General features: G+C 71.0%; 52 protein-coding genes (2 of these 52 running past the window's edge). 30 read left to right on the top strand and 22 right to left on the bottom strand.

Annotated elements, in window-relative coordinates; all coding sequences use genetic code 11:
* Both WMF45_RS00700 and WMF45_RS00705 read right to left on the bottom strand, forming a co-directional pair.
* Positions 1–1,480, bottom strand: partial view of a DUF3344 domain-containing protein gene (locus tag WMF45_RS00700; protein ID WP_437715050.1) — the start only. The gene continues 2,621 nt to the left of window position 1, outside the view; only the first 1,480 of its 4,101 coding nucleotides appear in the window; it begins with the start codon at positions 1,478–1,480; its stop codon lies off the left edge, out of view.
* A complete protein-coding gene (locus tag WMF45_RS00705) occupies positions 1,477–3,330 on the bottom strand; it encodes an OmpA family protein (protein WP_437715051.1) in 1,854 nt (617 codons plus the stop codon). Before WMF45_RS00705 ends, WMF45_RS00700 begins: the two co-directional genes overlap by 4 nt.
* Before the next feature lie 1,067 nt (positions 3,331–4,397).
* Between WMF45_RS00705 and WMF45_RS00710 the strand changes: the two genes are divergently transcribed.
* Entirely contained in the window at positions 4,398–5,615 is a 1,218-nt protein-coding gene (locus WMF45_RS00710; protein WP_437715052.1) for a cytochrome P450, read from the top strand.
* Positions 5,616–5,645: 30 nt separating this feature from the next.
* Here the strand turns inward: WMF45_RS00710 and WMF45_RS00715 are convergent, their stop codons facing one another.
* Positions 5,646–6,164: a MarR family winged helix-turn-helix transcriptional regulator gene (locus WMF45_RS00715; protein WP_437719679.1), complete on the bottom strand. Its 519-nt coding sequence runs from the start codon at positions 6,162–6,164 to the stop codon at positions 5,646–5,648.
* Positions 6,165–6,207: 43 nt separating this feature from the next.
* Between WMF45_RS00715 and WMF45_RS00720 the strand changes: the two genes are divergently transcribed.
* The 6 genes from WMF45_RS00720 to WMF45_RS00745 all read left to right on the top strand — a co-directional run bounded on the left by WMF45_RS00720 (position 6,208) and on the right by WMF45_RS00745 (position 13,623).
* Entirely contained in the window at positions 6,208–7,713 is a 1,506-nt protein-coding gene (locus WMF45_RS00720) for an FAD-dependent oxidoreductase (protein WP_437719680.1), read from the top strand.
* Positions 7,714–7,976: 263 nt separating this feature from the next.
* Entirely contained in the window at positions 7,977–8,192 is a 216-nt protein-coding gene (locus WMF45_RS00725; protein ID WP_437715053.1) for an addiction module protein, read from the top strand.
* Positions 8,189–8,482: a type II toxin-antitoxin system RelE/ParE family toxin gene (locus tag WMF45_RS00730; protein WP_437715054.1), complete on the top strand. Its 294-nt coding sequence runs from the start codon at positions 8,189–8,191 to the stop codon at positions 8,480–8,482. The genes WMF45_RS00725 and WMF45_RS00730 overlap by 4 nt, the downstream gene beginning before the upstream one ends.
* 337 nt (positions 8,483–8,819) lie before the next feature.
* Positions 8,820–9,821 (top strand): universal stress protein, encoded by a 1,002-nt coding sequence (locus WMF45_RS00735; protein ID WP_437715055.1) that lies wholly within the window; start codon positions 8,820–8,822, stop codon positions 9,819–9,821.
* Positions 9,822–9,967: 146 nt separating this feature from the next.
* The gene (locus WMF45_RS00740; RefSeq protein WP_437715056.1) at positions 9,968–11,806 is read left to right on the top strand and encodes an SLC13 family permease; all 1,839 of its coding nucleotides are present in this window, start codon (positions 9,968–9,970) and stop codon (positions 11,804–11,806) included.
* A gap of 170 nt (positions 11,807–11,976) precedes the next feature.
* Positions 11,977–13,623 carry a glycoside hydrolase family 43 protein gene (locus WMF45_RS00745; protein ID WP_437715057.1) on the top strand — a complete coding sequence of 549 codons (1,647 nt, stop codon included), beginning with the start codon at positions 11,977–11,979 and terminating at the stop codon, positions 13,621–13,623.
* A 43-nt stretch (positions 13,624–13,666) separates the two neighbouring features.
* Here WMF45_RS00745 and WMF45_RS00750 read toward each other — a convergent pair whose 3' ends face one another.
* The 3 genes from WMF45_RS00750 to WMF45_RS00760 form a co-directional block, all read right to left on the bottom strand.
* Positions 13,667–15,073, bottom strand: a complete 1,407-nt coding sequence (locus tag WMF45_RS00750; protein WP_437715058.1) for a hypothetical protein — start codon at positions 15,071–15,073, stop codon at positions 13,667–13,669.
* A gap of 357 nt (positions 15,074–15,430) precedes the next feature.
* Positions 15,431–17,479 carry a methionine--tRNA ligase gene (metG, locus tag WMF45_RS00755; RefSeq protein ID WP_437715059.1) on the bottom strand — a complete coding sequence of 683 codons (2,049 nt, stop codon included), beginning with the start codon at positions 17,477–17,479 and terminating at the stop codon, positions 15,431–15,433.
* Positions 17,480–17,534: 55 nt separating this feature from the next.
* The gene (locus WMF45_RS00760; protein WP_437715060.1) at positions 17,535–18,398 is read right to left on the bottom strand and encodes a DUF6209 family protein; all 864 of its coding nucleotides are present in this window, start codon (positions 18,396–18,398) and stop codon (positions 17,535–17,537) included.
* A gap of 609 nt (positions 18,399–19,007) precedes the next feature.
* On the opposite strand from WMF45_RS00760, the gene WMF45_RS00765 reads away from it, so the two are divergent.
* Positions 19,008–20,468: an FG-GAP-like repeat-containing protein gene (locus WMF45_RS00765; RefSeq protein ID WP_437715061.1), complete on the top strand. Its 1,461-nt coding sequence runs from the start codon at positions 19,008–19,010 to the stop codon at positions 20,466–20,468.
* 321 nt (positions 20,469–20,789) lie between these two features.
* Entirely contained in the window at positions 20,790–21,299 is a 510-nt protein-coding gene (locus WMF45_RS00770; RefSeq protein WP_437715062.1) for an RDD family protein, read from the top strand.
* Positions 21,300–21,346: 47 nt separating this feature from the next.
* On the opposite strand, the gene WMF45_RS00775 is transcribed toward WMF45_RS00770, so the two are convergent.
* Both WMF45_RS00775 and WMF45_RS00780 read right to left on the bottom strand, forming a co-directional pair.
* Positions 21,347–21,769, bottom strand: a complete 423-nt coding sequence (locus WMF45_RS00775; protein ID WP_437715063.1) for a hypothetical protein — start codon at positions 21,767–21,769, stop codon at positions 21,347–21,349.
* 186 nt (positions 21,770–21,955) lie between these two features.
* The gene (locus WMF45_RS00780; RefSeq protein WP_437715064.1) at positions 21,956–22,825 is read right to left on the bottom strand and encodes a hypothetical protein; all 870 of its coding nucleotides are present in this window, start codon (positions 22,823–22,825) and stop codon (positions 21,956–21,958) included.
* Positions 22,826–22,890: 65 nt separating this feature from the next.
* Between WMF45_RS00780 and WMF45_RS00785 the strand changes: the two genes are divergently transcribed.
* Positions 22,891–23,907, top strand: a complete 1,017-nt coding sequence (locus WMF45_RS00785; protein WP_437715065.1) for a zinc-binding alcohol dehydrogenase family protein — start codon at positions 22,891–22,893, stop codon at positions 23,905–23,907.
* A 274-nt stretch (positions 23,908–24,181) separates the two neighbouring features.
* Complete coding sequence (locus tag WMF45_RS00790) at positions 24,182–24,586, top strand: hypothetical protein (protein ID WP_437715066.1); 405 nt, start codon at positions 24,182–24,184, stop codon at positions 24,584–24,586.
* 45 nt (positions 24,587–24,631) lie between these two features.
* Here the strand turns inward: WMF45_RS00790 and WMF45_RS00795 are convergent, their stop codons facing one another.
* The 5 genes from WMF45_RS00795 to WMF45_RS00815 all read right to left on the bottom strand — a co-directional run bounded on the left by WMF45_RS00795 (position 24,632) and on the right by WMF45_RS00815 (position 29,068).
* Positions 24,632–26,500 (bottom strand): hypothetical protein, encoded by a 1,869-nt coding sequence (locus WMF45_RS00795; protein WP_437715067.1) that lies wholly within the window; start codon positions 26,498–26,500, stop codon positions 24,632–24,634.
* Positions 26,501–26,547: 47 nt separating this feature from the next.
* Positions 26,548–27,660: a hypothetical protein gene (locus WMF45_RS00800; RefSeq protein ID WP_437715068.1), complete on the bottom strand. Its 1,113-nt coding sequence runs from the start codon at positions 27,658–27,660 to the stop codon at positions 26,548–26,550.
* An 88-nt stretch (positions 27,661–27,748) separates the two neighbouring features.
* Positions 27,749–28,171 carry a hypothetical protein gene (locus tag WMF45_RS00805; protein WP_437715069.1) on the bottom strand — a complete coding sequence of 141 codons (423 nt, stop codon included), beginning with the start codon at positions 28,169–28,171 and terminating at the stop codon, positions 27,749–27,751.
* A 25-nt stretch (positions 28,172–28,196) separates the two neighbouring features.
* Positions 28,197–28,817, bottom strand: a complete 621-nt coding sequence (locus WMF45_RS00810) for a hypothetical protein (protein ID WP_437715070.1) — start codon at positions 28,815–28,817, stop codon at positions 28,197–28,199.
* Positions 28,814–29,068, bottom strand: a complete 255-nt coding sequence (locus tag WMF45_RS00815) for a YdeI/OmpD-associated family protein (protein WP_437715071.1) — start codon at positions 29,066–29,068, stop codon at positions 28,814–28,816. Before WMF45_RS00815 ends, WMF45_RS00810 begins: the two co-directional genes overlap by 4 nt.
* Positions 29,069–29,230: 162 nt before the next feature.
* On the opposite strand from WMF45_RS00815, the gene WMF45_RS00820 reads away from it, so the two are divergent.
* The 4 genes from WMF45_RS00820 to WMF45_RS00835 are packed head-to-tail and all read left to right on the top strand — an operon-like array spanning position 29,231 to position 32,314.
* Positions 29,231–30,139, top strand: a complete 909-nt coding sequence (locus tag WMF45_RS00820) for a hypothetical protein (RefSeq protein WP_437715072.1) — start codon at positions 29,231–29,233, stop codon at positions 30,137–30,139.
* A gap of 2 nt (positions 30,140–30,141) precedes the next feature.
* The gene (locus tag WMF45_RS00825; protein ID WP_437715073.1) at positions 30,142–30,918 is read left to right on the top strand and encodes a hypothetical protein; all 777 of its coding nucleotides are present in this window, start codon (positions 30,142–30,144) and stop codon (positions 30,916–30,918) included.
* Complete coding sequence (locus WMF45_RS00830) at positions 30,915–31,817, top strand: DUF692 domain-containing protein (protein ID WP_437715074.1); 903 nt, start codon at positions 30,915–30,917, stop codon at positions 31,815–31,817. The genes WMF45_RS00825 and WMF45_RS00830 overlap by 4 nt, the downstream gene beginning before the upstream one ends.
* Positions 31,814–32,314, top strand: a complete 501-nt coding sequence (locus WMF45_RS00835; protein ID WP_437715075.1) for a hypothetical protein — start codon at positions 31,814–31,816, stop codon at positions 32,312–32,314. Before WMF45_RS00830 ends, WMF45_RS00835 begins: the two co-directional genes overlap by 4 nt.
* A 266-nt stretch (positions 32,315–32,580) precedes the next feature.
* Here WMF45_RS00835 and WMF45_RS00840 read toward each other — a convergent pair whose 3' ends face one another.
* Positions 32,581–33,297 (bottom strand): Uma2 family endonuclease, encoded by a 717-nt coding sequence (locus WMF45_RS00840; protein WP_437715076.1) that lies wholly within the window; start codon positions 33,295–33,297, stop codon positions 32,581–32,583.
* A gap of 271 nt (positions 33,298–33,568) precedes the next feature.
* Positions 33,569–34,207 carry a hypothetical protein gene (locus tag WMF45_RS00845; RefSeq protein WP_437715077.1) on the bottom strand — a complete coding sequence of 213 codons (639 nt, stop codon included), beginning with the start codon at positions 34,205–34,207 and terminating at the stop codon, positions 33,569–33,571.
* Between the two features lie 339 nt (positions 34,208–34,546).
* Here WMF45_RS00845 and WMF45_RS00850 point away from each other — a divergent pair, with 339 nt between their 5' ends.
* From WMF45_RS00850 to WMF45_RS00860, 3 genes are all read left to right on the top strand, one after another.
* Positions 34,547–36,583, top strand: coding sequence for a hypothetical protein (locus WMF45_RS00850; protein WP_437715078.1), 2,037 nt, complete (start codon positions 34,547–34,549; stop codon positions 36,581–36,583).
* A gap of 229 nt (positions 36,584–36,812) precedes the next feature.
* The gene (locus tag WMF45_RS00855) at positions 36,813–37,904 is read left to right on the top strand and encodes an AAA family ATPase (RefSeq protein ID WP_437715079.1); all 1,092 of its coding nucleotides are present in this window, start codon (positions 36,813–36,815) and stop codon (positions 37,902–37,904) included.
* On the top strand, positions 37,894–38,469 hold the full coding sequence (locus tag WMF45_RS00860) for a hypothetical protein (RefSeq protein WP_437715080.1): 576 nt from the start codon (positions 37,894–37,896) through the stop codon (positions 38,467–38,469). The genes WMF45_RS00855 and WMF45_RS00860 overlap by 11 nt, the downstream gene beginning before the upstream one ends.
* A 74-nt stretch (positions 38,470–38,543) precedes the next feature.
* Here WMF45_RS00860 and WMF45_RS00865 read toward each other — a convergent pair whose 3' ends face one another.
* The 5 genes from WMF45_RS00865 to WMF45_RS00885 all read right to left on the bottom strand — a co-directional run bounded on the left by WMF45_RS00865 (position 38,544) and on the right by WMF45_RS00885 (position 44,309).
* Positions 38,544–39,311, bottom strand: a complete 768-nt coding sequence (locus WMF45_RS00865; protein ID WP_437715081.1) for a thaumatin family protein — start codon at positions 39,309–39,311, stop codon at positions 38,544–38,546.
* 128 nt (positions 39,312–39,439) lie between these two features.
* Positions 39,440–40,336, bottom strand: a complete 897-nt coding sequence (locus tag WMF45_RS00870) for a hypothetical protein (protein WP_437715082.1) — start codon at positions 40,334–40,336, stop codon at positions 39,440–39,442.
* 254 nt (positions 40,337–40,590) lie between these two features.
* Positions 40,591–41,274: a lamin tail domain-containing protein gene (locus WMF45_RS00875; protein ID WP_437715083.1), complete on the bottom strand. Its 684-nt coding sequence runs from the start codon at positions 41,272–41,274 to the stop codon at positions 40,591–40,593.
* Positions 41,275–41,414: 140 nt separating this feature from the next.
* Complete coding sequence (locus tag WMF45_RS00880) at positions 41,415–42,839, bottom strand: M20 family metallopeptidase (RefSeq protein WP_437715084.1); 1,425 nt, start codon at positions 42,837–42,839, stop codon at positions 41,415–41,417.
* Between the two features lie 207 nt (positions 42,840–43,046).
* Entirely contained in the window at positions 43,047–44,309 is a 1,263-nt protein-coding gene (locus WMF45_RS00885) for an alpha/beta hydrolase family protein (protein ID WP_437715085.1), read from the bottom strand.
* Positions 44,310–44,514: 205 nt separating this feature from the next.
* Here WMF45_RS00885 and WMF45_RS00890 point away from each other — a divergent pair, with 205 nt between their 5' ends.
* From WMF45_RS00890 to WMF45_RS00915, 6 genes are all read left to right on the top strand, one after another.
* Positions 44,515–45,036 (top strand): GNAT family N-acetyltransferase, encoded by a 522-nt coding sequence (locus WMF45_RS00890; protein WP_437715086.1) that lies wholly within the window; start codon positions 44,515–44,517, stop codon positions 45,034–45,036.
* Between the two features lie 152 nt (positions 45,037–45,188).
* Positions 45,189–45,800, top strand: coding sequence for a hypothetical protein (locus WMF45_RS00895; RefSeq protein WP_437715087.1), 612 nt, complete (start codon positions 45,189–45,191; stop codon positions 45,798–45,800).
* Positions 45,772–46,077 carry a hypothetical protein gene (locus WMF45_RS00900; RefSeq protein ID WP_437715088.1) on the top strand — a complete coding sequence of 102 codons (306 nt, stop codon included), beginning with the start codon at positions 45,772–45,774 and terminating at the stop codon, positions 46,075–46,077. Before WMF45_RS00895 ends, WMF45_RS00900 begins: the two co-directional genes overlap by 29 nt.
* Before the next feature lie 55 nt (positions 46,078–46,132).
* The gene (locus tag WMF45_RS00905) at positions 46,133–46,531 is read left to right on the top strand and encodes a ClpX C4-type zinc finger protein (protein WP_437715089.1); all 399 of its coding nucleotides are present in this window, start codon (positions 46,133–46,135) and stop codon (positions 46,529–46,531) included.
* Between the two features lie 124 nt (positions 46,532–46,655).
* Positions 46,656–46,979: a hypothetical protein gene (locus WMF45_RS00910; protein ID WP_437715090.1), complete on the top strand. Its 324-nt coding sequence runs from the start codon at positions 46,656–46,658 to the stop codon at positions 46,977–46,979.
* A 22-nt stretch (positions 46,980–47,001) separates the two neighbouring features.
* Positions 47,002–47,244 (top strand): hypothetical protein, encoded by a 243-nt coding sequence (locus tag WMF45_RS00915; RefSeq protein WP_437715091.1) that lies wholly within the window; start codon positions 47,002–47,004, stop codon positions 47,242–47,244.
* A 114-nt stretch (positions 47,245–47,358) separates the two neighbouring features.
* On the opposite strand, the gene WMF45_RS00920 is transcribed toward WMF45_RS00915, so the two are convergent.
* Both WMF45_RS00920 and WMF45_RS00925 read right to left on the bottom strand, forming a co-directional pair.
* Positions 47,359–48,018, bottom strand: coding sequence for a YceI family protein (locus WMF45_RS00920; protein ID WP_437715092.1), 660 nt, complete (start codon positions 48,016–48,018; stop codon positions 47,359–47,361).
* Between the two features lie 21 nt (positions 48,019–48,039).
* Positions 48,040–48,840, bottom strand: coding sequence for a dioxygenase family protein (locus WMF45_RS00925; protein ID WP_437715093.1), 801 nt, complete (start codon positions 48,838–48,840; stop codon positions 48,040–48,042).
* Between the two features lie 234 nt (positions 48,841–49,074).
* Here WMF45_RS00925 and WMF45_RS00930 point away from each other — a divergent pair, with 234 nt between their 5' ends.
* From WMF45_RS00930 to WMF45_RS00955, 6 genes are all read left to right on the top strand, one after another.
* On the top strand, positions 49,075–49,995 hold the full coding sequence (locus WMF45_RS00930; protein WP_437715094.1) for a LysR family transcriptional regulator: 921 nt from the start codon (positions 49,075–49,077) through the stop codon (positions 49,993–49,995).
* Positions 49,996–50,544: 549 nt separating this feature from the next.
* Complete coding sequence (locus WMF45_RS00935; RefSeq protein WP_437715095.1) at positions 50,545–51,456, top strand: ABC transporter substrate-binding protein; 912 nt, start codon at positions 50,545–50,547, stop codon at positions 51,454–51,456.
* Entirely contained in the window at positions 51,453–52,361 is a 909-nt protein-coding gene (locus WMF45_RS00940; RefSeq protein WP_437715096.1) for an ABC transporter permease, read from the top strand. Before WMF45_RS00935 ends, WMF45_RS00940 begins: the two co-directional genes overlap by 4 nt.
* Positions 52,337–53,125: an ABC transporter ATP-binding protein gene (locus tag WMF45_RS00945; protein WP_437715097.1), complete on the top strand. Its 789-nt coding sequence runs from the start codon at positions 52,337–52,339 to the stop codon at positions 53,123–53,125. The genes WMF45_RS00940 and WMF45_RS00945 overlap by 25 nt, the downstream gene beginning before the upstream one ends.
* Positions 53,122–54,474 (top strand): LLM class flavin-dependent oxidoreductase, encoded by a 1,353-nt coding sequence (locus WMF45_RS00950; RefSeq protein WP_437715098.1) that lies wholly within the window; start codon positions 53,122–53,124, stop codon positions 54,472–54,474. The genes WMF45_RS00945 and WMF45_RS00950 overlap by 4 nt, the downstream gene beginning before the upstream one ends.
* Positions 54,475–54,780: 306 nt before the next feature.
* On the top strand, positions 54,781–56,070 hold the 5' portion of the coding sequence (locus tag WMF45_RS00955) for a S41 family peptidase (protein WP_437715099.1). Its footprint extends 33 nt past the window's final position; 1,290 of the gene's 1,323 nt are visible here — the first part of the coding sequence; it begins with the start codon at positions 54,781–54,783; the stop codon falls past the right edge of the window.

Below are 56,070 nucleotides of genomic sequence, written 5' to 3' on the forward strand. Positions count from 1 at the left end.
CGGCGCGGACGATCGCCTGGTTGGCGATGACCCCCGAGGCGTTGGCGTCGACCGTCACCCGGAAGGTCACCCGCGACGACATCCCGGCGGGGATCGACCCCCCTGCCGTCCCGTTCGCGCCCGTGCCGAGCCGCACGCGGACCGTGCGCGTCCCGGCGTCGTACTCGCCCTGGTCGTCGCCGGCCGCGTCCGTCTTCGCGCCCATGTTGGCGCCCGCCACGACGGAGAGCGAGCCGGGCACGTAGCTGACGCCCGCGGGCAGCGGATCGGTGAGCACGGTGCCCCTCGACGCGTCGTTGCCGCTGTTGACGACCTCGATCGTGTACGCGAGCTGGTCGCCCGGGAGCAGCAGCCCGCCGTTCACGTCGACGGCCGACTTCGAGGAGGACGTGAAGTCCGGCTTGAAGGTCGAGATCGACGTGATGAAGCCGGCGAGGAAGTACAGGTCGTTGTCGCTCGACGCCCGGATGGGCGCCGAGGTCTGCCTCGGGGTCACCAGCGAGGTGATATCGAAGACGTCGATATCCATGCCGGCCATCGTCCCCTGCGTTCCGGCGAGCTGCGGGAGGTCCCCGACGTTCGACACGGGCGCGTTGAAGTAGGTGCGCGTGCCGTTGAAGAAGTTGTCGACCGGGTTCAGCGTGTTGCCGAGCGCGGTCCCGTTGAAGAGGAACTGGTCTCCCGTGTGGGCCAGGTCGCCCTCGAACGCGACCATGCCGATCTTCGCGTCGTAGCCCGCGTTCGGCACCAGGAACCCGGTCAGGGTGGTGTTCTGGGTCGACCCGTTGGCCACCGTGTCGAGGCCGTCGAAGAGCGCGAGGTTGCGCGGCGGCTCGGAGGCGAGCTCGTAGAACACGACCAGCCACCACCCGGCGAAGTGGTTGTTGAAGTCGCTGTTCACGAAGCTCGCGCTGTTGACGCCGCTCACCCGGTACGCGCCGGACCCGTGCGCCTGCACGAGGGCGGTGATGTTCGCGACCGACTGGTAGTAGACACGGCTCGAGCTGATCGTCTCGACGCTGTCGATGGCGGTCACCGCCTCGGAGAAGCCGCCCGCGCCGGGCCGCTCCAGCGTGACGGCCTGGTCCGCGGTCCCGCTGGTCCCGAGGTGCGCGCCCCAGTAGAGGTACGCGTGGGTGACCGTCGCGCCGGGCGGCACCTCGAGCACGGCGGTGGTGCGCGCCTGGGCGGCGGTGATGGTGGTGTTCGCCTCCGCCTGGCCCTCCGCGGGCGAGTCGGAGCGCCAGTAGGTGTCGGGCGCGCTGTCACCGGTGCCGCTCCCGCACGGGCCGCGGTCGCCCACCACGGGCGACGCGATGTCATCGCCACCGCACTCGTTGCCCAGCGTGTTCCCGATCAGAATGAAGTCGCCCCGCTGGTCGACCTGCTCGCGCAACTCGGGCGCGGCGTGCGCGGCCCCGCGCTGCCCGCCCACGCAGGCGAGCCCCACAAGACTACCTATGACCCAACGTCTCTTCACGGCGCCTCCTGCTGCTGCTTCGGCTTCTTCTCGAGGATCTTGAACTGCACGCGGCGGTTCTGCTGGCGTCCCTCGTCGGTGTCGTTGTCCGCGATCGGGACGTCGGGCCCGTAGCCCTTCGACGCCAGCCGCTCGGCCTCGACGCCGCGCTGGACCAGCGCCTTCATGACCGAATCGGCCCTCGCCTGGCTGAGCTTGATATTGTACGCGCGTCCGCCGCGCGGGTCTGTGTGTCCTTGCACCTCGATCCGGGTGATCTCCGGGTGCTCCTTCAGCACACTCGCCACCTCATCGAGGAGCGGATCGCTCACCTTCTTGATGGTCGCCTTGCCGGTGTCGAACTGCACCTGCTGGAGGATGACGATCTCGGTCTCGGTCATGCGCACGGCGACGGGGCAGCCGTTCTTCGTCGGATCCGGATCGGGCTTGCCCTTGATGTCGGGGCAGGCGTCCTGATCGTCGCGCACCGTGTCGCCGTCGCGGTCGCCGGGGCAGCCGTTCGTCGCCGGATCCGAGGTGCGGATACCGGGGATGTCGGGGCAGGCGTCCTCCGCGTCGATCACGCCGTCGCCGTCCCTGTCGGGCGGCGGCGGGCAGCCGTGCTTCTTCGGATCCTCGTTCGCCGGGCCGGCCTCGTCCGGGCACGCGTCGACGTCGTCCGTGATGCCGTCCTTGTCGCGGTCCCCGGGCGGCGGGCAGCCGTGCTTCTTCGGGTCGTCGTTCGCGATGCCGGGCGTGTCCGGGCACGCGTCGACGCGATCGAGGAAGCCGTCCTCGTCGCGATCGGACGGCGGGCAGCCGTTCTTCTTCGGATCCGGGTCGCCGACGCCGGGCACGTCGGGGCAGGCGTCCTTCTCGTTGACGATGCCGTCCTTGTCGCGGTCCGGGTCCGCGCGCCGGACCTCGGGCGAGTACGCGAGCATCGCGACGGCGCGGAAATCCGGGGTGCCGATGCCCGAGGTGAAGCCGGGGCCGGCGGCGACGCCGAGCTCGAAGTCGCGGAGCGTCGGCGCGAAGCGGTAGCGCAGGCCGAGCAGCGCCTCGACGTTCGTGTTGCGGGCCTCCGGGTCCTCCAGCACCGTCGACACGGTCGCCTCGGGGCCGATCTGGAGCTGCTCCTCGGAGCCCAGCAGCAGGCCGACGCCCGCGCCGCCGTTGAACATCAGGCCTTGCCGCACCTGCGCGAACGTCTGCGCCGGGCGCAGATCGACGCCGGCCGCGGCCGACCACACGAAGCCCGGGATGCGGCCGCCGGCGAGGATCTGCGGCAGGCCGCGGACCGACTCCTCGCCCACGAACGAGCCGTCGCGGTCGCCGGTCGGCACCCACACGAAGCCGCCGACGGCGAGCTGGAACGGGTCGAAGTAATCGCCGAGGAGGCGCAGGCGCAGGCCGACCCGGAGATCACCGAGCTGCACGTCGCTCGGCGACCTGAACGAGAGGCCCTCGGCCGCGGGGCTGTCGCCCTGCTGCAGCACGGCGAGGGGCAGGTCGACGTTGACGTGCAGCCGGTCCCAGAGCGTGAGCGAGGAGTTCAGGTGCAGGAACAGCTGGTGGCCGACGATCGCGCCGAGGTGCTCGTCGCTGCCCTGCCGCGTGAGCACGAGCGGGTTGTGGGCGTAGTCGCCGAGCAGCATCACGTGCAGCGTCGCGCTGCCGTCCTGGTTCGGCGAGGCCGCGTACGGCGACGGCACACCGAACATCCGGTCGCCGGCGGGCGCGGGGCTGAAGCGGTTGAGGGCGAGGCCGCGCGCCGGTCCCGCTTCCTGAGCGGACGCTGGCGCGGCCCACGCCGCCGCGGCTAGGGCGGCGGCGCCGCAGATCCATCGAGGGGGCAAGGGGGCTCTCATGCGCAGGATCACCTTGGGTGCTTTGGGCGAGCGGCCGTCGACTGCTCCGGCGCGCAGGCAAGTTGGGGGAAACGCGGCGTACTCGACGCGGATGATCGTCGAGTACGCCGCGTTTCCCGGGCCGTCTTATAGGCTTCGCGGGACGCTACCGGTGGACTTTTCGATGGGCGGCCGTCCGAATTCGGATCGGCCTCGACAGGGCGGCTCACCTGCGAGCCGGCCTTCGCAGCGCGTCGCAGCGCGGTCTATGCAAGGCGTGTGCACGCCCCGCCGTCGCGTGGGGCGGGGGGGTTGTCTGGGATCCCGCGGCTCCAGCCGGCTCTGCGGCGGGCCGATTGAGGCCTACAGACATCAGCACTGCGGCCTCGGTGCGGCGGTATCGACGGCATCGAGCCGGGGCGCGCCGTCTGGCCCGGCTGGCGGGCTCTGCGGTGCTCGCGGCGCCTGCGCTGCGCCGCAGGAGGCCCGGGTTCACCGTGGGATCAAAAGTTCGTTCGGACGGTGCCGCTGAATTGAAAGATGCCAGGGTTCGAGCCGATCTTGCCAACGGCGGTGAACCTGGATCCTGGCGTGACGGCCAGCATGGGCGAGCGGAGCGCGTCGATCGGTGAGGTCGACTCGGCCTGGCTCGTCGCGTAGGGCGCGCTCCTCGGCGATGCAGCCGGCGAGGGCAAAGGAAGCTCCGAGGGCGGCGGCGGCAAACGAGGAGGCGATACGCATGGTCCATGTCCTTTCGAGCCCCGGGGACGCGGGCATCGCGCTACCGAGCGGCGCCGGCGCGTCGAGGGCTCGGCCTGGGTACGGGCGCCGGGCCCCGACCGGTTCCCGCGTCCGCGCGAGAGGACCCGTGTCAGGCGCCGCCCGGGACTCGCTACGTCAGGCGCCGCGGGCTCATCAGGGGCCGCCGGTGGCTCGCGGTGATCGTGCGCCGCGTCCGTCCGGGTCGTGTCGACTGGCACATTCGCGCCGGAGGCGCGTTCCAGCGCTCCATCTCGTGGGGGCATCGACTACCATCGTCTCCGAAGAGCAGCTGCCACCGGCGACTCCAGACGACGGAGGTTTCGACGATGAACCTTTTCCCGGACGAGATGCGGCGGGATCCTTACCCCCTCTACGATCAGCTGCGGACCGGCTCTCCCGTGTTCCATGTCGCTCCGCTCGATCTCTGGATGGTCTTCGATTACGACGGGGTGAAGCGGGCGCTGACCGATCATGACGCCTTCAGCTCCTCGGTGACGCCTCCCACCGGCAAGGCGCCGGACTGGATCGTCTTCTCCGACCCGCCGCGCCACACGAAGCTTCGATCCATCGTCCTGCGGGCGTTCACGCCGCGCTCGATCGCGGGCCTGGAGCCGCGCATCCGGGAGCTGTCGCGCGATCTCCTGGATCCGTGGATCGAGCGCGGGGAGATGGACCTCGCGGCGGACTACGCGGGGCCGCTGCCCACGATGGTGATCGCGGAGATGCTCGGCGTTCCCCCCGAGGACCGGGCGCGGCTGCTGCGCTGGAGCGAGGTGATAGTGAACCTCAGCCACACGATCTCCGGCGGCGAGGAGGCGGCGAGGGCCGTGAGCGAGCACGCCGTGGTGAAGGAAGAGATGAAGGCGTACCTGGCGGACCTGATCGAGGCGCGTCGGAGGGCGCCGGCGGAGGACCTCTTGACCCGGCTCGTCGAGGCCGAGGTGGACGGCGAGCGGCTGGCCGAGGGAGACATCCTGAACTTCTTCCAGCTCCTGCTCGCGGCGGGCACCGAGACGACAACGAACCTGATCGACAACGCGGTCTTGTGCTTCCTCGAGAGCCCGGCGGAGCTCTTCCGCCTCCGGGCGGCGCCCGAGCTCTTGCCCTCGGCGATCGAGGAGGTCCTGCGCCACCGCTCGCCGCTGCAGATGGTGTTCCGCGAGACGAGGCGCGCCGTCGAGGTGCACGGCCAGGTGATCCCGGCCGGGAAGCTGGTGCTGCCCGTGATCGGCTCCGCGAACCGGGATCCACATCAATTTCACGACCCTGGCCGCTTCGACATCGGGCGAGACCCCAACCCGCACATCGCGTTCGGCCACGGCATCCACTTCTGTATCGGGGCGGCGCTGGCGCGCCTGGAGGCGCGGATCGCGCTGCCGGATCTCCTCTGCCGGCTGAAGGGCCTCCGGCGCGCGAGCGACGAGCCGTGGGAGCCGCGCAAGGCGCTCATCGTGCACGGCCCGGCGCGCTTGCCGATCCGCTTCGAGCCGGGGAGGCGCGCCCCGGTGCACGCCGCCGGGGCGCACACGCCGTGCCCCGGGTGAAGGCGGCGCCGCAGGAAGCCTGCGACCACCTCAGGTCTTGTCCGTCCCGCTGGACGACGCCATCAAGTCGTCCACGAACCGGCGCATCAGGCGCACCAGGTCGCTGAAGTCCTCTTCACTCCACGTGGCGAGGATAGGGGCCGCAAGCCTCTGACGCGCGGCGTCCAAGGCGTCCGTCATCTGCCGCCCCTTGTCGGTGATCACGGCCTCATGGACGCGACGATCGGCCGGGCTCGGCCGACGTTCGATCAGCCCAAGGCTCTCGAGCTTCGCGACCTGGCGGCTGACGGTCGTGTAATCGCGCCCGGCTCGGTTCGAGAGCTCGACCACGCCGATCGGCCCGAAGCGCTCGATCCCCACCAGCAGCCGAAAGAGGGCTTGATCCAGGGAGATGCCTGCCTCCGCGAGCAGCGCCTGATCACGCTGCGGCTGGTTCATGAGCGCCGTCAGATCGACCATGGCTCCGTGGAGCTCGCGGAGCTTCTTTTTTGTGATGCGTGTATTTTGCACAAATTTCCTTGACGCTCCGGAGGGCGCAGTTATATGCATGATACACATATCTGAAACGCGGTCCAAAAAAGCGGAGCTCGCCATGGAATCTACTTTTTCGACGGATGTCCTGATCGTCGGCGCAGGTGCTGCTGGGTTGACCCTCGCCATCGAGCTCGCCCGTCGGGGCGTTGCGTTCCGGCTCATCGACAGGCAGGACGGGCCCTTTTGCGGCTCGCGCGGCAAAGGGATCCAGCCGCGCAGCCAGGAGGTGTTCGAGGACATGGGCATCCTCGACCGCGTCGTTGCGGCCGGCGGCCTGTACCCGCCCCCGCGGGTCTATCGCGACGACGGAGGCTACGAGGAGTCCCGGATCATGGAGCCTCAGGAGCCGGCGCCTGGCGAGCCCTATCGTCTGCCGCTCCTCGTGCCTCAGTTCCTGACCGAAGCCGTGATGCGCGAGCGTCTGGCGGAGCTCGGGAAGTCCGCGGAGTTCGGCCGCGAGCTGAAGAGCTTCGAGCAGGATGGCGAGGGGGTCAACGCCCGCATCGCTGGCCGGGCGGGCGAGGAGACCGTCCGCGTCCGCTACCTCGTCGGAGCGGACGGCGGCCGCAGCGTCGTACGGCACGCGCTCGCGATCGGCTTTCCCGGCAAGACCCTGGGGGTGCGCGCGGTCGTTGCCGACGTCGTTTTGGAGGGATTGAGCAGGGCCGCCTGGCATCGCTTCAACGAAGGATCGATGGAGAAGCAGATATCGCTGTGCCCGCTCGTCGGCACCGACATGTTCCAGGTGCAGGCGCCGATTCCTCTCGAGGGGGATGTCGATCTCTCCGCAGAAGGCCTGACAGCGATGGTCACGGGCCGCACGGGCCGAGGCGACGTCGTGATCCGCTCCGTCTCCTGGGCCTCCGCCTACACCATGAACGCGCGCCTCGCCGACCGTTACCGGGACGGGCGCGTCTTCCTCGCCGGTGATGCCGCGCATATCCACCCGCCGACGGGTGGGCAGGGCCTCAATACGAGCGTGCAGGATGCCTACAACCTCGGCTGGAAGCTCGCCGCCGTTCTGGCAGGCGCGCCGGAGGCGCTTCTCGCGACCTACGAGGAGGAGCGCCGGCCGATCGCCGCGGAGACGCTCGGCCTGACGACGAAGCTCCTGGACGCGGCGAAGCGAGGCGACATGCGCCGCGGGCGCGAGGTGCATCAGCTCGATCTCGGATACCCGGAATCGTCGCTGGCCATGGAGAAGCCAAAACGAAGCGGCGGCATCCGGGCGGGCGGCCGAGCGCCGGACGCGCCCGTCCGCGGCGTGGCGGGGATGCCGACGCGGCTCTTCAAGCTCTTCCAGGGGACGCAGTGGACCTTGCTGGGTTACGGGTCGGACCGGCTCTCGGCCGTCGCGCCGCGCCCCGGACTTCACATCCACGCCGTCGGGCCGCGCGGCGACATCGTCGATGATGACGGCCATCTCCGCGCTGCTCATGGCGTGTCGCCCGGCGACTGGGTGCTCGTCCGGCCGGACGGGTATATCGGCGCCATCGTGTCGTCCGATCATGCGCCGGCCCTGGAGGCCTACCTTGCCAGCGTCGGCCTCCCATCACGGGGATGACAAGGACGAGAGCGCGCTCTCGCCATGCCGCAGGCTGTTGAATTCACCGAGCCAATGGCGCGGCCGCTCGCGTCAGGGGAGACGGAACATCGACCAGGGCACCTGGACGCCGTTCCACGCCAAGGCATCGGTGGGTCGCAGCGGCAGCCAGCATCCGCCGAGCTCAGGGGCCCGCGCCGCGCCGGCAGACGGCGAGGGCCATCGACGCCCGGCCCAGCTTGCCCGTGCTGGCATCGCCGGCCCTTCTGGTGCAGGATCCACCCATGGGCAAGCCCGCGCTCGACCTTTCCAAGCTCAGCGCCGACGAGAAGCTCGAGCTGATCGATGACCTCTGGCGAAGCCTTTCCTCGGAGGAGCTCCCCCTGAGCTCCGAGCTTTGCGCTGAGCTCGACCGCCGTCTGGATCGTCTCGATCTCGAAGGCCCCGCCGGTGTTCCCTGGGAGGACGTTCGTGCCGAGATGACCACCAGCGAGTCGTGAGCCGCGTTGTCTTTCTCGCCGAAGCTCGCTCCGAAGCCCTCGAGACCTTCCGCTGGTACGAGGAGCAGCGCTCTGGGCTCGGCGCCGTCTTCCGAAGAGAGCTGGATGACGCCATCAGGCGCATTCGGAGCGCACCGCTCGCGTACCCGCCGCTGTACCGAGACGTCCGGCGCGTGCTCGTCGAACGGTTCCCCTACGCGGTGTTCTACCGGGTCCTGCCCGACGCCATCGTGGTCGTCGGTGTGATCCATGGCCGCCGACATCCTCGCGAGTGGAAGCGCCGAGCGTGAGCGATTCGGGAATGCCAGTCGCCTGCCCGACAAGGCACCACACCTGACACCGCGTCAGACCGGCCGTCACCGAGGCGACGCTCCGCTCGCGCCGCTCGGCGGAGCGGCGCGACGACTCCGGCGGGCGTACTGAGCTGAGATCGCCTGCCGGAGTGCTTTGACGTTGACGAACATGGCGAGTCCCGCGCCACCTCGAGCGCAATCCTTACGTGGCGCGGTGCACCTTCCGCGTCTTCGGTGTCTCGCAGGCCCTCGGCGGTACGTGCGCTCTCCGCAGGGCGGGCCGCGACGCCTGGCGCGTGGCTTGATGTGCTTGCTATGTTTGCGCGACGAGCCGATGCGCCGCACCAACGCCACGCCCACGACGCCGCCCAGCTCGCCCGCCCAGGCGGAGCCGGCCCCCCAGCGCGACGGCCGGACGACGAGCCCACCGCGCCGCGAGGCTCGCCTCGGCGACGTCCTCGCTGCGACCGATTTCTCGCCGGGGGCTCTCGCGGCGATCGAGCGCGCCGCGCGCCTCCCCCTCTCGGCGGGCAGCACCTTGCGCCTCGTTCACGTGCTGCCAGCGCCCGCCTCGCCCGCGGAGGGCGAGAGCGCGGAGCAGGCCGCGCGTCGCTCGCTCGACGAGATCGCGGCCCGCGCCCTCCATGTCGCCCGAGGCGCGGGGAACGCTTGTCTGAAGGTCGTCTCGAGCGTGCTCGTCGGCAGAGAGTTCGTCGAGATCATCCGTCATGCGCGCAGCCACGGCGCGGAGCTGATCGTCCTCGGCAGGCGCGGGGAGCGCCCGATCCTCGATCTCCTGCTCGGGTCGACGGCCGAGCTCACGGTCCGTCACGCGGACACTCCCGTGCTCGTCGTACAAGGAGCCCCCGCCGGCGCCTACAGGCGGCCGCTGCTCGCCGTCGAGCTCTCGGACGTCGCGCTCCGGAGCGCCGCGCTCGCGACGAAGGTCATCGACCCCGAGGTGAGCCGCATCCGGGCGATCCACGCCTACCGCGTGCCCTTCGAGGACAGGATGGCGCTCGCCCTCCCCTCGATGGAGTTCGCGGCCTACAAGGCGCGATACCATGACGACGCGCGCGCCGGCCTCCGGCGCCTCCTCGACTCGTTCGACGGGCTCGGCATAACGTGGGAGTCGTCGGTCCGGCGCGGCGACGCGAGGGACGCGATCGGCCGCGAAGCCAGGCGATGGAAGGCCGATCTCATCATCATGGGGACGCACGGGCGCTCGGGGATCTCGCGCGCTCTCCTGGGCAGCGTGGCTGAATCCGTCATGCGCTCGGCGCCGTGCGACGTGCTGGTCGCGCGCCCCTCCACGTTCGTGCTGGAGCTGCCCTGAGCGGCGCGGCAGCGAAGCACGCTCCGGCGGCGCCTGGACGCGCGCGCCGGCTCGACCCGCGGAGGGCAAGACGGCGTGAGCGCTGTGAGACGGTGAGACGATAGGGGGTTGGATCTGCGGCCCCCTCGGCTAGGCTCCGCCGTCGCATGACGCCGGAAGCTGCCCTCACGTTGGCCATCCTCGGGGCCACGATCGTCCTGTTCGTGAGCGATCGCCTGCGGCTCGACGTCGTGGCGATGATGTCCTTGCTCGCGCTCACCCTCTCCGGCGTCACCACGGTCTCGGACGCGCTCGCCGGGTTCAGCAACCCGGCCGTGCTCATGATAGCTGGCCTGTTCATCGTGGGGGCCGCGCTGACGGACACGGGCGTCGCCGACTGGCTGGGTCACCGCCTCGAGCGCGTCGCGGGATCGGGAGAGGCGAGGGTGATGGTGGTCGTGATGGGGGCGACGGCGCTCCTCTCCGCCTTCATGAGCTCCACAGGGACCGTGGCGATCCTCCTGCCGGTGGTGGGGACCCTCGCGTTGAAGCGCGGAATCGCGCCCGCGAGGCTCCTCATGCCCGTGGCGTTCGCCGCGCACCTCGGGAGCAACCTGACGCTCATCAGCACGCCGCCGAACCTCCTCGTGAGCGACGCCCTCCGTGAGGCGGGGCGCGAGCCATTCCGCTTCTTCAGCTTCATCGTTCCAGGCCTCGCCGTGCTCGTGATCGGTGTGGGCTACGTCGTGTCGCTCGGTCGTCGCCTGCTCCCTGGCAAGGCGGACGCGGCGGACGCGGGCGCGCCGCGCTCGCTCACGCTGAACGATCTCGCCATGGACTACGAGCTCGGCACGTCGCTGCGCGCCTTGCGCGTCACCCCGGGCTCGAAGCTCGCCGGCCTCACGCTCGGCGCCGCGAACCTCCGCGCCGACTTCGGCGTGACCGTGGTGGGGATCACGCACGACGGGCCTCGTGGCCCCCTGGCCAAGCGCGTCGTTCCACAAGCGGTGTTCGTCGTGGGCGACGAGCTGCGCGTGCTCGGGAGCGACAGCGCGATCGCCGCGCTCGCGGAGCGCTTCGAGCTCGAAGCGCTCCCGGAGCGCCCCGTCTTCTCGTTGCCTGACGAAGAGTCCATGTGTGAGGTCGTGCTCCCGCGGCGCTCCGGGCTGGCGGGACAGACCCTGCGGGAAGCCAAGTTCCGCGATCGCTACCGCGCCAACGTGCTCGCGATCCGCCGAGGCGGAGGATCGCTGCCGGTGTTCCATGCGACGCCCGAGCTGCGCGATCTCAAGCTCCGCGCCGGCGATACGCTCCTCGTGAAAGGGCGGCAGAAGCACCTGAGGAACCTCCGCGACGAGCGGCGGGATCTCGTGCTCGTCGCCGAGCCCGACGCGCCGAGCGCCGCGCTCGTCGATCGCGGGCGCGCCCTTGCTGCCGTGGGGGTCACCCTGGGGATGCTCGTCATCATGGCGTTCGGGTGGCTGCCCAACGTGGTCGCCGTGCTGCTCGCCGCGGTCCTCCTGGTGCTCGCGCGGTGCGTGCGCCCGGCGGACGCCTACCGCGCCGTGAACTGGGAGAGCGTCGTGCTCATCGCGGGGATGATCCCTGTCTCCACGGCGCTGGAGCGCACCGAGGCGATGGGGGTCGCCGTGTCCGCGGTCGAGCAGCTCCTCACGGGGGCGCGGCCCACGGTGGTCCTCGGTCTGCTCGTCCTGTTCACCTCGGCCATCGGGATGGTCCTCTCCAACACCACGACGGCCCTGCTCGTGGCCCCCCTCGCGGTTCGTCTGGCCGAGGCGCTGGGCCTCGCGCCAGAGCCCTTGCTCATCGGCGTCGCGTTCGCGTCTTCCGCGGCGTTCGCCACGCCGATCGCTTCTCCGGTGAACGTCCTGGTGATCGCGCCGGGCGGCTATCGATTCAACGATTTCACGCGCGTGGGGCTGCCGCTGCAGCTCCTCGTGCTCGCGACCACCGTCATCGTCGTCCCGCTCGTCTGGGGCTTCTGACCGCGGGAGGCGCCGGTTCAGGCCGCCCGGCGGCGCGGCGCGGCGGGCGCGGGACGCGGCCCTCAGGGCTCCTTCTTCTTGCACTTCTTCTTTTTTGGCGGCGGCAGCTTCGTCTTTCGATATCCTCGGCGCGATCGTCCTCTGAACCATCGCCGGCGAGCCATTCATCCATGCCTGATCCCGTCATCCGCAATCCGATCCTGCCGGGCTTCAACCCCGATCCGTCCATCGTCCGCGTCGGCGACGACTACTACGTCGCGACCTCGACCTTCGAGTGGTACCCCGGCGTGCAGATCCACCACTCGCGCGATCTCGTGCACTGGCGTCTGCTCTCGCGCCCGCTCAACCGCGCGAGCCAGTTGAACCTGCTTGGCGACGGCGATTCGTGCGGCGTCTGGGCGCCGTGCCTGACGTATGCGGATGGCCTGTTCTGGTTGATCTACACCGACGTGAAGCGCTACGGCCGGACCAGCGTCAGCGGCGCGTCCGGCGCGTCCATGCGCGACTTCCACAACTACCTGGTGACCAGCCCCACCATCGACGGCGAGTGGTCGGATCCCGTTCATCTCAACTCGAGCGGCTTCGACCCCTCGCTGTTCCACGACGACGACGGCCGCAAGTACCTGAGCAACATGCTGTGGGACCACCGGCCCGGTCGCAATCGCTTCGCCGGCATCGTGCTCCAGGAGTACTCGCACGCCGAGCGCAAGCTCATCGGGCCTGTCACGAACATCTTCAAAGGCACGTCGATCGGCTACACCGAAGGTTCGCACCTCTACAAGCGCGGCGGCTTCTACTACCTGATCACCGCCGAGGGCGGCACGTACCAGGGCCACGCCGTCACCATGGCGCGCTCCCGTGACCTCACCGGCCCGTACGAGCTGCACCCCGAGACGTACATCCTGACCTCGCGCGCTCGCGCCGACGTCGCGCTGCAGCGCGCGGGCCACGCTGACCTTTGCGATACGCCGTCGGGCGACGTGTACATGGTCCACCTGTGCAGCCGTCCCATCCCGAACCGCGGGCGCTCGACGCTCGGCCGCGAGACCGCGATCCAGAGGATGGTCTGGTCGGACGACGGCTGGCTTCGCACGGCCGATGGTGAAGGTATCCCGCGCGTCGAGGTCCCAGCCCCCGGCCTGCCCGCGCATCCATTCCCCGCCCCGGCCGCCCGCGAGGACTTCGACTCACCGCAGCTGCCGATCGACTTCCAGTGGCTGCGCTCGCCCTACCCCGACGAGCTGTTCAGCCTCACGGCGCGTCCCGGTCATCTCCGGCTCTACGGCCGCGAGACGCTCGGCAGCCTGTTCCGCCAGTCGCTCGTCGCACGCCGCCAGCAGGCGCACTGCTACACAGCGGTCACGTCGGTCGACTTCGCGCCCGAGCGTTATCAGCAGATGGCCGGGCTCATCTGCTACTACAACGCGAGCAAGTTCCATTACCTGCACATCTCGCACGATGAGACGGTCGGGCGCTATGTCCGGATCATGTCGGCGATCCCGGATGGGGTCATGGCGGACGCCTTCACCGCACCCGTCCCCATCCCGGGCACAGCGCCCGTGCACCTGCGCGCCGAGCTCGACAACGACCGGCTCTACTTCGCCTACAGCCTCAACGGTGCGGACTGGAGCTGGTTTCCGGAGCACCTGGACGCCAGCATCCTCTCGGACGAGGCCTCCGCGCCCGGCCTTCCCAACTTCACCGGTGCGTTCGTCGGCATGGCGTGCCAGGACATGTCGGGCGCCGGGCGCCCGGCCGATTTCGGCTACTTCGAGTACCGCGAGCGCGAATACCTGATCGACCCCAGGCGCCCGTAGCGTCACTTTGCAGCCCGTCAGGGTGGTGAGCAGGCCGGGGCCCTCAAGGCTCCTTCTTCTTCTTCCACTTCTTCTTCTTGGGCGGCGGGAGCTTCGTCTTGTTCGGGTCCTTGGGCGCCCACGGGACGCGCGTGTCGATCGGCAGGATGTCCTCGTGCGGCAGGGCGCGCTCGCCCTCGCGCTTCACAGCGAACGACGCCGAGACCACGTTGACCTTGTGCGCGCCGACATCGGACAGATCGCCCTTTACGCGGAGCCCGACAGGGATGCAGAACCTCCTCTTTCGCTCTTCTTCATCCATGTCGCTCGCCGGCGGCGCCCCGTCGCCCGGGCCGCGCAGCTGGCCGAGCCGACTCGGGTCCTCCATCGCCAGCTGGAGCTGCTCGAGCACCTCCTCGGCGCACACGAGCTCCGGCTTGGGCTTCTTCTTGCTGCCGGACGGATACTGCACCTTGGACTGGACCTTGACCGTCACGGTCACCGGCTGCCGGTCAGGCCCCATCTGCAGCGCGCTCCCCGCGAGCGCGCTCTTGGCCCCGTCCACGATGCGATCCCACGTGGGGCCGTCCCCGGCCGACGCGCTCACCAGCCGGACGCCGAGGACCTGGCCGTCGGCGCCGAGCTTGACCTCGAAGGTCGCCCGCGCGTCGAGGGGCGCGGCCGAGGAGCGCACCATGTCCGCCAGGGTGCTCGCCACAGCGCCCGCGGCGGGGACGCTGATCCCCACGCTCTTGTCCTTGCTGTGCAGCGTCTCGTTCAGCACCGTGCCCGCGATCGCCGGATCCACCGGGCGGGCGCGCGGGGCGGCCGTCGGGGCGGCGCGCGGCGCGTCGGGGCCGGGGAGCACGCCGGGCACGGCCCAGAGGGGCGTCCCGAGCCCTGGGGCGAGCGCGATGCCCCCGCCCTCCGCGGGCGGTGCCCCTCCGTACTCGTCGCCGGGCGGCGCCGTCGCCGGGGCCCCCGGGGCCTCCGCGGCGGGCGCAGGGGCCTCTGCGGCGGGCGCGGGTGCGCCGGGAGCCTCGGCGATGGGCGCGGCGGCCTCGGCCGCAGGCCGGGCGGCGGCTCCGGCTGCGGGTGGCGCCGTCTCCGGAGGCGCGGCCTTCGGCTCGGCGGCGGGGGCTGCCGGCGCCGGCCTCGCGCGCTCCACCGAGGCGACCTTGGCCGCCGCGGCGCCCGGCGCGGGCGCCTGCGCCTTCTCGGCTGGAGCGGCCTTGCCGATCTCGCCGGCCGCCTCCGGCTCGCCCGCGACCGGCTCGCCCCCGGCCGGCGCCGCGGTTGTGGCCTGGGGAGCCGGTGGTTCCAGCTCGAAATCGATGCCATCCACGATCGCGGACGCCTCGGCAGGGCCCTCCGGAGGCCGCTCCGGCGTCGGCGCGGCGAGGATCGCGGCGTGCGCCGCGACCGCCATGGCCAGGGCCACGGCATCGCGCCCCCGCAGGGAGATGCTCACCGCCTCCTCGTGCCAAGGCAAGCGCGCATCGACCAGTTCTAGCACGCCCCCCGGCGCGCGGACCGGCATCCCCGGTGGTCCCCTGCCCACCGGCGCGCAAAGCACGATCGCGGCGCGGCGACCGCGATCACGCCGCGCGGCCGGGGAGGCCGGGGGTGAGGGGATTGCTCGACCCTGCGGGAACGATGGAACCGCCAAGTCGCCAGAAGACGCCAAGATTTTTTGTGTTTTCTTGGCGTCTTCTGGCGACTTGGCGGTTCAAAAAAAACACCTGCGGCCAAAGTCCCCCACCACCAGAGGCCGGTGTTTCGCTCCCCTCGTGTCGCTGCGCTGCGAATCGCGTGCCGGCGTGCGGTATCAGAGCACAGGCGTGCCCGGCGCGGCGTCCTCGACCGTGATGGTGCGGACTCGCCCTTCGACCTCGGCGGTCAGCAGCATGCCTTCGGACACGAGCCCTTTGCCGAAGTCGCGCGGCGGCAGGTTGCAGATGACGACGATCCGCTTGCCCACCAGCTCTTCCGGAGCGTAGCTCGCCGCGATGCCCGAGATGATGCGCCGCGGAGCGCCGTCGCCGGTGTCGACCCGCAGATCGAGCAGCCGGTCCTTCTTCTTCACGCGCTCAGCGCTCGTGACCACGCCGATCCTGAGGTCCAGCCGGGCGAAATCGTCGAACGCCACAGGGCTCTTGCCCTGGCGCGCCGGCGGGGCGGCCCCCTCGGCACCGCCGCTCGCCGCGGGCGCGGCCTTCGCCTCCGGGGCGGCCTTCGCATCGGCCTTCCCCGGCTCGCCGTCCGGCCGCGGCGGGGCGAACCGGGCGAGCAGCTCGGCCTCTTTCTCCTTCTCGAGGCGCGGGAAGATGGGTGAGCCCCTGCGGAGCTTCTCGCCCGGCGCTCGCGAGGGGAGCGCCATCGGCCAGCGATCGCTGCCCTCCTCGAACGCGATCGGCGGCAGCCCGAGCTGCTCGCGCATCCTGCCCGCCACGATCGGCATCACGGGGGAGATCATCACGCTGATCGCCTCGAGCTGCTCGATCAAGGTCGCGATGATCGTCCCGAGGCGCGCCGGGTCCGTCTTCTTGGCCACCCACGGAGCGGCCTTGTCGATGTAGAGGTTCGCCGCGGCGATCACCGTCCAGATCGCGTCGAGCGCGCGCGTCGGCTGGTTCGCGTCGAACGCCGTCGCCGCGGCCGCCGCGGCCTGCCGCTGCGCCCCGGCGAGCTCCTCCTCGAGCGGGCCCGAGGCCCCCTTCACGGGGACCTCCTCCGCGAACGGGAGCACGCGATTCAGCAGGTTGCCGAGCGCATTGCCGAGCTCCGAGCCATACCGCGACAGCACGTCCTGGAGGCTGAAGTCGCCGTCCTGACCGAACGAGATCGCCCGCATCAGGCAATACCGCACCACGTCCACCCCGACGTCCGCCGCGCCCGGGCCGCCGGGCAGGGCCGCCGCGGCCGCCTCGGAGAGGGCGGTCGCCACCTCGACGGGGCTGATCGTGTTGCGGAGGGTCTTCGACATCTTCTGCCCGCTGTACGTGAGGAACCCGTGGGCGAAGACCTGGCGCGGCAGCTCCGCCTCGCTGTAGCCGGCCGAGAGCAGGAACGCAGGCCAGTAGACGGCGTGGAAGCGCAGGATGTCCTTGCCGACGAGGTGCACGTCCGCGGGCCAGAAGCGCGTGTTGTCCTCCGGCTCCCGGAGGGCGGTCATGTAGTTCGCCAGCGCGTCGAACCAGACGTACATGACGTGCTTCGGGTCGTCGGGGACGGGGATGCCCCACTGGAACGTGGTGCGGGAGACCGACAGATCCTGGAGCCCCTCGCGCACGAAGCTCACCACCTCGTTCAGGCGGCTCGCCGGCTGCACGAAGGTCGGGTTGCGCTTGTAATAGTCGAGCAGCGCGTCTCCGTACCTGGACAGGCGGAAGAAGTAGCTCTCTTCCTTGACGCTCTCGGCGGGCTTCTTGTGCAGCGGGCAGACGTTCCCGGGCTGCTCCAGGTCCTTCTCGGTGTAGTAGGCCTCGCAGCCGACGCAGTAGAGCCCCTCGTAGTGGCCGAGGTAGATGTCCCCGCGCGCCTTGATCCGGCTCCAGAGCTCCTGCACGGCCTTCTTGTGGCGCGGCTCGCTCGTGCGGATGAAGTCGTCGGGAGCGCAGCCGAGCTTCGGCCACGTGGCGCGGAAGACGGCGGCGATCTCGTCGGCGTGGGCGCCCGGCGCGACGCCGCGCGCCTCGGCCGCGCGCTGGATCTTGAGGCCGTGCTCGTCCGTGCCGGTGAGCATGCGGCTCTCGTGGCCGCGCAGCCGGTGGTAGCGGCACAGCACATCCGCGGCGATCGTCGTGTAGGCGGTGCCGAGGTGCGGGACGTCGTTGATGTAATAGATGGGCGTCGTGACGTAGAAGCGGCTCGCCATGGCAACGCCCTCTTAGCATGGGGCGCTCTCCCGCGGCGAGCCGGCGCGGCGCCGATCAGATCAGCGCGTCCTCGGGGAGCTCGGCCTGGTGCAGGACTCCATCCGTGAACACCTGGCCGTCGATCTCGTAATAGAGCCGGAGCTGCACCCTGCGCGCGTCCGGCCGCGGCGACACCGAGCCCGGCGTCGCGGTGGATCCCTGGAAAATCTTGCCCGCGAAGCTGAACTGCTGGTTCGGGCCCCACCCGGTATACGAAAGCGGGATCGTCTCGGCGTGGACGAGCGCGTCGTGGCCGTCGAACACGTGGACATCGATCCATGCCTTGGCGCCCCACGCCGAATGGCTGACCCACGCGTCGAGGTCCACGTGGGTCTGGATGTCTTTCCCCAGGATCGGCCCCTGTGCGGGCCTCGGGAACGCGTTGACCTTCGAGACCCGCAAGGCGCGGACGTTCGTGATGTCGGGGCGCCGCTGCGCCCCCGCGCGGTAGAGGACCGGCTGCGCCGGGATCCGCGGCGGCGGGCCGCCCACGTCGAACCAGTAGTTGTCGCCGAAGCGCGTGTCCCACGCCTCGCACCGGCGGCTGGTCTGCGAGAAGCCGTGGAACCAGAGCTCCGCCTGGGTCGCGTCGTCGGGCACCGAGATCTCCAGGGCCGCGGGCCTGTGCGCGACGACGTGCCCGGGCGGGTTCCCCGGGGCCCGCACCTCCTCGACGACGCTCCCCTGCACGATCGCGCCGCGCGGGTGAAAGCGGACGTAGGCGGTGATGTCGCCGATCTCGGCGCCGCGCCACGTCGTGAAGCAGCGCGACAGGCGGCTCAGCTCATACTCGATCCTCAGCTTCCCCCCGCGCTCGATCAGACCTTGCTGCGCGTGCTGCCAGTCAGGCAGGAACTGGAGAACAGCGGTCGTTGCCATCGGGACCCTCCTTGCATGGACGCGTAGCCAGGAACGGGCACCCGCTGCAAGCGGGGCGACGTTTCAGCCGGCGTGCGGGCCGATCGCGCGCCGGCCGAGCGGCGCGGGTGGGGCGACGCGGCGGCAGCACGGCGCGGCCTCCTCGTCGACGTGAGCAGCATCGCGGGCCGGCCCGTGATGCCGCTGGGCCGGTCCCGCGATCGGCAGCTGAATCGACGGAGACGCCGGCCTGGTCGATGTTGTGCGGGGGGGCGGGGAGGTGGCGTTCCAGCATGACCAGCGGCTCATGGAGCGTCACATGTCACAACGAGGGCGTGACATGTCACAACGGGGGCGTGACATGTCACTCCGCCGCGCGCCGGAGCCAGGCCGCTGCCGGATCTGAGCGCTGGTGACGCTCTTTTCAAGATTCTACGGGCCGTACAGGACCCTGGCACGGCCTCTGCAAAGCGCTGCGGCGAACGTCGCGCTCTGTCTCGAACGCTCTCGCCCGCTGCTGGACGAGCGCCTCAGAGACACAGGCTGCCCGACGCTTCGTGGCACCGCGGCGCAGGCCCCGGCGCCGCGGACCGCGTGGACATGCACGAACATTTCTTTGGGAGAATAGCCATGAAAAGCTTTCGTTATCTCGCCTTCAGCGCCGCTTCCATCCTCTTGGGCCTCGGCTGCAGCGCCGGCGACGGCGTTGCTCCGTACGACAGCGAAGACGGCGCCGACATCACCGAGGAGGGCCAGGAGCTCTACGTCGATTCGGGGCTCATCTGGGACACGCTCTTCATCCCCGTGTGCTGGGAGAATGCCGCGAGCTCGACTACCGAGAAAGGATGGGTGCGCAGCGCGGTGGCCAACACCTGGGAGGCGGCCTCCGGGGTGCGTTTTCAGGGCTGGGGCACCTGCAACAGCAGCAGCTCCGGAATTCGCATCAAGGTCTCTGACGAGCTGCCCCACACCGAAGACCTCGGCGACGACCTCGACGGCGTGGCCAACGGGATGGTTCTCAACTTCACCTTCAACAACATCCTGACCAGCTGCCAATCGAACCGCGAGAGCTGCATCCGGAGCATCGCCGTGCACGAGTTCGGCCACGCCCTCGGCTTCGCGCACGAGCAGAACCGCCCGGACACGCCGGCCTGGTGCGACGAGGAGCAAGGCTCCAATGGCAACGTCACCGTCGGCGCGTGGGATCTGGACTCGGTAATGAACTACTGCAACCCCGATTGGAACAACGGCGGGTTGCTCAGCGCGACCGACATCGAAGGCGTGATGCGCTTCTATAGCGGCTGGGCCGTGTCCTGGGCGGGCACGAGCGGGTGGGACTCCATCAACGCGTCGGAGATCTCGGTGTCCGACCTCCGGGTGGGTGATTTCAACGGAGATGGCAAGGACGACCTGTTCCGCGCCGACGGCTCGGCGTGGTACTATTCCTCCGGCGGCACCGGCGGCTGGACGCTGCTCCGCAGCTCTGGCTACACCCTCTCGGACCTCCGGTTTGCGGACTTCAACGGGGATGGCAAGACCGACGTGTTCAACGCCGACGGCTCGCACTGGTGGGTGTGCTACGGCGGCACCGGCAGCTGGGTGCAGCTCAACACGTCCAGCACCGCGCTCTCGGACCTCCGGTTTGCGGACTTCAATGGGGATGGCAAGGACGACGTGTTCCGCGCCGACGGCTCGGCGTGGTACTATTCCTCCGGCGGCTCCGGCGGCTGGACGACGCTCAACTCGTCTAGCTACACCGTCTCGGACCTCAGGTTTGCGGACTTCAATGGGGATGGCAAGGACGACGTGTTCCGCGCCGACGGCACGCACTGGTACATGTCCTCCGCGGGCACCGGCGGCTGGACGACGCTCAACACGGCCAGCACCACCGTCTCGTCCCTCAAGTTTGCGGACTTCAATGGGGATGGCAAGGCTGACGCGTTCCGCGCCACCGGCTCGACCTGGTACGTGTCCCTCAGCGGCACCGCCGCCTGGTCGACCCTGAACACCGCCAGCGCCACGCTCTCCCAGGTCGCGCTCGGCGACTTCAACGCCGACGGCAAGGCCGATGTCCTGAAGACCTGGCACTGAGCCGGTACATACGTCCCCCCAGCGGGGCATGCCGCGGCCACCCTCATGGTCGCGGCATGCCCCGCACGCCGTGGAGTGACGGCGACCCCTTCGATGCATCGACAGGCTCGGGGACGAGGCCGCTCAGGAGCTCGCCCTGAGCGCCGATCCGTCCACACTCCGAAAAGCGTGTCCGGTTTGATCGTTCATCGCCGGGTCGACGGGGCTGTCTTCACGCCGCCGCCTGCGGGGCGTAGCATGCGGTTGGGCGCGTCGACTCCGGGGGCAGTCTGCCCTCGAGCGCCGCGCCGCGACGTCACCCAACCCGCATCGAGAGGTCTCATGAGTTCTCCGACCGCCCAGCCCGCCGAGGGCTACAACCCCTACGAAGCACCCAAGGCAGACGCACCCGCGGCGCTGCAACCGGAGACGCGCTCGCGGTTGCGGCTCGCGAGCGGCGGCCGGCGGTTCGTGAACCTCATCGTCGATTACGCGGGAATGCTGCTGTTCACGTTCCTCGTGGGCGGGCTCTTCGGGCTCATCGCAGGCGGCGAGGCGCTCGAGCGGATCAACGATACATTGCTCAGTCTCGTGATGATGTTCGCGTACTATGTCTCGATGGAGGCGATCTTCGGCGCCACGCTGGGCAAGCTCGTCACTGGCACGCGGGTCGTGATGGAGGACGGCAGCCGCGCCGGCCTCGGTCGGATCGCGATCCGCACCCTGTGCCGGTTCATCCCCTTCGAGGCGTTCACGTTTCTGACGCGGCGGGGCGGCGCGCCCGTGGGCCTGCACGACGGGCTGTCGAAGACCCGTGTCATCCTCGTGCGCGGCGCTGACGATGCACGTTGAGAGGCGGTGCGCCGAGCTCCTGTGGGACCGCCCCGCGGCGGGGCAGGTCAGGGGACGGCCTGCTTGCGAATGCGAGCGAGAGAACGAGAGCACTGGAGGGCCATGGCGCCGAACCCGACAAAAGAGACGCCAACGTCAGGCCAGCTCCGGAGGTCGAGGGCTTCGACGCGCACGAGCAAGAGGTACGCGAAGGCGAGGTTGGCCAGCGCCCAGGCGACGTTCACCGTCGGCGGCGACAACCCCTTGAATGGCGGTGATGCAAACGGGGTCTGCAGCGGTTGGCCGGATACACCGGCGATCAAATGGGGGAGCGCATTGGCGAGGAACGCCGCACCGAAGAAGTGCGCGAAATGGACATACCAGGGCATGGTGATCTCCTCGATCTGTTCGAGCGGAGACGGCTCTCGCACCAAGAAGTACTTTGGGGCGGCTTTCCCACGCAAGGAAGAAGACAGGGCCACCTTGTTCACGTGCCGGTCAGCCTAGCACTACTGCGGAAAGTTGCCCCGGATCGGCAGAAAAACCGCCATGGCGCCAAGGTCGCCAAGGGCGAAGAAGGAGTGCCGTCCCGGCATTTTTCCCTCTCATGTCCCTGGTTTCTTGGCGCCCTTGGCGCCATGGCGGTTCGCTTCCCCCTCCGACTTCCCGCAGTAGTGCTAGGGCGTGAGATCGATCATCGATTCGGTGCCCTTCAGGGTCACGGAGATCGCCGCGCCCAGGCCGGCCCCGCCGGCGAACGCCGGCGCATCGACGCGCACCGCGCACCTCCCGTCGGCGATGACCTCCGCGGAGCGGGTCAACATATCCCCGCGAGGGACCTCGGTGCTCTCGCAGAACCGGCCATCGACGGCGCAAGCCTCCGGCGTGGAGGACGTCACCTCGAAATCCTCGGTCCTCGCCTCGCTGCACAGCGGAACACCGCCGGACGCGAGGCCGGAGATCACGGCGACCACCCGGTTCCCCGTGCGGTGGAACCCATCGAACGTCTCGCCATCCACGAGGGCCCTGATACCCCCCGCGACGCCCGGGAGCGCGAACGCCACGTCCATGGCGTCGATGCGGGCGGCAGGGATCACCGAGATCTCGCGCGATGCGCCGCCGTCGGCCGCGGTGATCACGACGCTGCCGTCCCCGGTCGCGACGATATCGGAGGGCGCGCCCCCCTCGCGCACCCGGAGCCCCACGCCGGTCCCCACCACGTCGACCGCCGGGTGCTCGACGTTCTGTGGAGAGAAGCGCAGGCCCGCCGCGTCGAACGCCGCCGCGGTGATCGGGAGAGGCCGGTTCGACTGGATGACGGCGCTCGCGCCGCACTCGGCCGGTGTCTCGATCTGCCAGCGCGGGCGCGCCGCCTGGACAGTCATGAGGCCAGCGCTCATGAACAAGAGAAACGGGAGCAAGCCTCTTCGCATGCCGTAGAGGTAACAGACATGACCTGCGGAGAGCGGCAGCGGCAGGGTTGCGACCGGGTCGATCTGTGAACGGCATTCACAGATCTTGGTCGCCGCGCGTGGATTGTCCGTCACGCCGGCGAGAGTCACCTTGCGGCGCGTGACGGGGCCTCTTGCCGGCCCCGCAGAGGAGCAACGCCATGCACGCCGTAGGAGTCCACCGTTACCTTCCCATCGAGCACCCCGAGAGCCTGCTCGATCTCCAGCTGCCGGAGCCGACGCCGAGGCCGCGCGATCTGCGCGTGCGGGTGTGCGCGGTGGCCGTGAACCCGGTCGACGTGAAGGTCCGCGCGCCGAAGCCCCGGGTCGAGGACCCGCCGCGCATCCTCGGCTGGGACGCCGCCGGCATCGTCGAGTCGGTCGGCGCGGACGTCACCGTGTTTCGGCCGGGAGACAGGGTCTATTACGCCGGCAGCATCGCGCGGCCGGGCAGCAACGCGGAGGTGCACCTCGTCGACGAGCGCATCGCCGCGCCGATGCCACGGTCGCTCGGGTTCGCCGACGCGGCGGCGCTGCCGCTCACCTCGCTGACCGCGTGGGAGGGGCTCTTCGAGCGCCTCGGCGTCGACCCCGAGGGGCGCGACGCGGGGAGCGCCTTGCTCGTCCTCGGCGGCGCCGGCGGCGTGGGCTCGATGGTGGTGCAGCTCGCCAAGGCCGCAGGGCTGCGGGTCGTCGCCACCGCCTCGCGCGAGGAGAGCCGGGCGTGGGCGCGCTCCCTCGGCGCGGACGTCCTCGTCGACCACCACGCGCCGCTCCGCCCGCAGCTCGAGTCCGCGGGGCTGCAGCACGTGGAGCTCATCTTCAACACGCAGAGCACCGAGGCGTGGTGGGACACGATGGCGGACCTCGTGGCGCCGCGCGGGCGCATCGTGGGGATCGTCGAGGCGAAGGCGCCCCTCGATCTCGGGAAGCTCATGTCGAAGAGCGCGACCTTCGCGTGGGAGCTGATGTTCACGCGGTCCCTCTACGAGACAGCGGACATGGCCGCGCAGCGGGCGATCCTCACACGCGTGGCGGCGTGGGTCGACGAGGGGCGGGTCCGCACGACGCGCCGCGAGCACTTCGGCCGGATCAGCGCGGCGAACCTGCGCGCCGCGCACGCCCGCATCGAGTCGGGGCAGGCGGTGGGCAAGCTGGTGCTGGAGGGGTGGGGCTGACCGCGGGGCCGCTGGCTCACCTGCCACAGGGTGTCACGTGACACCCTCGTGGCGATGTGTCACCCGCGGCGCTCCTGGCCAGCGGCGCGTGCAGGCGCCCGAGGGCTCGGCGCGAGCACCCCCGCGCAGCGGAGGCGGGCGGCGCGCGGCCGAGACGAGGCTCAATCTTCGCGGTTCGGCGCGAGTTCGCAGCTGGCCTGCCGGTTGCTGAGGTCCCTGCGCGAGCGAGCCGTCGAGATGAATCGACGGCAGCGCCACCCCAGGAGAACTCGCCATGATGTTCGAACGACATGTGCTCATTCGCCGGACCTTGATCGCCGCTGCCCTCGCGTTGCCCATCGGCGCCGCGATCGCCGCGAGCGCGCCGAACGACGCGGTGGCCGGCTGCCAGATCACGGTGCGCGTGCACAACTCCGGCAGCCGGCCGTTCACGGTCGACTGGGACGAGAGCAAGGTGAAGGTGTCCGGCGGCACGTGGGACAAGCTCGCGAAGACCTCGTCCGAGTCGGTCGGCGCCGGTCAGACGAAATCGGTCGTCTACGGGGCGCTCTTCAACTGCGGAGCGAATCGCCGGTACCAGATCCACACGACCCGGGGCGGCGACGAGGAGACGACCTACTTCCCGGGCGTCAGCGACTGGACGACGGACCAGTCGCCCACGATCAACATCTCGATGTGACGCCGCCACGAGCGCGGTCCGGGACTCTCGCGCGGTGGGTCGACGTCAGCGGGCGAGGAGCGCGATCGCGTCCTGGATCCCGGCGTGGGTCAGCCGTACGCGGACGTCGACGCGGGCCGCGCCGGATCCGAGCACCTCGGAGGTGACGGCGAGCGGGACGGCGACCCCGCCGCGCGCCGGCAGCGCCGCGAGCGCGGCGAGGTCCCTGGCGGCCTCGTCCAGCGCCTCGGGCGTGTCGCCGTTCGCCGCGAGCAGCGTCAAGCCGACCAGCGAGAAGAGCCCGCCGGCCAGCGTCCCGCGCCTCCGCAGCACGTCCATGTCCGGCGCCGCGCCGAGCGTGCCCTCGTCGCGCCTCGGATCCGCCGCGACGCGCAGCCGAGCCACAAGGGCGGCGTCGTCCTCGCTGATCCCGAGCCACGTCCGCTGGCCGGCGGGGACGACATAGAGGTGGGTCGTGTGCGCGGGCGGGGCGTCCTTCGTGAGCGGCTTGGAGCGGAGCTCGACGTGGAGCGTCCCCGCGGGAAGCGAGGCGGGCGCGCGGACGATCGCGTGCGTCGTGTTCTGCTTGTCGTCGTCGCCCTTGCGAGCGCCGTCCTTCGGCGCGCTCCGCTTGAACCTGTCGAGCTCATCGCCGCGCTGGAGGAGCTCCTTCACCCCCGAGATCCAGGTCTGCGCCGGCTCCTCGACCGAGGCCAGCACCCACCCCTGGAGCGCGAGGCGCGCCGCCTTTCGCGCGCGCGGCGCGCCCTTGTCGCGCTGGTAGGCCGCGAGCGCCTTCTCCGCCGCCGCGCCGTTCGCGCCCGCGCCGACGACGAGGGGGCCGCCCGTGAGGGCCAGGGTGCCGAGGCGATCGAGGAACTGATCGAGCCGCGCCCCGTCGTAGCCGTCGTCGATCATGTCGTCGCGCAGCGCCTTGAAGACGGCCTCCCGCAGCGGGGCCAGCTCGGCGCGCGACGCGCCCTGCGTGTGGAACGCGACCGCCGTGTCGGCCGGGAGGCGGAAGAACGCCGGCGGCGGCGCGGCGTCCTGCGCGGCGGCCGGCGCGAGGGCCAGCGTGAGGGGCGAGCGCCGGCTCGCGAAGCGCACCGTGAGGCCGACATCGACGTCCGCGCGGCCCCACGTGAGGTCGACGTTCAGCCCCTCGATGTCGCGCAGGAACCCCGCGGCGAGCTCCTCGCCCAGCGCCCCCGCGCGGCCGTCGTCCTCGTCCTCGTCGCCCGCGGCGCTCGCCTCCTCCACGGCCTGGCGAAGGGTCCGCTCCGAGAGCTCGATCCGCGCGTCCGCGTCGAGCGGCTCCCGGCCCACGACCTGGACGAGGTAGGCCGCGGCGGCCTCGATGTCCTCCACGTCCTCGCCGCAGAGCAGGCGCGCGCCGTTCCGCCGCTCGCCCGGATCGAAGGCGCAGGCCCAGGGCGGCGCCTCCTCGTCGGGATCGGCGTTGCGCGCGCGCTCGACGCGCAACAGGCCCGGGTGCTCCTGGAGCTCCTTGAGCACGAAGCGATCGGCCAGCCGCGGCACCTCCTGTTCCGCGACCGACAGGGAGGCAACGGCGTGAGCGCCCGTGGTGCCCAGGAAGGCGACGTCCATCGGCCTTTCCAGATCGACGATCCCGGCGAGGTCCGGGCCCACCGCTCCCTCGAGCACGCTCGTGGGTTCCGTCGAGCCCAAGGTGAACACGAGCGCGCTGCTCGGCACGAGCTGCGCGGCGTTGGCCCAGGTCCGCTTCGGATGGGCGATCCTCAGCACGAAGGCGAGCTCCGCCGGCGCGTTCGCGGGCTGCGCCGCCACGACCGCGGGCGCGGCGACGGCCGGGCGCGGCGCCGCGGGCAGCGGCACGACGGGAGCACGCTGGGGAGCCGGGGCGCCGGCGCACGCGGTGACGAGGGCGATCGGGAGGAGGGCGGCGCGCTTCATGAGGCGCCGATCGTCGCGCTCGAACCGGGCCCCTGGCAAGCGGGGTGTCACTTCGGGAGCTTCATCACCGTACCCGCGGCGCTGTTCGTCCAGTAGACGCTTGTCGCGTCCACGGTGATGCCCAGCGGATGATCTTGCCCCGTCGCGAGCGTCTCGGGATCGCCGCCTCCGATGGGCACCCTCTTCACGGTGCCGTCATCGTTCGTCCAGTACACGCTCTCGGCGTCGATCGCGAGCTTCCGCGGGTTGCGCTGCCCCTCCGCGAGCGCGAAGGGGGGGCCGCCCTGGAGCGGAGCCTTCATCACGGTGCCTCCGTCGTTGGTCCAGTAGACGGCGGCGGCGTCCACGGCGATGTCCTGCGGCTTGATCTGCCCGTCCGCGATCGCGCTGGGGGCGCCGCCCGCGACAGGCACCTTCATCACCGTGCCTCCTTCGTTCACCCAGTAGACGTGGGTCGCGTCGACGGCGATGCCGAGCGGCGAGTCTTGCCCCTCCGCGAGCGCGACCGGGGAGCCGCCCGCGACGGGCACCTTCATGACGGTGCCCTGGTCGGCGCTCGTCCAGTAGACGTTCTCGGCGTCGACCGCGATGCCCATGGGGTATGTCTGCCCGTCCGCGAGGACCGTGGAATCGCCCTCGTACGTCGCCATCATGATGATCTCGAGGCCTGAGTCGGTGAAATAGATCTGGCCGGAGGGGTCGAGCGTGATGCTCTGGGGGGCGAAGGGGGGGTCTCCCATGAAGAGGAACTCCGCATTGCCGCCGCGGACAGGCACCGTCATCACCTGTCGAGCGACGGGATCGACCCAGTACGCCGTGGTTTCGTCGACCGCGATGTCGGTCGGCTCGACGCCGCCCGACGCCAGGAGGAGGGGCTGGCAGCGCGACGCCACGCACGGCGCTCCCAGGCAATAATGGCCGCAAGCGCCGCAGTGCTCCGGATCGGAGGTCCTGTCCGCGCAGGCGCCGGCGCAGAAGGACAGGCCATCCTCGCAGCCGGGCGCGTCGTCGCCTCCGGTCCCCGCCGCGGCCACGGCGACGCCTCCGCCCCCGCCGGAGGTCCCCGAGCTCGTGGCGTCGGAGCTCCCAGGAGCGAAGTCCCGAGCTTCGGGGCTACACGCGGACAAAGCAAGCACACTCATCAGCAGGAAGCGGTTCATGGCGCTTAGTGTACACGGAACGCGGGAGCACGTCGGCAAGCCTGCCTCGGAGCGCTCGTGCTGTTCGCTGCTGTCGGGCGCTGTCGTATCAGCGGGCCAGCGCGATGAGCGACTCGGGCATGCCGAGGTCGACAAGGGCCGGCCGCACGAGGGAGAAGAGCTCGAGCCAGACGCGATCGAACGCCGCCTCGAGCGGCGTCGCGGCCCTCCTCGATACCGACCGGCGACGTTCGATGAGCCCATCTCCGGTGCGGCTCCGGATGTGCCGGACAGGAGCGTCGTCGAGCGCCCACCGCTGGAGCTCCTCGGGGAGCTCGCGGAGCGCGCCGCTGAGCCTCTCGAAGGCTTCCGGGGTCAGCGAGAGATCGTGGCGTGTCCCGGTTCGCTCCTCGGGGCCCGACGGCCCGATCCAGTGGCACCTCACCGCGCCATGGCCGCTCACGCGCAGCGTGGCCTCCCAGCCGGCGAGCGACGCGGAGAAGCCGGGGACGAACGCGAGGTCGATCACCATGATATGATAGAGCGGGGCGCGGGCCTCAGCGCGCCGGGGTCATGCCCGTGTCGTCGAGCGCCGGCCAGGCCGGCCGGAGCGGGAGGACGAGCGCATCGAACGGAGCGGGCAGCGATACAGAGTTCGGCGCGTGCAAGCAGAACTCCCGGCCGGGCCCGAGCACCATCTGCCGCATCCACAGGCCGGCGCTCGCTTGCTCCAGGATCGGCGTGAGCCGGGCGAACAGCTCACCGTAGGACACGCCGTCGGGCTTGCCGAACCAGTGGGCGTGGCCGGGCGCGTTCAGCGCAACCCCGCCCCGCAGGCGATACAGGCCCCCGGCCCCGCCGCCGGCGAGCGCGGCCGCCGCGTCGTGCGGCGCCGAGCGGCTGGCGGAGACCGCGGCCTCGTTCAAGGCGCCGAGCGCACCGAAATCGTGCACGAGGTACCAGTCCTCGTAGACGTCGCCGCCGCCGGCCGCCCACGGGGCCCCGGAGAGCCCGACGCTGAACGACCGGAGAAAGCCCGGCGCGGGCGCTCGGGCGAGCGCCGCGTGGAAGGCGCGCTGCCGGCGCTCGTACTCGCCCGCGGCGGCCTGTGGTTGCCTCCAGTGCCAGAACACGTAGGCCAAGATGGACTCGCTGTTCCCTCCCGCGGGATAGCTCACGTCTTCTCCGATGCCGGATGCTTCATGTTCATGTAAACACCGCCGGCTTCGAGCTCATCCAGCATCTGGCGGAGGCGCTTCTCCCTGGTGTCCTGCCGCTTCGCCTGAATGATCCACCCGATATAATCGTTTTGCTGGTAGGCAGGGCGCGCCTTGTAAGCATTCATCAGGCCACGCTCGTTCAGCGCGGTCTCGACGAAATCGGGGATCGGGTGCCTGGGCCGTCTCAGGCCTGATGGGTCGGCGCTCATGGCTTCCTCGTTATACCGATGCACGGCGTGGAGGTGAAGCGGAGGGTCGCGCCCCTCGCCGCTCGGGGCTCGTCCCGGGCGATCACGGGCTGGGCGCGGCCCTCGTGGTCGATGAAACTTTCGCCGCGGTGGGGCGTCTCAGCTCCCCGGAGGTTCCGCCCGATGCCCAGACGTCGTGGTCTCTTCCTTGCGTTCTCCCTTCTTTGTCCGGCGCTGCTCTCCGCCGGGTGTGCCCAGCCGATCGACGCTCCGGACACGACCGCGTACGTGCTGCTCGATCCCGCGGCGCGCGCTCGCTGGACCGTGACCAGCGACGGCTGGCAAGGGGCGCCGATCCTGCCGGTCGCCCTCGACGTGGACGAGACGGCCGTGCTGCGCGGCCCGGAGGGCGCGGAGCGGATCGCGCTGCGCGGGGGCATGCTCGCGCACGTCCGCGGCGCCGAGGGCGAGATCCGATGGCTCGCGCTGGGGGAGGAGGCGCGGGACGACCGCCTGACGCTGCACGCGAGCAAAGCGGCCGCGGCGGCGCTCGCGGCGCTCGTCGGCGGCGAGATCTCCCGGCGCCGCGACGGCATGTGGACGCTCACAGCGCCGGATCTGCTGGAGCGCGGCTCCTTCCTCGATCCGCCCGAGGGCGTGATCGAGGCCCTGCCCGACGCGCAGCGCGAGCCGGGCGATCCTGCCGCGTTCGCGCCCTCGGCGGCGCAGGACGCCCTGGACGCGCTCGCCGCGGTGCCTGCGGCCGCCGGAGGCGGCGCGCTGGAGCCTGGCAGCGCGGAGGCAGAGCTGGTCGGCCTCTACGCCGCGGGGCTGCGGACGCTCCTCCTGGACGCGTCCGGGGGCTTCACGCTCGAGGACCGCTGCTCCGGCGAGGTCGTCGCGACGGGCGAGTACTCGGCCGCGGGTGATCGCGTGATGCTGCGATCCGCGGGGGCGGCGCCGATCGTGCTGGGCCGGGATCGGGATAGGCTGGTGCGGCCGGGCTGGGAGGCCTTCGCGCCGCTCGCGCCCGAGCCCTCGGGGCGCGGCGAGGTGGAGAGCGAGCTGCTCGGGAACGGCGGTGAGGAGTGACCATGAAGCGCAGGCATTTGCTGGGAGCGACTGCAGCAGGGCTCGCGGCCACCGCGTGGCCCGCGTTCATCCGCGACGCGTTCGGCGACGGCGCCGCGTGCGACGAGACGGGCAAGCCGGTGGCCGCCGCGGGGTCGCTGGTCCAGGTCTCGGCCGCGTTCCGCCGTGCCCGGCAGGCGAGCAGGGCGCTGCTCGTCTTCGTCATCCCCGCCGACGACAGCGCCAAGTGGGAGCGCGGCCACGCGTTCGGCGAGCTGCTCAACTTCGGCGCGGACGGGGATCTCGCGCCGCTCGCGGGCGTCGAGGTCGTCTGCGCGACCATGGCCGATCTGAAGAAGCTCGTGCCCGGCGCCGGCAACGGAGAGCCGCTGATGGTGGCCGTCAGGACCGACAAGGTGCCTGTCGTCGCGACGCAGCTCGACGTCGCGCTCCCGAGCTACGACGCAATGCGCCGCATGGCGGCCGGTGGCCGGGAGGAGCAGCTGAAGCACGACGACACGATCGCCGCGCAGCGGATCGGCGCGCTCGGGGCGCTGCTCCGGAAGGGCCTTGGCGCCGGCGCGGGCAACGTGGAGGCCCGGGCCGCGAGCGTGCGCGCGCGGCTCGTGAAGGCGCCGCCCGCGGGCGCGCGCTGGGCGATCGCCAGCGGCTGCGGGATCGACGTCGAGGGGGCCAAGGACAGCGGGCTCATGGCCTGCGGCATGGGGCACGTGCCCTCCAAGTCACGGCGCTTCCTGTACTTCTTCTCGGTCGACGGGCGCGGGGCATCCACGCGTTGATCCCGGTCGGCCTCACGCTCCAGCCCGACGCGGCGTTCCTCGAGCTGCTGGCCGAGGTGATCCTGCGCGACGCCGACTACTACGAGGTGGCGCCCGAGACGCTCTGGCGCGTGCCGGACGCCGCCGAGGCCGATCTCCAGGAGAACGGCTTTCACCGCCGCTTCGCCGAGCTCGCGCGCCGGTCGGACCGGCCGTTCGTCGCCCACGGCGTGGGCTGGTCGCTCGGCGGCGCCTCGGCCGCCGACGCGGGCCGGCGCGCCCGCTGGCGCGCGGCCCTCCGGCGCGACCACGCGATCTTCCGGTTCCGCTGGTACACCGATCACCTCGGGATCAGCGCGCCCGCCGGGCTCTCGACCGGGCTGCCGCTCCCGATGCCCATGAGCGCGCACGGCGCCGCGGTCGCCCGCCGCGCGCTCCGGGCGATGCAGGACGTCGTGGAGGACGTCGGCGTCGAGAACAGCGTCAGCTACTTCGTCCTCGGCGATCCGCTGGACGAGCCGCGCTTCCTCGAGCGCATCCTGAGGGCGCCGCGGACGCACCTGCTGCTCGACCTGCACAACGTGCACACCATGGCGGAGAACTTCGGCTTCGATCCGGCCGAGTACGTGGCGCGGCTCGATCTGGGCCGGGTGATCGAGATCCACCTCTCCGGCGGCGGCCCCAGCGATCCGGGCTGGCTGCCTTCGGGCCGGGTGTTGCGGCTCGACGGCCACGACGACGCCGTGCCGGAGCCGGTGTGGCGCCTCCTGGACGAGGTCGCGCCGCGCTGCCCGAACCTGCGCGGGGTGACCCTGGAGCGCATGGAGGGCACGGTGCACGGCGCGGACGACGCGGCCGCCGTGCGGGAGGAGCTCCGCCGCGCGCGGCGCGCGCTCGGCCGGCGCGGGAGGCGCAGGTGACGCGCGCGGCCGGCGGCAGGTCAGCGGGGCGCGCGGCGCGTGGCGGGGCAGGGGAGGCCCGCGGCGGGGCAGGGGAGGCCCGTGGCAGGGCAGGGGAGGGCGCGGCGGCGCGGCCGGCGCGGCTGACCGGGGCGCAGGCGCACGCGCGTTACGAAGCGCTCGTGGCCCGCGCGATGACCGCCGAGGATCCCGTGGCCGCGCTGCGCGCCGCGGCCGAGGATCCGGCGCTGCCGCCCGCGCTCCGGAAGGCGCTGCTCGGCGCGGACGAGGACGGCGTGAGGATGTCGGCGCTGCTCGTGGCGCGGCTGCGCTTCGAGCGGCTCCTGCGCGGCTCGCCCGAGGCGGAGGCGTGGTTCGACCGCGATCCTGCGGACTTCAGCGCCGCGTTCCGGCGCTACCACGCCGAGGTGCCGCCCACGGCCTTCTTCCCGCCGGGCGAGGCCCGCCTCTTCCGCCGCTGGATCGAGGCTCGCTTCGGGCCTGCGCGCGCCCGATGACCTGGTGGGCACCAGCAGCGCTTCCTCGCACCCCTACCGGGTGTCGGCAGCGCGTGCCCTCCCCCCTGCCGGGTGTCAGCAGCGCGTCCCCTCGTCGCTGCCGGGTGTCGGCAGCGCGTGCCCTCCCCCCTGCCGGGCGTCAGCAGCGCTTCCTGCCGCGTCCCGAACCGGCGGCTCGCGTTGGCTTCGACCTCTGCGGCGACCACGGCGGTGGAGGGGTGGCCTCGTCGGAGATGGCGAAGTTGACCCGGCGGATGCCGACGGGGTCAGCCGCCTCGTCGGCGCAGCTCGGCCTCGAGCTCGGCGATGCGCCGCTCCGCCGTCGCGTGGGCGGCCTGCTCTGCCTCGGCGCGGCGTCGCTCCGCCTCGGCACGGCGTCGCTCCGCCTCTTCGGGGGTCGGGACGAGCTCCGCCCCGTCGGGGGTGCGGGCGAGACGAAGCGCCGCCGGCTGGCCTGCGGCAGGGACGACGACCCAGTGCAGATCGAGCACGGTGCACGGGCTGCGTTCCCCTTCGACGACGCGCTCGACCAGATCGTCGTCGATGCGATCCCAGACCCGCAGCCGCTCTCCTGGCGCGGCGTCAGGATCGAACGCGACGAGCTCCAGCACGCCGAGCTCGTGGTACTTGCGGAGCTTGTCGGCCCACGTCTGCGGATCCGCGTCGTGCTCGCTCACGATCTCGACGGCGAGCTCAGGGGCACCGCGCTCCCACGTCTTCCAGGAGCCGAACGGCGTGTCAGGGGTGCCGAGCCGGACAAAGGCGTCCGGCGCCAGACACCGGCTCGGATCCGACGCGGACCAGTAGACGAACTGGTCGGATCCGATCGACGCGCGATCCGCGAAGGTCTTGAGCACGACATAGAGCAGGGTCCTGATCTCGAGGTGGCGCTTGGTCTCCGGCACGAGGGCCTCTTCCGGGAAGTGGAGCGGGGAAGGCGCGCGAACGTGGCGGAGCCGGCGCGCGAGCGCGGCGTGCTGCATGGGGGACAGTATCCACACGCCGTGTGTGTACGTCGACCGCGACGCGGCTCGGTTTGCTCGCTTCGTCAAGATCGCCGCGAGTTCGTTGCGGCGCGCGCCGGTGTAGCCTGGCAGCGCGGCGGGGCAGGGGAGGGCCGTGGCGGAGTAGGGGAGGCCCGTGGGCGGGGCAGCGTAGGCCCGCGGCGGGGCAGGGGAGGCCCGCGGCGGACCATCTCTGCGAGGAGAGCGTCCGTGCGCTGCACCGGCGGCGCGAACACGCTCGTCGTCGAGGTCAGAAGGTGGCGCACGTGACGGTGATGTCGCCGTTCGCGTCCGCGAGGCAATGGAGGACATCGAGGCACTCGTTCGACGCGTCGACGCACTCATTGCAGCTGGCACTGCCGCAGCCCTGGGGCAGGTCGCGGCACTCGTACCGGGTGAACGCGCAGCCGTCGGGAACGTTCTCAACACATATTTGAGCCGCCTTCTCGCAGAACACATCGCCGCACGCGAAGCGACCTTGCGGCGCGGGCCCACAGTTTCCGAGGATCGACGTGCCCACGCCGGCGGAGTCCGCGAGACACGCGTTGTCGTAGATCTTGCCGTCGCAGCCGCAGGCAGGTGGACCGCCCAGGCCGCTGCATGAACTGGGCACAGCACAGTACTCCGCCGGGCAGACGTCGTTGGGCGGGCTCGTCCCGCACGCAAGGTCGCCGAACAGGCAATGCGATCCCGGCGCGCAAGGCCCATTCATCCCGCACGCCTCACCAGCTGTCCCCGAGCCGGAGCTCCCGCTGGCGCCGGCCGAGCCGGAGCTCCCGCTGGCGCCGGCCGAGCCGGAGCTCCCGCTGGCGCCGGCCGAGCCGGAGCTCCCGCTGGCGCCGGCCGAGCCGGAGCTCCCGCTGGCGCCGGCCGTCGACGTGGAACTCAAGGTATCCTCAACAACGGTGACAGCGTCGCACGCCGCGAGCAGTGCGGCCGTCAGCAGCGCGCCGGTGACAGCAGCCCATGATCTTCGCATCGACGATTGGTGTGGCATACGTTCGCCCCAGGCAAAGCCCACGCCAGGCGCGTTGTGCCGCGATTGCTGTTGTTTCTCCATCTGGCGCGCGAGGTTCGTGTCGCCTTGTGCCGAAGTTGGCCATGGCACCCCCAGGGCCTCCGGAGGGTGTTCACTTCCTCATTCAGGCACCCCTGATGCCTCCTGCCCCGGAGAACTGGACCTGGGTCCCGTTCAGCGCTGCCGCGCGCTTCGGTGTAGCCTCGCCGCATGGACGCCCGCGGCCTCCGTCGCGCCCTCGCCCTCGCCGCGCTGGTGGCCGGCACCGGCATTGCCGGGTGCTCGTGGTGGTCGTCCGAACGCCCCTCCGCGTCGCGCCAGGATGTCGGGAGGGCAGGGGGGCAGCCGTCCGCCGCGCCGTCCTCTCCGGCCGCTTCCGGCGGCCTTGCTGCGGGAGGGCCGCAGCCCGCCGCCGCGCCGCAGGGAACCCCGCCGCAAGCGCGGCCTCTCCTGCTCCTCACGGACCCTGCCGTGCTCGCCGGGCTCGAGGCCGCGGGGCTCGATTTCGGCTCGGTGCTCACGGGCGCGCCGCGCGCGCCGGCCTCGCTCTCCGCGCTCTCCCGCACCGCCGAGCTCGCCTCGATCGCGCGCGTGCTCGCCGAGGACCTGCGGCAGGTCCAGCGCGCCGATCCGAGGAGCGGGACGAGCATCGCGCGCCACGCGCACCGCCTCTTCGACGAGCGGTGGCTCTCGGCCGAGGGCGCCCGCTTCGAGCTCATCGGCGTGGTGAACCGGATGGATCGCCGCCCGTTCGACGCCTCCGCCTGTGGAGAGACCCGCCTCGTGTACCGGCTGGCCTATGCCACGAAGACCCCGGCCGTCGCGGCGGGCGCCACGTCCGCTGCGGGCGCCTCCGTCGCCACGCGGGCCCCCGCCGCCGCCTCGCGCCTCCCGATGACCGCGTCGTTCGAGCTGCTCGCGCCCGCCGGCGATGCTCGCGCGTGCCGCCGGCTCGCGCAGGCCTGGTCGCGCGCCGGCGCGCTCTCCGGGCCGGATCTCTTCCGCTTTCTCACCTCGCCCGAGGGCCCGCTTGCCCCGGGCGCCGCCGATCGCGCGCACCTCGCGCGGCTCGTCGTGAACCTGCAGAGCGTCCGCTGGCCCTCGACCGTGCGCCCGGATCTCGGCGGGCACGCGGAGTACGTGCTCCGCGCCTTCCGCTGGGACGCCCGCGCCGGGCGCTACGCGCCGCTCGCCCTCGAGAACACCCCCGACGTCGCCCGGCTCTCGCGCGACCCGGCGCGGCGCGAGCGGCTGCGCGCGTGGCTATCGGCCCCCGAGAACCTCGCGCGCCTCGACGAGGGCACGGCGCTCCTGCCCGGGGAGTTCCTCGCCACGAAGGCGCTGTCGGCGACGCCCCACGGGCTCGCGCGCCGCGCCAACCGGCCCTTCCGCGTCCTGTTCGAGCCCCGCGACTTCGCAGGCGTCGACTTCGGCGGCCTCTCGCGCGTCCGCTCGCCGGAGGGGCTGCTCCGGCGGCTCGACCAGATGACCTGCCCCGGGTGCCACCAGAGCGGGTCCGTCGCCGGCTTCCACCTGCTCGGGCAGGAGCCCCCCGGCCGCGTTCACGACGCGCTGTTCACCGTCGAGTCCGCGCACCTCGCGGGCGATCTCCCGCGCCGGCGGGCGGTTGTCGAGGCCATCGCTCGGGGCGCCGCCCCGGACGACGAGGTGCCGTATCCGGAGCGAGGCGACGGCGCGCGCGGCGGGTACGGCGCGCGCTGCGGGCTGGGCGACCCGAGCTTCGCCGGCTGGACCTGCGCGGAAGGGCTCGTGTGCTCCGCGTACGACGCCCCTCAGGAGGACCGCGCGACCGTCGGCGTCTGCTTGCCGGCGGCGCCGGAGGTCGGCGACCCGTGCCAGGTCGGCGCCGTCGTCCCCCACGCCGACCCGCACCGCGATCGCGCTGCGGCGGCGCAGCCGGGGGCGTGCCCGCTCGCGGCGGTGTGCAACACGAGCCCCGTCGGGTTCCCCGGCGGCATGTGCACGAGCAGCTGCGTCGCGCTCCCGGAGGAGGGCGTCTGCGGCGCCATCGCCGTGCTCGACCCGTTCAACCGCTGCCTCGCCCGCGGGACGGTGTTCACCGAGTGCCTGAGCCGCCACGTCACGCCCGCGGGCCTGCGCCGCTGCTCGAGCGACGCGCCCTGCCGCGAGGACTACGTGTGCGCCAGGACGAGCTCGGGCGAGGGCGCCTGCATCCCGCCGTACTTCCTGTTCCAGCTCCGGGTGGACGGCCACGCGGTGCCGTGAGCGTCTGGTGCGTCGCCGCGCCCGCAGTGCGCGCGCCCGACGGTGAGCGCTCCGGACGAGGGCGCCGGGGTTCAGGGGCCGCTCGAACTGTCCAGCTCGAACGGCTCCAGCTTGAAGCGCTCTGCCGCGGGCACGTCCGGCGTCCGGTCCTCCTGGAGACGACATCGGAGAGGCGCGTCAAAAGCCTTCCGTCGTCCTCCTTCTCGATGACGTGGTAGGCTCGCTCGCGATGTTCGACGCCGTGCATTTCACGTCCTTCAAGTGCCTTGCGGACGTTACCATCGAGCTCGGCCGGATGACGCTCCTGGTGGGCGCCAACGCGTCCGGGAAGAGCAGCGTGCTCGACGGGCTGCATCTGCTCTGCCAGCTCGGCGCGCCCCGCGCCTATAAGCCGGATCCATTGACGAACCGAGCAGGTATCGTGTTCTCGCGCGCCTCTAGTCCCGCACGCCTCCGGACCCGGGGCCAGGAAGGGCCCTTGCGGATCGAGGGGAGCACCGCAGGCGCGACCGCTCTCGCCGTCCGCATCGAGCCGGGTTCCGACGATTCACGAGATCGCTTCATCGTCGAGTTCCTCCATGGGTCCGAGATCGAGAGCATCGTGCTGCCCGCGGATGTCATGAAGGCGGAGACGTTCTTCCGCGAGCTCGACCGCCGTCGGTTTGGCCACGTGGTCCGCCTTCGGCTCGACGCGAGCAAGGTGGCGGGCTTCGCGAAGGACGCCGCGCGGCCGCGCGTCGAGCACGACGGCGCCGGGACCGCCGCTGTGCTTGCGTGGCTCGCCGAACAGCGGTCGCCGGCGCTCGACGCCATCGAGGCAGATCTCCGCAAAATCGTACCCCGCGTACGGCGGTTCCATGCGAGCCGGGCGGAACAGGGGGAGGACCTCGGGCGCTTGTTCTCTCTGGAGATGGACTCGGGTGCTTTGATCGAGGCAGACCTCTTGAGCGAAGGGACCCTGCTGACGATCGGCTTGCTCACAGTCCTTCATCAACCGCCCGTACCGAGGCTCGTGTTGCTCGACGACTTCGATCGCGGGCTCCACCCGAGGGCGCAGAAACAGCTCGTCCTGTGTATCAAGTCGATGCTCGAGCGCCAGCCCGATCTCCAGTTCGTCTGCACGACACATTCGCCCTATGTGCTCGACCTATTCGACGCCGAGGACGTCCGCGTGCTCCGCAGCGATGCAAACGGGCTCACGCAGGCCCGGAAGCTGACGGACCATCCGGAATGGACCGATTGGAGGGGGACGCTGAAGGCTGGCGAGTTCTGGAGCTACGTTGGGGAGGATTGGCTGGAGGCACGCGCCGATGCCGCCTGAGCCTACCTTGTGGTTCGCGCTAGCGGCCGAGGACAACGGGCACCATGCGGCGGTAACGCGGTTGACCGATCGCGTGCTGGAAGGGAGGGTTGAATGGTTCCAGCCCGAGACACGGGACGAGCTCCGTGGGTGGCGCGGGCCGACCCAGGTTCACGCGTACTGGGCGTTGAAGAATGCGTTCCACGATGCCCGCAGCCTCGGGCTGCCGATACGTGGGGATTTCGGCGGAGAGCCCGCCCAGCTCGAGGCCGGAATGATCCGGGCCCAGCTGCTTCTCTGGAAGCGCGCACATCTCGGCGGCGAGCGCATTGACGTCGTGTTCATCGCCCGCGACACGGACGGGAAGCGGCGCTTGGCCGGAGCTCAACAGGCAGCGAGCCACGGTGATTGGGAGTTTCGCATCGTCCTCGCTTATCCCGAGCCGGAGATCGAGGCGTGGTACATCGCCGGCTTCGAGCCGGCGACCGAGGACGAGCGTGCGCGAGCGGAGGAGCAGAAGCTGCAGCTGGGATTCTCGCCTCTCGTTCGGACCGCGCGTTCGATTGCGGATCGAGCACGCCGGTGATCAGGAACTGCGGCGCCAATCCGCGGTGGGCTGGCCCTGACGTGCGGGTGCAACACGCGACGTGAGGGAGCACGTCAGGGGCAAAACACGATGTCGTAGTCTTCCCCGGCGCAGGCGGCCATCGACTCCTGATCATCCCCGGACCATGAATACGCGTCTTTGCATGCCTCTTCGAAGTACATGGCCACGGGGCTCGCTGGATCGTCCCGATCAGGGCTCACGCAGGAGATCGTGGCGCCGCTTTCATCCTTGTAGCGACCTTCCTCCGGGCACCCCGCGAGCAAGCTCGTCGGGCACGAAAGCGTCCGGCAGTCCGGCAGGCCGATGGGCACGATCGCCAGCGGGAGGTTATGCGCGTCCACGTGGCTGATGTTGTACCAATCGAAGTCGTTGAAATCGGTGTTGAGGGTCATCTCGGCCAGCGTGTGCCGGCCGCCGCCGGGGTCCGACCCGGCATACGCCCAGTAGCGCAGGGACGACAGCGGCTCCTCGCTGGTGCCCACGTCGCGGCACGCGAACTGCCCCGGGCCGAGCTCCCCGCCGTCGATGAGGCTCCCCAGGAACTGGAGCGGCTGGTCGCACTTGTTGACGAAGGCCAGGGTGGACTTCCCGTCACCGGGGGTGCGGCAGTCGACCTCGCCCGGATTGACCGGCGGCTGGCCTGTCGACGCGCTGCTGGCTTCGCTCGACGACGCTCCGCCGCTCGCGCTGGACGCGGAGCTGACCGAGGTGGATCCGCCGCCCGTCGCGCCGGAGGACGTGTCCTGCTCGGTGGACGCGCAGCCGACATCGAGCAGCGCCATGGCGAGCAGCGCGGCCGCGGTCTTCCTGTGTTGCGACATGAGGGTCCTCCTTGCGGACTCGGTGGTGGAAGGAGGATGAGGATACAGAAAGCCTCGTACACCGAGAAGCCGTGTCCTCGTCGGGCCGCGAGCGATGACCAGCGCGGACTCGGGACCTCGAGCGCCGCTCAGGGCGCCTGGCAGGACACGCGGTGGATCGGCTCCTCTTTCCCTTCACCGACCGTCACGTAGTCCCATCCACCGGGCACCCACGTGATCGCCTCGGCCTGCTCCTCGTCGGGCGACGGCAGCACGCAGGGGGGTTCGGCCAGCGCCTGCGCCACCGTCTGATCCGGTGTCATGGGGTAGTAGAGTACGTGGGATGAGGTGCGCAGCAGCACGCCTGTGCCGTCCGGGTGGACGTCGCCGCTTGTGAAGCGCGCGCTCCCGGCGGGCGGCTCGATGGAGCCCGTCCGGACGAGCGTCGCAGGTGTGCCCGCGGCCGGCAGCGCTGGCAGCTCGTAGACGCTCGAGGTGCCCTTGTTGACCTTCGTCACGAGGGTGAGCGCTCCGGTGGTGGGGTGAATGAGCAGCGTCTCCGCGTCGTGGCCTCCGTCGGGGTACGAGAGCACGAACACCTCGGCGGTCGAGGCGAGCGGCCCTCCTCCGAGCGTGTCCGGCTCCGGCACGCCGTAGATCGTGTAGCTGTCGCGCTCGCCGTCGTTGTCGCCGATGTCCGCGAGGAAGAGGCAGCTGCCCCCGCCCGAGCGGCAGGGGCCGCGCGCGATGTCCTCCCAGTCGTTCGCGGCCGCGCCGGCCACGGTCACCTCGGCCCGCAGCGCGCCGTCGAACCCGATCGCGAAGAACCGGGGGTCATCGCCGTGGTCGTTGTGAACATAGAGCACGTCCGGGTGCAGCCCGCTGGCGACGACACCGGAGCACTCGTCGATGTCACCCGGCGGGAGCGCGCCGATTCGCGCGGCCCCGGTGCAACGAGGGCAGCCCGTCTCCCGCACCGGCGGCGGATCCGATGCCCCGCAAGCCGACAGGAGCAGCGAGAGCGCCGGCGCCAGCCAGCGCGCCAAGGCGCCTGGTGCAGCCCCGCCGCCCGGACGAGACGCCAGAATGCGATGCGGCAGCGCCCGCGGGGAGCGGAGGATCTCGATCGCGGACGTCGGTGACAGGCGCATCGCGGTTCGGTGCAGAGAGAGAGTTGAACGCAAAGGCGCCAAGAGCGCAAAGACGCAAAAATGCCCTGTACTCATTTTTTTCTTTTTGCGCCTTCGCGCCTTTGCGCCTTTGCGTTCACTCTCTCTCTCCGGATTTCCGGCGCGCGGAGCTAGGGCGCCGCGTTCTCCGCTCCGGGGGTCGGCGCCGTGACCGCGCCGTCGCCGGTCAGGTCGGGCAACCTGCCCCACGTCTCTCCATCGGCTGCCGCCTCCATCGGGTACTCGAGCCGGGCGAGCACCTCGTCGCTCTCGGAGATGAGGTAGACGGTCTCGCCCCTGGAGGCGCTCACCTTCCAGGTCGCATAGAAGCAGCTGCTCGGGCCGCCGTCCGGCAGGCACGCGGTGTGGGGCCCAGGGCCGTCCTCGGGCAGCTGGTCGCCGAGGATGAGCAGGTACGCTCCCGGGGCGAGCTGCGTGCCTTCGGGGAACCTGAGCGCGTCGGCCGTGTTGCACTCCCCGCTCTCGTCGGAGTCGCACAGACCGAGCCCGCCGAGGTCGGCCGAGCCCGGGCCCGGGTTGCCGAGCTCGATCCAGTCGCCGCCCTTGGCCGAGATCTCGTTCACCACGACGGTCGTCGTCGCGGTCCCGCCGCCCGTCCCCCCTTGGCCGTCGCCGCCCGCGCCGCTCGAGCTCGAGCTCGAGCTCGAGCTCGAGCTCTGGGAGGTGCTGGTCGCGCCCGTGCCGCCCGCGCCGCCGGTGCCCGGCGTGCCCGTGTCCCCGGGCTCTTCGCTCGAACCGCAGGCTGCCGCGCAGAGCGCAGCGAGGCAGAGCGCGGCATATCGAAATTGTGCCATCACGATGTTCTCCTCGGCCGCAGCACACGGCGATCCCGGCGGTGTGTCAACCGTGTGTCGACGGGCGGCGCGCGCGGGCTCCCGTTCGCGACCGCCCCCGCCGTGGCCGCGCGCGTCTGCGAAGCGCGCGGCCGCGCCTCTCAGCGCGCCCGCGCCCCGTGCTCCGCGATCACGCTCGCCACGCAGCAGGTCAGCTTCTTCCCCATGCCGAGGTGCAGAAACTCGTTCGGACCGTGCGCGTTCGATTGCGGCCCGAGCACGCCGGTGATCAGGAACTGCGCCTCCGGGAACTTCTCTCCCAGCATCGCCATGAACGGGATCGTCCCGCCCTCGCCGATCCCCATCGCCGGCCGGTCGAAGAACGTCTTCGACGCCTTGCGCACCGCCGCTTCGAGCCAGGGCGCCGTCGCCGGCGCGTCCCATCCGGACGACGGCTCGCTCACCTGGAACCGGACCTCCGCGCCGTACGGCGGGTCCTTCTCCAGGGCCTCCTTCAGGGCCGCCGCCGCCTTCTTCAGGTCGAGGCGCGGCGGCAGGCGCATCGAGAGCTTCGCCCTCGTGAACGGGCGCAGCACGTTGCCCGCGCTGGCGATGGGCGGCAGGCCGTCGGCGCCCGTCACGGAGAGCGCGGGGCGCCAGGTGCGGTTCAGCAGCAGCTCCGCCGTGTCGCCGGTCACCGGGCCCGCGCCCTTCACCCACGGCAGCTCGCCCACGACCGACGCGCCCAGCACGTTGGCCGCGGCCCGCGCCTGCGCCGCGCGCTCCTCGGGGATCTGCACGTGGAGCGCGTCCACGAGGATGCGCCCGGTCCGCTCGTCCTCGATGCGCGACAGGAGCTGCCGCAGGATCCGGAAGCTCGAGGGCACGACGCCGCTGCCCACGCCCGAGTGGACGCCCTCGCGCAGGATGCTCACGTCGAGCGTGCCCTGGAGCAGCCCGCGGAGCGACGTCGTGGTCCAGAGCTGGTCGTAGTTGCCGCAGCCGGAGTCGAGGCACACGACGAGGCTCGGCTTGCCGATGCGCCCCGCGAGCGCGTCGATGTAGGCCGGCAGGTCCGGGCTGCCGCTCTCCTCGCAGCCCTCGATGAGGATCACGCAGCGCGCGTGCGGGATCCCCTGCTCGTGCAGCAGGCGCAGCGCCGCGAGCGACGCGAAGGCCGAGTACCCGTCGTCGGCGCCCCCGCGGCCGTAGAGCTTGTCGCCCTCGCGCACGGGCTCCCAGGGGCCGAGCCCCTCGCGCCACCCCGTCATCTCGGGCTGCTTGTCGAGGTGCCCGTAGAGGAGCACCGTGTCGTCGCGCGTGCCCGGCACCTCCATCAGGATCACCGGCGTGCGGTTCCCGATGCGCACCACCTCCACCGTGAGCCCGGGGATCGGCTGCGCCTCGCACCAGGCCGCGATGAGCAACGCCGCCCTGTCCATGTGGCCGTTCTCGCGCCAGGCAGGGTCGAAGGCGGGCGACTTGTTGGGGATGCGGATGTAGTCGTGCAGCGCGGGGACGATCTCCTGCTCCCAGCAGCGCTCGCAAGACGCGACGGCTTCACGCTCGTTGAGCTTCGTCAGCATGAACCTCTCCAGGGGCTTGAGGACGGCGGCGATCTCCGGGGACCGACTCTACAGCGCCCACGACGTGGGTGTACCGCGGACATGGGGGGTTGACATCTTCGACGTTCCAGGGCGCCGAGGCGAGAGCGCGGGGCCGGCGGGCGGGCGCGGCGCTTGGACGGGCGGGGGCGGCGCGTGGACGAGCGGGCTCAGCGGGCTCTCCCCGCGTCAGGGCCGCTTCTCGAAGGTCACTTCGGGGAACTCCGGCGAGGGACCGTCGAGCAGCGGGGCCGCTTCGCCGCGCACGTGCGCCTGGACGAAGGCGCGCGTGTACGTGTTCGTGATCTCGACCGCGCGGGCCGGATCGAGCGTGCCGAGCAGCTCCGGGAGGACGCCTTCGCCGAGGAAGTGCTCGACGACGATCGGCAGGTCCGAGAACGTGAGGTGGGCGGCGTCTTCGACCCGCGCCCGGTAGCCTTGCCCGTTCAGCGCGTTGTAGGTCTCGTCGATGCTCGGATCGTCGGGGTGGTCCGCCGCGAGCATGATGAAGAAGGGCTGCGCGAGGCCCCTGCCGCCGGCGCCGTCCTGCGGCCCGAAGAGCCTGCCGTCGATGTCGAGGCCGGCGTCGAAGCGGTCGTCGCGGGCGCATACCTCGGCGGCCATCGCGCCGCCGTAGGAGTGGCCGAGCACGCCGAGCCGCTCGAGATCGAGCCGGCCCGTGAGCAGGCCGCCCGGGTCGTCCTGCGCGGCGGCCGTGAGCTCGTCGAGCACGAAGAGCGCGTCGTCGGCCCAGACGTCGACGTGCTCGCCCATCGCCTGAGTAAAGGCCTCGATCTCCTCCTCCGACGCGTCCATCGCCGGCGTCAGGACGACCGAGCCGAAGGGCACGGCGCGGCCGTCGGGGAACACCGTGAGCTCGGTGTCGTAGGTGTGGCTGATGGCGGCCACCACGAAGCCGTGGCTCGCCAGGTCCTCGAGGAGGCTCGTGTAGTCGGCGCGCAGCATCCCGAACCCGTGCGAGAAGAGGAGCACCGGGTGCGGCGCGCCGTCCTTGGCGACCGGCACGCCCACGCGCGCGTGCGTGAGGATGCGCGCCTCGAAGCCGTCCTCGGCCGGGAGGCCGCCGGTCGTGCGCCGGCTGTCGCCTTCCTCCGGCGACAGGTACGGCGCGAGCTGCCCTGTGCCGCAAGGATCGGCCGGGTAGAAGAGCTGCACCATGAGCTCCCGGCGGTCGTCGGGATCTTCCGTCGCCTCTTCTCCACGCGCGCTGTCGGTGAGGGCGCGGATCTGCGTGCCGACCGGGTGCGGGCCGGTCGGACGGGGCAGCTCGAGCACGCCCTCGGCGGGCGCCTCGTCGCCCCAGCCGGTGCAGACCGGATCGCCCTCGTGCGGAGGCAAGGCCTCGTCATCGGCGCAGCCGGCGACGAGCGCGGAGGTGGAGAAGGCTGCGAGCAGGCAGAGGGCATGTCGAGAGACGTCGCTGTTCAGCATGCGCGCATCGTTCTCACGCCCTGGCCAAGACCGGCGCGGCGAGCACGATCGTGGCGCGGAAGGACCGCGCTCGGCAGACGCAAGGCTCGGCCTGACAGAAGCCGCAGACCCCTGTAGTATCGGTTACGTGCGGGCAGCTCTGGAGGCGTGGCGCGGCCGAGGCGCGGCGCCGTGCGGACCAAGACAGCGGAGCGGGTGAACGAAGATGGAAGAGCTCGAAGAAATAGCCCTCGCCAGGAGTGAAGACGCGCACGACATCCTTCCGTTGATGGTCGCCTTCAACGAGGCCGAGGGCATTCCCTGGAGGCCCGAGGCCATGATTCCCGCTCTGCACCGTGTGCTCAACGACAAGGACCTCGGGCTGATCCTGGTTGCGCGTGTCGGAGCGCGTCGCCCCCTCGTCGGTTATAGCCTGGCCACGTTCGGGTATGATCTTGAGTTCGCGGGGCGTGATGCCTTCGTGACAGAAATCTTCGTGGAGCCTGGGTCCCGACGGCGGGGCCTCGGGCGGACCCTGCTGGAATCGACCGTACAACACCTGCGGGAGCGCAGCGTGAACGCCGTCCATCTCATGGTGCGACCGGACAATCAGCGAGCGATCGCTTTGTATGAGGGGCAGGGGTTCAACCTCTCGCCGCGGATCATGATGACCAGGGAGCTGACCCCCCTGACCGAAGACGCAGTTCAACAAGGTGTTCCATCGGGCAGCGCTTCGCGCCCCCGCTGAGCGCCAGATCATTCGCCGGAGCCTTCCAGATGCTCGAGCACAGCCCCGCATGGCCGCATGGCGAGGTACAGGACGCATTCCCAGAGGTCTTTTACGTCGTGGGTACGAACAGGACTCACCACGCCGGGATCGATCTCCAGACGAGCCGCACGATGACCGTGCTCCGACACGACGGAGAGCTCACGCTCGTGAACACCGTGCGCCTGACCGAGGAAGGGTTGCGCCAGCTCGACGCCCTCGGCCAGGTCCGCCACATCGTGCGGCTCGGCGCGTTCCACGGCCGAGATGATCCCTTCTATCGCGATCGTTACGGCGCCACCCTGTGGGCGCTCCCCGAGGCAGCGGTGGCCGACGGCCGACCTGCCGACCGAGCGCTCGCAGCAGGGGGCCCGTTTCCGGCTCACGGAGGCGTTGTATTCGTGTTCACGACCGCGCGGTTCCCTGAAGCCGTCGTTTTACTTCCGAGGGAGGGCGGGATCCTCATTACCTGTGACGCCGTCCAGAACTGGTCACACGTCGATCCCTTCTTTTCCGATGAAACAGGAGCGCTGTTCCTCGCTCAAGGGTTGATCGGTGCGGCGAACATCCCCGCGACCTGGCGAGAGGCGTGTACCCCCGATATTTCCGATTTTCGCCGCCTCGCCGACCTGCCGTTTCGCCATCTCATCAGCGCTCATGGTGAGCCGCTTCGTGACGACGCCAAGAGGCTACTCCAAGCCCGCATAAACGAAGTATTTGGCCCGCGAGAACAGGAGCCTACGTGAGGCCGGTGACGCTGCCAACAAGCCGTCGCGGATGACGCCCTCCTACGCCACGCTCGGCCTGGCACCGGCACCTGGGACGGCGGACGGATCGGACTGGCCGGGGCCGCTGATCTCGCAGGCCGAGTATGTCGCGTTCGCGGAGGCGCTGGGGCTCACCATCGTCCAGGCGTCCTCGTCCTCGCCGTTCCATCACGAGATCGTCGCGGTCGAGTACGCCGACGCGTGTCGAGCTGCTCACCAACCGCTGTTTCATCTTCACGATGAAACCGCACGATGACCTGTGGCCCTATGATGACAGGTTGCAGCTCGAGTGGTCGTGAGAGCTTATTGGCATGTCGGGTATCTGGATCGATCTGTCGGGCAGAGTGGCAGCCAGCGACGGCGTCGCTGATGCGCGTTCTCAGTGTTCGTTCTGCCGGCGCGAGGTGGCCGTTCTCGAGCGCCTCATCGCTGCCGAGGATGTCAGCATTTGCAGCGCTTGCGTTCAGGAATGTGCCCGCCGTCTTCGCCGCCGCAACGTCCTCGGATGGCGCCCCTGGTGGCGATTCTGGGAGGGCGGCGAGCCGAGCAAGACGCGGACCGGGCTCAGCTATCGGGACCCGCCTTGTGCGTGCTCGTTCTGCAAGCGTTCGCTGGTCGATGTGCCCGCGCTGTTAGGGGGAGGCCGGATCAACATCTGCAGTCCCTGCGTGCGTCTTTGCATGGAGATCCTCCGCGAGGAATCTCGGTGAACCGATCCGCCAGGACTGCGCGCCGACGCCTCGGAATAGCTGCTCGCCGTAGATGGTTGACGTTGCCCGACCCATGACCTCCCCGACCCCTGGTCGCCGCGCGCGAGGAGCGCTCCTCCTGTGCTTGGCGGTGCCGTTCATCGGGATCCTGTTCGGCGGGATCTACTCCGTGCCGGCGATCCAGCTCAGCCGTGGGCGCGATCCCTGGCTCAGCGTTCTCCTGCTGTCCGGCCTCGCCCTCACCGTGTTCGGCGCCGGGTCTCTGCTGCGAATCCCGGCTGGCCTCCTGGGAGGCGTCTACGTGGTAGCAGCGGTCGCCCTCTTCGTGGTCCGGAGGGCCTACGGCGGGCTCGATGGGAATCTGGAGCGCTTTGGCATCGTGCACCTGTTCGCGCTGGCGCTGGTTTCCTTCGCGCACACGGCGATGCTGGTGGAGAGACATCCGTGATCAGTTAGCCAAACTAAGCGTCATGGGACTATTCGACATCGTCATCGCCCGAGCGGACTGCCCCAGCTGTGGATATTTCCAGGAGTGGCGCGTCCAGTACAAGTATGGCTACTGCCGGCAGCACGAGTACAGGATCGGTGACCGAATCTGTTGGTTCGATCCGCCGGGGCGCCCGGCGCCGCTCAGCGATGATGGAGAGAACGTGGGCGGGCTCGTCACAGTCCCCGGGCTCGTCGAGAGCGGCTGCTCGAATCGCGGTACCTGAGCGGAGGGGCACCCTATCATGGCTCGGCGTCTCGCACGCCGGCGCGCCGCCATGGCACCTGCGTCGTCGGAGCGCCGTGTCCACGGGCGGCGCGCCCGGTTGTCCGGCCGGCGCTCAGCCCTGCTTGCGGGGCGCCTTGAGCGAGAGCTTCAGCAGCACGTCGTCGCGGATCAGATCGTCCTGCTTGCCCGGATAGACGATGCCGAAGTCCTTGCGGTTGATCACGAACTCCGCGCTGCCCGACACGGCATCGGCGCCCTCGGTGATGGTCGCCGGGAAGGTGATCGTCTTCTTCACGCCGTGCAGATCGAGCTCGCCGGTGATGGTGTGCGTCGCGCCCTTCTCGCCGCCGGCCTTGATCTCGGTCGAGGTGAACGTCGCCTTCGGGTACTTCTCGACGTCGAAGAAGTCCGGCGACTTGAGGTGGCCGTCGAGCTTCTCGGCGTCGGTCTTCACCGACGACGCGTCGGCCTCGATGGTGAGCTTGCCGCCCGCGGCCTTGCCGCCGGCGAGCGTGATCGAGCCCGAGATCTTCTCGAATTTGCCCTCGTGTTTGCCCGTGACCTTCGAGCCGACGAAGCCGATGGTCGAGGCGGCCACGTCGAGGGCCAGCGTCTCGGCGGGGCCCGAGGGCGCGGCGGCGGCCTGGGTCTGCGCGGGCACGGCGGTCGAGATGGTCGCCTTGGGCTTGTCCTTGGTCGGATCTTCGCACCCCGCGAGCGAGAGCAAGAGCGCGGCGGGGAGGGCGATGCGAGCGAAACGAGCGGTGAACATGAGAGACAATCTCCTTATTGGTCAGCCAAACTGCACAGAACGTTTCGTGAACGAGCCATAGGTGAGCCCCGTGATGGGGAACTGCACAGGCTCGCTCACGTCGATCGACGCGCCCATGGCGGCGACGACCGGCACGAAATGCTCGTGGGTCGGGAGCGCCATCCGCACGCCCGGCGCGCGGGCGCGGTACTCGATGAGCGCGCCCACGTCGCGCTTCGAAAGGACCTCGGCGCACCATGCGTCGAACTCCGTGGCCCAGGGCTGCGCGACCGCATCTCCGCGCCAGTCTGCCGCGCGGAGGTTATGGGTCAAGAAACCGCTGCCGACGATCAACACCCCCTCGTCGCGGAGCGGCGCGAGCGCTCGCCCCATCTCGAGGAGCGGAGCTGGAGAGAGCGTCGGCAAAGAGATCTGGAGCACCGGGACGTCCGCGTCCGGGTACATGCAGACGAGCGGCACATAAGCGCCGTGATCGAGCCCGCGGCGAGGAGCCTCGGCGACCGGCCCCAGCGGGCCGAGCAGCTCCCGGACGCGCCGCGCGAGCGCGGGAGCGCCGGGCGCGGGGTACGTCACCTGATAGTACTTCTCGGGGAAGTTGTAGAAGTCGTAGACGAGGGGCACGGTCTCGGTGGCGCCGAGCGTGACCGGCGCGTCCACCCAGTGGGCCGAGATCATGAGAATCGCCGTGGGGCGCGGCACCGCCTGCGCCCAGGCGGCGAGCTCGGCGACCCACGCGCGATCGTCGAGCAGGAAGGGAGAGCCGTGCGCGAGGAACAGGGCCGGCATGCGCCCCTCGCGCGCCTTGTGCTGGGTGTCGGACATCGAACCTCTCTCGGCCGCGGTGGATGTGGAGCTCGACGCCGGAGCCGGGCCGGGCGCGGCCGACGTCGAGCGCCCGCAGGCGCCGGCGATCGGTACGGCCCCGCCCGCGGCAAGGAGGAGCCTTAATGCAGCCCGGCGATCCATGATGAGCCCACCCTAGGTCGTTTCCGGTAGTGGTACAATGACCCTGAAATGAAACGCCAGGTTGCCAAAACGGAAACGATCGACGCAAATGTGAGCGATCTGCGGGCCTTCTGCCTGGTGGTCGACCTCGGATCGATCACGGCGGCCGCGAGGACGCTGGGCGAGACGAAGGGCAGCGTCAGCCGCCGCATCACGCGCCTGGAGCACGCGCTCGGGGTGGAGCTGCTCCGCCGCAGCCCGCGGCTCGTGCAGGCCACCGAGGACGGCCTCGCCTACCGGATGCGCGTCGGCCGGGCGATCGAGCTGCTGGAGGACGCGAACGTGGCGGTGCAGCAGGCGCGCTCGAGGCCGCGCGGGCATCTGCGCGTGACGGCGCCGTTCGATCTCGGGCTGAGCATCCTGGCGCCGCTCTCGGCCGGCTTCGCGGAGCGCTTCCCCGAGATCTCGCTGGAGCTGCTGCTCACCGAGGCGCTCCTCGACTTCGACGCCCACCAGGTCGACGTGGCCCTGCGCGCGACCTCGAGCCTCCCGGACTCGACGCTCATCGCCCACAAGCTGCAGCACATCGAGGTCGGCCTGTTCGCGGCGCCGTCCTACCTGCGCAAGCACGGGGCCGCGCGTCGGCCCGAGGACCTCGCGGGGCACCGGCTGCTGCTCGCCCAGACCGCGCGGGGGCACGCGACGATCGCGCTCTCGGCGCGCGACGGCCGCGATCGCGCGGAGCTCCGGGTGCGCGCGGCGATCTCGGCCTCCGATTTCTCGTTCTGCCGCGAGGTCGCGCTGGCCGGGGGCGGGATAGCGCTGGTCCCCGCGATCAACGTGCGGGGCGACCTCGACGCGAAGCGGCTCGTCCCCGTGCTCAAGGACTACGCGATCCACGGCGCCGCCTCCCTGTACCTCGTTCACCCGGGGACGCGCTTCCTGCCGTCCAAGATCCGCGCCTTCCGCGACTACCTGCTCGACGCGTTCGGCGTCCAGGGGCGGCGCGAGGCCCCCGCCGCGGCGCGGTAGCGGGCCGCCCCGCCGCGCCCGCTCCCGCCCGAGGGAGGCGGGCCGTGCTCGCGCCGGAGCAGCGGATCACCACCGGCTGTTGCTGGGGAAGCAGCGCGGCCTCGGCCCGGCCGTCCCGCGGCCGGCGGGCGCCGCGCGACGGCGGGCGCGGGCCGCTGGACCGCGCCGTCCACGGGCGAGCGGCGCGGCGGCATGGGCGTTGCTGGTCATGGCGAGACGATCCCGAGGACGGGCCGCGAGCCATCGGCTCGGCGAGGCCCCTCCCGGCGTCTCCCGAGCGCTCCTCTCCCCCGCCGGCTGGGCGGCGGGCGGGGCGGCGCCTGGGCATCCGCGAAACGGCACCGCTTCCAGCCGCGCACCGAGGTCCATCTGCGCTCCTTCATCGACAGGATTCGCTCACGCGCGACGTTCGCGGCGCTCTCTGCGCTGATCGCGTCATCCGGGTGCAAGCGCGACGGCCAGGCGAGCGCCGGTGCCACGCTCGCTCCGGACGCCCCGATCCCGGCCGAGATCCCGCGCGAGACGCGGCTCAGCATCGGTGATCCGACGGTGCAGAAGCAACTCCAGCTCTCCGGCGACATCGACAGGCTGCCGTTCCGCGTCGACTGGCAGAACATCAGCGGAGGACCGCAGACCATCGAGGCGTTCCGCGCCGGGGTGCTCGACGCGGGCGCGGTCGGCGACACGCCGCCCATCCACGCCACCTTCACCGGGGTCGACGTGAAGATCCTCACCGTGCAGGTCCGGGAGAAGCCCATCTACGATCTGGCCACCGCGCCGGGCGCGCAGGTCGCGTCCATCGACGACCTCCGCGGCAAGAAGATCGCGTATTCGCCGGGGCAGGCGCAGGGCGCGCTCGTGCTGCGCGTGCTGAAGAAGGCCGGGCTGTCGCAACAGGACGTCACGCTGGTCCAGCTCGGGAGCACCGAGTTCAAGGAGGCGCTCACCAGCCGCCAGGTCGACGTCGCGCCGCTGTCGGGCGTCACCCTGCTGCGTTATCTCAACGAGTACCGCGCCGAGGGCGCCTCGTCGATCGCGCACGGCGTCCGTGACAACCTCGGCTTCCTTTACGTGCGCGCCGAGGTGCTCAAGGACGCTCACAAGGCGGCCGCGCTGGTCGACTACGCGAAGCGGCGGGCCAGGGCCCAGCTGTGGGCCTACGCGCACCCCGAGGCCTGGATCGAGGCGTATTACGTCAAGGATCAGGGCCTCTCGGCGAAGGAAGGGCGATTCCTTATCGAGGCCGCCGGCGAGCCGCAGGTTCCGCGCGACTGGTCCGAGGCGATCGCGCTGACCCAGGAGACCGCCGATCTGCTCGCCGAGGCCTCCGGCCAGAAGCGGTTCGAGGCCAGGACGATCTTCGACCTTCGATTCCAGACGATCGGAGCGGAGGTGGCTGGCGCCGCCGAGGGCGCCGGACCGACGGACCGGCCGGCGACGGCCGACAGGAGCACTCCATGACGACCGCACTGCCCACGAGCGCCGCCTCGCCGCGCCTCGCCAGCTTCCCGGATCTCACCGCGAGCGCGGACGTCTTCGCGCCGCCGTCCGGCGCCCCGACCGGCCGCCGCGTGTCCGGCCGCCGCTTGCGGCGCCGCCTGGGCCCGGGGCGGCGCATCCCGTACGGCCTCGCGCTCGGCCCGGCGCTGCTGCTCGCGCTCTGGGCCGCCGCCTCGGCGACGGGCGCGCTCGACGCGCGCGTGCTCTCCGCGCCGTGGACCGTGGTGACCACGGCCCGCGAGCTGATCGCCGACGGGCGGCTCCTGTCCAACCTGCTCACGTCGGCGCAGCGGGCCTTCCTGGGGCTCGCGCTCGGGGCCGGCCTGGGCACGGTGCTGGCGCTCCTCGCCGGGCTGACGCGCGTCGGTGAGGCGCTGCTCGACGGGCCGGTGCAGATCAAGCGCGCGATCCCGACGCTGGCGCTCATCCCGCTGCTGATCCTCTGGTTCGGGATCGGCGAGCAGATGAAGGTGCTCACCATCGCCCTCGGCGTCGTCATCCCGGTCTACGTCCACACCCACGCGGCGCTGCGCACCATCGACGCGCGCTACGTGGAGCTGGCCGAGACGGTCCGCCTGACGAGGTGGCAGTTCATCCGGAAGGTGGCGTTGCCGGGGGCGCTGCCGGGCTTCCTGATGGGCCTGCGGCTGGCGGTGACCGGCGCGTGGCTGGCGCTCGTGGTGGTCGAGCAGATCAACGCCACGAGCGGCATCGGCTACATGATGTCGCTGGCGCGCTCGTACGGGCAGACGGAGATCATCCTCCTCGGACTCGTCGTGTACGGGCTGTTCGGCCTGGCCTCCGACTCGGCCGTGCGGCTCATCGAGCGAAAGGCCCTGTCATGGCGCCGCATCCTGGCCGGCTGACGTCGGCCCCGCCCGCGGTGCGGATCCGCGGCCTGGTCCGCCGCTTCGGCGCCCGCGTGGTGCTCGACGGGATCGACCTCACGATCGAGCGGGGCGAGTTCGTCGCGCTGCTCGGCCGCAGCGGATCGGGCAAGAGCACCCTGCTGCGGGCGATCGCCGAGCTGGACGACGAGGTGACCGGCTCGGGCGAGCTGAACGTGCCGGACAACCGGGCGGTCGTGTTCCAGGACACGCGGCTCCTGCCGTGGGCGCGGGTGCTCGACAACGTGATCCTGGGGCTCGACGTGCCGCAGGCCCGGGAGCGCGGCCTGGACGCGCTCGCGGAGGTGGGGCTCGCCGGGCGGGAGCGCGCGTGGCCCGTCGAGCTGTCCGGCGGCGAGCAGCAGCGGGTGGCGCTGGCGCGGTCGCTTGTGCGCGATCCGGAGCTCGTGCTGGCCGACGAGCCGTTCGGCGCGCTCGACGCGCTGACCCGCGGGCGCATGCACGACCTCCTGCGCGAGCTGTGCGCGCGGCACCGGCCGGCCGTTCTGCTGGTCACCCACGACGTCGACGAGGCGATCGCGCTCGCGGATCGGGTGCTTGTGCTCGAGGGCGGCCGCATCGCCGAGGAGCGGCGGATCGATCTGCCGGCGCCGCGGCCGCTGCGCGATCCGCGGTTCCTCGCCCACCGCGAGTCGCTGCTTTCGGCGCTGGGGGTCGCGCCGGGCGCGGCCGCTGCCGGAGATCCTGACGCGAACCCTGAACTGGAACGGAGTTCCCCGTGACCCAACGACCCGGACAGCTGCATCTCAACGCGTTTCTCATGAGCGTCGGCCACCACGAGGCCTCGTGGCGCTTGCCGGAGAGCGATCCGTTCGCGAACACGAGCGTCGCGCACTTCAAGAACCTGGCCCGCATCGCGGAGCGGGGGAAGCTCGACTCGGTGTTCCTCGCCGACAGCCCTGTGCTGTGGAACAACGTCGGCCGCAGGCCGGCCGGGACGCTCGAGCCGACGGTGCTGCTTGCGGCGCTCGCCGGGGTGACCGAGCACATCGGGCTGATCGCGACCGCCTCGACGACGTACAACGAGCCGTTCAACCTGGCCCGGAGGTTCGCCTCGCTGGACCACCTCAGCGGGGGTCGGGCGGGCTGGAACATCGTCACGACGGCGGGCGTGGACGCGGCGCGCAACTTCAACCTGGACGAGCTGCCGGCGCACAGCGACCGGTATGCGCGGGCGGCGGAGTTCATCGATGTGTCGCTGAAGCTGTGGGACAGCTGGGGCGACGACGCGCCGCTCGGCGACAAGGAGAGCGGCGTCTGGGGCGATGACCGCAAGATTTACCCGCCGCGGCACGTGGGGCGGTACTTCAAGGTCGAGGGGGCGCTCAACGTGCCTCGCTCGCCGCAGGGGTATCCGCTGCTCGTGCAGGCCGGCTCGTCGGACGACGGCAAGGAGCTGGCGGCGCGGTACGCGGAGGCGGTGTTCACGGCGCAGCAGACGCTGGAGGACGCGCAGCGGTTCTATGTCGATCTGAAGGGGCGTGCGCGCGCGCTGGGGCGCGATCCGGGGTCGATCAAGATCTTGCCGGGGATCGTGCCGGTCATCGGCGCCACGGAGGCCGAGGCGCACGCGCTCGACGCCGAGCTGGATCGGCTCATCAAGCCGGAGTACGCGAAGCGCCAGCTCGCGCAGACGCTGCGGGTGAAGCCGGAGGAGCTCGACCTCGACGCGGAGCTGCCGCGGGATCTTCCGAGCGAGGATCAGATCGAGGGGGCGAAGAGCCGTTACACGCTGATCGTGAGCCTGGCGCGGCGGGAGCGGCTGACGGTGCGCCAGCTCATCGGGCGGCTGGGCGGCGGCCGCGGCCACCGGACGTTCGCCGGCGCGCCCGAGCAGGTGGCGGACGCGATCCAGCACTGGTGGGAGCAGGGGGCGGCCGATGGCTTCAACGTGATGCCGCCGGTGCTGCCGTCGGGGCTCGAGGCGTTCGTCGAGCACGTGGTCCCGCTCCTGCAGAAGCGCGGGCTGTTCCGGACGGAATATGCGGGGAAGACGTTGCGGGACAACTATGGGCTGCCGAGGCCGGCCAACCTCAACCCCGGTCGGGATCTGGTCGCGGCGGCAGAGTGATTGGAATTACAATGCGCCTCAACCTCGGTCGGATAGACCTCCGGTCGGATAGACCTCAACCTCGGTCGGGATCTGGTTGGTCGGGATCTGGTTGGTCGAGGCGCAAAGTGAAATAGATCACAATTTGCCGCAACCCCGGTCGGGGATGAACCGCGGCTGAACCCAACCCCGGTCGGGGCTCGCACCGGTCGGTGAACCCAACCCCGCTCGGGGCTCGCCCCGGTCGGTGAACCCAACCCCGGTCGGGACGAACCGCCAACCCAACCCCGTTGCTCGCCCTTTCCCTTTCGTGGTGTGCTGAGGCGCATGGTCGCCTCGAAGCTCGTCGCGGTCCTCTCCGCATGCACCCTCGCGCTGGCCGCCGCCGCGACGGGAGGCTGCTCCGCCTCGGACGGTGATGCAGAGCCAAAGGCAGACTGCTCGCTGCAGGGACAGAACCAGTTCCTGTTCGAGCTGATGAAGGACGCCTATCTCTGGTACGACGGCGTACCCGACCTGGACTACCGGGCGTACCCCTCGCCCGAGGCGCTGCTCGTGGATCTCGTCACCGAGCCCCGAGACCGCTGGAGCTACATCTCGACCAAGAGCGTCGACGACGCGTTCTTCCGGGAAGGGCAGACCCTCGGGTTCGGCATGCGGTGGAGCTTCGACCAGGAGGACATCCTCCGGCTCGCGCTGATCCAGCCGGGCTCGCCTGCCGGAGAGGCCGGCCTCCGGCGGGGCGACGCGGTGGTGGCGATCAACGGCATCGACGTCGAGCAGGTCGTGAGCGACGACCTCTGGGAGGAGCTCGCAGGCCCCGACGAGGAAGGGTACGAGATGTCGCTGACGATCGAGCGCGCCGACACCGACGCCTTCACGGTCGCGCTCCGGAAGGCGTGGTACGGCATCACCACGGTCGTGAGCCCGCGTGTCCTGCAAACAGGGTCCGCGACCGTCGGATATCTCATGCTCACCACCTTCATCGAGCCTTCGGTGAGCGAGCTCGACAGCGCCTTCGCGCTGTTCAGGGAGAGCCAGGTCGACGAGCTGGTGCTCGACCTGCGCTACAACGGAGGTGGGCGCCTCTCCGTCGAGAGGCACCTCGCGAGCCTGATCCACCGGCCGACGGAGGCCGGCGCGCTGCTCGACATCACCGCGCACAACGACAGGCACGTCGACTGGGACAAGCGGGAGACGTTCGATGACCTCGACCAGCCGCCGCTCCCCCTGTCCCGGCTGGTCGTCATCACGTCCGGCGGGACGGCCTCCGCGAGCGAGTCGCTGATCAACAGCCTGCGCGCCTACATGGACGTGAAGATCGTCGGCTCGACCACGCACGGCAAACCCGTCGGCATGTACGGATGGGACAACTGCGACATGGTCGTGCACCCGATCGCGTTCCGGGTGCTCAACGCGAAGGAAGAGGGCGATTTCTACGATGGCCTCCCCCCCGACTGCGCCGCAGACGACACGCTCGGCGCAGAGCTCGGCGACGCGGGCGAGACGTGCCTTGCCGAGGCCCTGCACCTGCTGGAGCACGGCGAGTGCTCGACCGCGGCGCAGCCGGACGGGGCGAGCGAGCGCCGCGCCTCGCCCCCGCGCGAGATCCCGTGG

It is taken from the genome of Sorangium sp. So ce448, assembly GCF_051520915.1.
In the GTDB taxonomy this organism is placed as follows: domain Bacteria; phylum Myxococcota_A; class Polyangia; order Polyangiales; family Polyangiaceae; genus Sorangium; species Sorangium cellulosum_B.

Excerpts from the sequence above, each read along its gene's own strand:
- WMF45_RS00840 (WP_437715076.1), bottom strand. The coding sequence starts at position 33,297 with ATGCAGCACGCCGCGCTCGCGCGCCGGCTCCGCCACGTTCGCGCGCCT.
- WMF45_RS00880 (WP_437715084.1), bottom strand. The coding sequence starts at position 42,839 with ATGCTGACGAAGCTCAACGAGCGTGAAGCCGTCGCGTCTTGCGAGCGC.
- WMF45_RS00825 (WP_437715073.1), top strand. The coding sequence starts at position 30,142 with ATGAAGCGCAGGCATTTGCTGGGAGCGACTGCAGCAGGGCTCGCGGCC.
- WMF45_RS00940 (WP_437715096.1), top strand. The coding sequence starts at position 51,453 with ATGACGACCGCACTGCCCACGAGCGCCGCCTCGCCGCGCCTCGCCAGC.
- WMF45_RS00890 (WP_437715086.1), top strand. The coding sequence starts at position 44,515 with ATGGAAGAGCTCGAAGAAATAGCCCTCGCCAGGAGTGAAGACGCGCAC.
- WMF45_RS00920 (WP_437715092.1), bottom strand. The coding sequence starts at position 48,018 with ATGTTCACCGCTCGTTTCGCTCGCATCGCCCTCCCCGCCGCGCTCTTG.
- WMF45_RS00895 (WP_437715087.1), top strand. The coding sequence starts at position 45,189 with ATGACCGTGCTCCGACACGACGGAGAGCTCACGCTCGTGAACACCGTG.
- WMF45_RS00800 (WP_437715068.1), bottom strand. The coding sequence starts at position 27,660 with ATGAACCGCTTCCTGCTGATGAGTGTGCTTGCTTTGTCCGCGTGTAGC.
- WMF45_RS00905 (WP_437715089.1), top strand. The coding sequence starts at position 46,133 with ATGTCGGGTATCTGGATCGATCTGTCGGGCAGAGTGGCAGCCAGCGAC.
- WMF45_RS00765 (WP_437715061.1), top strand. The coding sequence starts at position 19,008 with ATGAAAAGCTTTCGTTATCTCGCCTTCAGCGCCGCTTCCATCCTCTTG.
- WMF45_RS00785 (WP_437715065.1), top strand. The coding sequence starts at position 22,891 with ATGCACGCCGTAGGAGTCCACCGTTACCTTCCCATCGAGCACCCCGAG.
- WMF45_RS00740 (WP_437715056.1), top strand. The coding sequence starts at position 9,968 with ATGACGCCGGAAGCTGCCCTCACGTTGGCCATCCTCGGGGCCACGATC.
- WMF45_RS00815 (WP_437715071.1), bottom strand. The coding sequence starts at position 29,068 with ATGAGCGCCGACCCATCAGGCCTGAGACGGCCCAGGCACCCGATCCCC.
- WMF45_RS00925 (WP_437715093.1), bottom strand. The coding sequence starts at position 48,840 with ATGTCCGACACCCAGCACAAGGCGCGCGAGGGGCGCATGCCGGCCCTG.
- WMF45_RS00885 (WP_437715085.1), bottom strand. The coding sequence starts at position 44,309 with ATGCTGAACAGCGACGTCTCTCGACATGCCCTCTGCCTGCTCGCAGCC.
- WMF45_RS00820 (WP_437715072.1), top strand. The coding sequence starts at position 29,231 with ATGCCCAGACGTCGTGGTCTCTTCCTTGCGTTCTCCCTTCTTTGTCCG.
- WMF45_RS00865 (WP_437715081.1), bottom strand. The coding sequence starts at position 39,311 with ATGTCGCAACACAGGAAGACCGCGGCCGCGCTGCTCGCCATGGCGCTG.
- WMF45_RS00720 (WP_437719680.1), top strand. The coding sequence starts at position 6,208 with ATGGAATCTACTTTTTCGACGGATGTCCTGATCGTCGGCGCAGGTGCT.
- WMF45_RS00795 (WP_437715067.1), bottom strand. The coding sequence starts at position 26,500 with ATGAAGCGCGCCGCCCTCCTCCCGATCGCCCTCGTCACCGCGTGCGCC.
- WMF45_RS00945 (WP_437715097.1), top strand. The coding sequence starts at position 52,337 with ATGGCGCCGCATCCTGGCCGGCTGACGTCGGCCCCGCCCGCGGTGCGG.
- WMF45_RS00735 (WP_437715055.1), top strand. The coding sequence starts at position 8,820 with ATGCGCCGCACCAACGCCACGCCCACGACGCCGCCCAGCTCGCCCGCC.
- WMF45_RS00805 (WP_437715069.1), bottom strand. The coding sequence starts at position 28,171 with ATGGTGATCGACCTCGCGTTCGTCCCCGGCTTCTCCGCGTCGCTCGCC.
- WMF45_RS00745 (WP_437715057.1), top strand. The coding sequence starts at position 11,977 with ATGCCTGATCCCGTCATCCGCAATCCGATCCTGCCGGGCTTCAACCCC.
- WMF45_RS00715 (WP_437719679.1), bottom strand. The coding sequence starts at position 6,164 with ATGCATATAACTGCGCCCTCCGGAGCGTCAAGGAAATTTGTGCAAAAT.
- WMF45_RS00915 (WP_437715091.1), top strand. The coding sequence starts at position 47,002 with ATGGGACTATTCGACATCGTCATCGCCCGAGCGGACTGCCCCAGCTGT.
- WMF45_RS00705 (WP_437715051.1), bottom strand. The coding sequence starts at position 3,330 with ATGAGAGCCCCCTTGCCCCCTCGATGGATCTGCGGCGCCGCCGCCCTA.
- WMF45_RS00725 (WP_437715053.1), top strand. The coding sequence starts at position 7,977 with ATGGGCAAGCCCGCGCTCGACCTTTCCAAGCTCAGCGCCGACGAGAAG.
- metG (WP_437715059.1), bottom strand. The coding sequence starts at position 17,479 with ATGGCGAGCCGCTTCTACGTCACGACGCCCATCTATTACATCAACGAC.
- WMF45_RS00710 (WP_437715052.1), top strand. The coding sequence starts at position 4,398 with ATGAACCTTTTCCCGGACGAGATGCGGCGGGATCCTTACCCCCTCTAC.
- WMF45_RS00860 (WP_437715080.1), top strand. The coding sequence starts at position 37,894 with ATGCCGCCTGAGCCTACCTTGTGGTTCGCGCTAGCGGCCGAGGACAAC.
- WMF45_RS00790 (WP_437715066.1), top strand. The coding sequence starts at position 24,182 with ATGATGTTCGAACGACATGTGCTCATTCGCCGGACCTTGATCGCCGCT.
- WMF45_RS00875 (WP_437715083.1), bottom strand. The coding sequence starts at position 41,274 with ATGGCACAATTTCGATATGCCGCGCTCTGCCTCGCTGCGCTCTGCGCG.
- WMF45_RS00760 (WP_437715060.1), bottom strand. The coding sequence starts at position 18,398 with ATGGCAACGACCGCTGTTCTCCAGTTCCTGCCTGACTGGCAGCACGCG.
- WMF45_RS00855 (WP_437715079.1), top strand. The coding sequence starts at position 36,813 with ATGTTCGACGCCGTGCATTTCACGTCCTTCAAGTGCCTTGCGGACGTT.
- WMF45_RS00850 (WP_437715078.1), top strand. The coding sequence starts at position 34,547 with ATGGACGCCCGCGGCCTCCGTCGCGCCCTCGCCCTCGCCGCGCTGGTG.
- WMF45_RS00770 (WP_437715062.1), top strand. The coding sequence starts at position 20,790 with ATGAGTTCTCCGACCGCCCAGCCCGCCGAGGGCTACAACCCCTACGAA.